Genomic DNA, 57,671 nt, shown 5'->3' with positions numbered 1-57,671 from the left:
CGCCTCAGCCGTCATCGATGCTGGCTACGCCGGTCAATACACGCTTCGCCGCCCGCCCGGCCGCACGTGCCGGCAGCCACGCAGCGCCACGCCGTAGCACCGCCGGTACGGCGACAGCGGCAGCCACGGCCGGTCCCAGCGACTGGCAGGAGTTCTGAGCCCCACTGCAACTCGTAACACGTACCAACCGCAGTCTCCAGAAACACCATTCGAGCGTAGTTGATTCGGTCAACGAATCTTGAGGGTCGCTTCCTAGCGAGGGAAGCGGCCCTTTTTTTGTTCCGGGCGTCGACAGGCCTCGGGCCACGCATGGCGGCGAAGCTGTCCGTCGGCACCCTGCCCGACCATGCACGGATTCACCGCCTGTCCCGCGATGGTGGCGGACAAGGGCCCGGCAGCACGGGCGCAGGTCCGCCGCTGCGGAACCGATCCATCCGCACTGTCCGGTCCCTCGGACCACCCCGCCCAAGGCGACCGAGGCTTCACGCTTTCGTCTTTTTTCAGCCGCCCTTAAGGATTCGGCGTTGCCGCCGATATCAGGGCGACGCCGGGACAACCGTTCCGACGTCTTCCCACATCTACTGTGCTTGTGCCCATGTCCCAAGGCGATACCTCCGAGCTGGACCACGACGTCGACCACCTCGCCGAAGGTGACGAGCGCTATCTGCTGCGCAACAAACGGCAGATCCGTGGCCTGCTGCGCCAGTTGCTCGACCAGCGTGCCATCGTGACCATGCATGTGGCCGGGCGCGACATGGCCGTGCCCACCGCCGTACTCGAGGTGGACGAAGACGACGACTGCGTCATTCTGGACGGCAGTCATAACGAGGCCTCCAACCGCGCCATCCAGGACGCCAAGTACCTGCTGTGCTACGCGCAACTGGAGCGGGTCAGCATCCGGTTCCGGCTGGAAACGCCCGACCGGCTGGAACGCGACATCCACGTCGCCTTCCGCGCCGACCTGCCCGAGGCGATGTATCACCTGCAGCGTCGCGAGTCGTACCGGCTGGAAACGCCGATCACCGACTCGCCCGTCTGCATCATCCGCCAGGACCAGGCACAAGGCGGCAATCTCAATCTGCAGCTGCGCGTGATCGATATCAGCAGCGGCGGCCTGGCGGTCTCGCTCACCGATGGCATGCCCTTGCTCGAACCGCAGCGCACCTATCGCGATTGCACGCTGCAGTTGCCCGGCACCGCGCCGATCACCCTGCCGCTGACGGTGTGCAGCCAGTACAAGCAGACCCTGCCCAACGGCAGCGAAGGTTTCCGCGTCGGCATGCAGTTCAGCGACCTTCCGCGCGGTGCCGACGAGACCATCCAGCGCTACATCTTCCGCGTCGACCGCCAGCGCAATGCGCGCAAGAGCGGCGTGTTCTGAACCCACCTGCACCAGCGGCGGCGTGCAGCTAAAGTTGCCCTGCGCTGCGCCGATGTTGCTAGGGCAATCCTCATCCGCATGCTTTTCCCATAGCTGCAATCCGACACTCAGCCGCAACGCCCGGAGTTTCCATGAACGACAAAAGCACTGCCACCGGCACCGGTGGTGAATTCCTCAGCTTCGCCCTGGGCGAAGAACACTACGGCGTGGACATCCTGAAAGTGCAGGAAATTCGCGGCTACGATTCGGTCACCCGTCTGCCCGACGCACCGGACTACATCAAGGGTGTGATCAACCTGCGCGGCACCATCGTGCCGGTGATCGACCTGCGCCTGAAGTTGCGCCTGAAAGAAGCGCGCTACGACGCCTTTACCGTGATGATCGTGCTCAACGTCGAAGACCGCGTGGTCGGCATCGTGGTGGACAGCGTCTCGGACGTGATTCCGCTCAACGACGACCAGATCCGACCGACCCCCGAATTCGGCGCCTCGGTCGACACCCGCTTCATTTCGGGTATCGGCACCCAGGACGATCGCATGCTGATCCTGCTGGATATCGAGACCCTGCTGGACAGCGCCGAACTCGGTCAGCAGCAGCTGGCCGAAGAAGCGGCCTGATCCAGACCATCTGGTGTCGGGAGCTTCCCGACACGAGACGCACAACGAATTTGAAGTGAGATAGAAATCACGTTTTTCCAATTCAAGTTGAACGGCCGCTGGCCGATAGCTGAATAGAAGCCCGCGCACACAAACGGGTCACCGTTCGACTTTTGATTCTGGAGAATCCCAATGAAATTTCTGCTCTCGCTCCTTCCCGTCGCTGCTCTGTTGATCGTTGCTCCCACGCTGTCGGCTCAGTCGCAGGAAATGATTCCGCCGGAAATGGCGACCCGTTTCGTCGGCAAGGACGGCATGGTGTGCGGCAAGGTCGAAAAGGCCAAGTACGCCCAGAGCTCGGAAGGTGAACCCACCTTCCTCTACATGGGCGGCATGTTCCCGCGTCACACCTTCTCGGCCCGCATCGACGGCGCCAACCGCGGCAAGTTCAGCTTTGCCCCGGAAACCCTGGAAGGCAAGGACGTTTGTGTGCTCGGCAAGATCCAGCGCGACAGCTCGCGGGCCGAAATCGAAGTCAGCTCGCCGGCCAGCCTGAAGCTTGCCACCATCAAGTAATCGCCTCGCAGACCGCCACGCCCTCGCACGTGGCGATCTGCTGTTTGCGGTTATGCGCACTGACTTCTACCGGGGAATCGTGTCAATGCAATGGATCAACAATCTGAAATTGATGCCCAAGCTGATGCTGGCGTTTGGCATTGTGCTGCTGATCATGCTGGTACAGGGCATCATCGCCTATGCGGGTCTGGCATCGCTCAATAACGTCACCCGCGACCTAGCCGGCAACACCATGTCCAGCGTGCGCGAGGCAGGCGATCTGCGCGGCATGCTCGGCGAATATCGAAATGCGTCCTATCAAAATCTGGTGCGCGCCAGCGACTCAGTCAAGCAGGAAGCCAAGGTCCGCGCCAAGCGGCTCCATGGCGAAATCGAAGCCACGATCAAGGGCTATCCCCGGCTGATCGAGAGCCCGCAACAGAAGAAATTGTTCGACGTGTTCGTGGCGGACTGGAAGAAGGCATCGGCCTCCTACGCCAGCGTCGACGAAATGCTCGAGCTCAATCTGCCCGACGATGCCGTCGACACCTTCGTCGGCGAGACCCGCACCCTGCACAACAAGGCCAAGGATTCGCTGGCCGCGTTGATCACCGAAGACAATAGGTTGGCGCAGGCTGCCAAGAGCAAGGCAGAAAAAGTTCATGCCACCTCGGTCTCGCTGACCGTGATGGTGCTGTTGATCGGCATTGCCGGTGGCCTGGGCCTGGCGTTCCTGTTCGCACGTTCCATCGTCAAGAGCATGCGCGGCGCGGTGTCCACTGCCACGGAAATCGCCAGCGGCAAGCTCGATGGCCAGATCAATGTGCAGGGCCAGGACGAAGTGGGCGAACTGATGCGCTCCATGCACCGTATGCAGCGCGACCTGAAGGAACGCATCGAACGCGATAAGGAGGTCGCCGACGAAAACCTGCGTATCCGTACCGCACTGGACAAGTCCTCCACCGGCACCTTCATCACCGACACCGATCGGGTCGTGATCTACGCCAACGAGGCGTTCCAGAAGCTGGTCACGCATTACGAGGACAGCATCCGTCTGTCCGCGCCCGATTTCGAAGCGGGCAAGATCATCGGTCAGCACATCAGCTATCTCGGCGTGCCCGAAGCGACCGTGAACAAAGCCATCGTAGCGCTGGAACGCGACGGCATCACCAGCTTCGAAGAGCGCTACGGCCAGTTCGTGATGATGCAGACCGTCACCGTCATCAAGAACGAGCAGGGCGAAAGCACCGGCGATGTCTGCGAATGGCGCGACCGCACCGTCGAGGTCCAGGTCGAAGAAGAAGTCGCCCGCATCGTGCGCGCCGCCGCCAGCGGCGACATGAGCGGCCGGGTGGAAACTGAGGGCAAGCAGGGGTTCTTCCTGCAGCTGGCCCAGCAGCTCAACGGCCTGCTGGATGCCAACGCCGGTAGCCTGGAGCAGATATCCGCCTTGCTGTCGGCCCTGTCACGCGGCGACCTGACCGTACGCATGCACGGCGAGTTCAGCGGCGTGTTCGCGCAGATGCGCGACGATGCCAATGCCACCGCCGAGCAGCTGGCCGACATCGTCGGGCGCATCAAGGTCTCGTCCACCGCGATCAATTCGGCAGCCGGCGAGATCGCCTCCGGCAACAGCGACCTGTCGCATCGTACCGAGCAGCAGGCCGCCAATCTGGAAGAGACCGCCGCCTCGATGGAGGAGCTCACCTCCACCGTCAGGCAGAACGCCGAAAGCGCCCGTCAGGCCAACCAGCTGGCGATCGGCGCTACCGGCGTGGCCTCGCAGGGCGGCGACGTGGTTTCGCAGGTGGTCACCACCATGTCGGGCATCGAAGCTTCGTCAAAGAAGATCGCCGACATCATCTCGGTGATCGACGGCATCGCGTTCCAGACCAACATCCTGGCATTGAATGCGGCGGTGGAAGCCGCCCGTGCCGGCGAACAGGGCCGCGGCTTCGCCGTGGTGGCCTCGGAAGTGCGCACGCTGGCACAGCGCTCGGCCGGTGCGGCCAAGGAGATCAAGGGCTTGATCGACGACTCCGTGCACAAAGTTGCCGAGGGGTCGGCACTGGTGCGCAAGGCCGGGTCGACCATGGCCGAGATCGTGGCCAGCGTGCAGCGCGTCACCGACATCATGGGCGAGATCTCGGCCGCCTCGCAGGAACAGTCGGCCGGCATCGAGCAGGTCAACCAGACCATCACCCAGATGGACGAAACCACCCAGCAGAATGCTGCGCTGGTGGAAGAAGCCACTGCGGCCGCACGCTCGATGGAAGAGCAGGCCGGCCACCTGGCCGAAGCGGTGTCGGTGTTCAAGCTGGACGAGCCGGCGGCCCCGGCCGGCCGCGCGCGCCCGGTCGCCTCGCGTCCGGTCGCGGTGAAGTCCGCCGCCAAGCCGGGTGCTCGTGCAGCGGCCACGCCGTCGCGGCCAGCCAAGCCGCAGGCCGCGCTGGCGGACGGAAACTGGCAAGAGTTCTGATCCGGCGCTGTGCCCACAAAGCCCCGGCACTGCCGGGGCTTTGTGTGTCTGCGCTCGGCCGGCCCACTGCCCGGCCGTCGGGTCCGATCGCGCCGCCCTGCAAGCGCCGGGCACAATCAGCGGCCGCAGCCGTCTGCGATGCATGATTGGTGCTTCAGTTGCATGACCACCTGGCCGATATCTAGTCATCGCTAACGACGCGTATGGATATGACGACCACCTCGACTTCCGCTTCAGACACACGCGAATTTGATTTTGGCGACCGCGATTTCAAGCGCGTCTGCGACCTGATCTATCAGCGTGTCGGCATCGCCCTGGCTCCGGCCAAGCGCGACATGGTGTATGGCCGGCTGTCGCGTCGCCTTCGCGTACTCGGCCTGCGCTCCTTCCGCGACTATCTGGACCAGCTGGAAGCAGGCAACGACGAGGAGGAATGGCAGGCGTTCACCAACGCGCTGACCACCAACCTGACCTCGTTCTTCCGCGAGCCGCACCACTTCGACAAACTGCGCGAAGAGCTGCAAAAGCGCGCCTCGCAGGCACCGTTGAAGATCTGGTCTTGCGCGGCCTCCACCGGTGAGGAGCCCTACTCCATCGCCATCACCGCCTGCGAAGCCTTCGGCACCTTGACCCCGCCGGTCAGCATCGTCGCCACCGACGTCGACACCCAGGTGCTGGACACCGCCTCGCGCGGCGTCTATGCCATCGACCGCGTCGCCTCGCTGGACGCATCGATCAAGCGCAAGTACTTCCAGCGCGGCAGCGGCCCCAACGAGGGCAAGTGCCGGGTCATCCCGGCGTTGCGCCAGCTCATCGAATACCGCCAGCTGAATCTGCTGGCACCGCGCTACGATGTCGGCGGTCCGTACGCGGCGCTGTTCTGCCGCAACGTGATGATCTACTTTGACAAACCGACACAGCGCGGCATCCTGTCGCGGCTGGTCAGCCATATGGGCGACGACGGTCTGCTTTACACCGGGCACTCAGAGAACTACCTGCACGCGGCCGATCTGATCCAGCCGTGCGGGCGCACGCTGTACAGGCGCAGCCCGCGCGCGGGAGCGTCTGCATGAGTACCGCCGCGCAGGTCGACGATGTCATGCGTTACCGCGATTCGCGGTTCCAGACCATCACTGCCAAGCTGCTGCCCACCCAGTACCTGGTGGTCGACGACGACACCGCGTTGACGACCACCTTGGGATCGTGCGTTGCCGCCTGTCTGCGCGATCCGGTCCTGAAGATCGGTGGCATGAATCACTTCCTGCTGCCGGAAGGCCAGGTCGGCGATGGCGCACCCGCGCGTTACGGCAGTTACGCGATGGAGTTGCTGATCAACGACATGCTCAAGCGCGGCGCGCATCGCAAACGCATCGAAGCGAAGGTTTTCGGTGGCGCCAACGTGCTCAAGGGATTCACCAGCAATCCGGTCGGCACCCGCAACGCCGAGTTCGTGCGCCAGTACCTGCAGGCCGAACACATTCCCATCATCGCCGAAGATATGTGCGGCATCCATCCTCGCAAGGTATGGTTCTTCCCGACGACCGGACGCGTGGTGGTGCAGCGGTTGCCGCATGCACACGAAGCCGAAGTCGCCGCCGCCGAATCGGCCGTGCGCGCCCGTCTGTCCAAAGCACCGGTCACCGGTGGAGTGGAGTTGTTCGAATGACGCTGGAAACCCCTGTGCGTGTATTGATCGTCGACGACTCGGCGGTCGTACGCCAGATGCTGACCGAAATCCTCTCGCGCGACGCCGGTATCGAGGTGATCGGCTCGGCCGCCGACCCGATCCTGGCGCGCGAAAAGATCAAACGCCTCAATCCGGACGTGATCACGCTGGATGTGGAAATGCCGCGCATGGACGGCCTGGTGTTTCTGGAAAACCTCATGCGCCTGCGCCCCACCCCGGTGGTGATGATTTCATCGCTGACCGAACGTGGCGCCGACACCACCTTGCAGGCCTTGTCGCTGGGCGCGGTGGACTTTGTCTCCAAGCCCAAGATCGACGTCGCCCGCGGGCTGGAAGGCTATGCCGAGGAAATCGTCAGCAAGGTCAAGATGGCGTCCAAGGCCAGGGTCAGCGCGCTCAATCGTCCCAGCGCGCCCAAGGTCACCCTGGACATGCAGTCCGCGCCGGTGCCCGGTAGCGCGCTGCGTTTCCGCACCACCGACCGCCTGATCGCCATCGGCGCCTCGGCCGGCGGTACCGAAGCCCTGCGCGTGGTACTCGAGCACATGCCCGCCGATGCACCGGCGGTGGTGATGACCCAGCATCTTCCGGCCAGCTTCAGCACCGCCTTTGCCGAACGCCTCAATCGCCATTCGGCAATGTCCGTGCGCGAGGCCAGCGATGGCGAGGCAATCCTGCCAGGCCACGCTTATCTGCCGCCGGGCGGTCAGCATCTGCGCATCATCCGCGACGGTGCGCGCTGGCGCTGCCGCATCGACGACGGCCCGCCGGTCAATCGCCACAAGCCGGCGGTGGACGTGCTGTTTCGCTCTGTTGCCGCCAACGCAGGCCCGAATGCGGTCGGCGCCATTCTCACCGGCATGGGCGACGATGGTGCACGCGGCCTGCTGGAAATGCTGCAGGCCGGCGCGCCGACGCTGGTACAGGACGAGGCCAGCAGCGTGGTATGGGGCATGCCCGGTGCCGCCTACAAACTCGGCGCCGCGCAGGAAGTGGTGCCGCTGGGCCGGATTGCCGAGCGCCTGATCGCGCTGTCGGCACAGGCGCGCTGATCCGGCATGGTCTCTCCTCCCCGGCATCCGACCGAACAGGCGGCGGTTCCCGGCGCCGCGGAAGCCGCGTCGCTGGCGACGGCGGATGCGCCGTCACATAACGCGACAACCCCCAGGACGATCAAGGTTTGGCCGGTCACTGCTGGCATGCGCAGGCCCGACGAACATCCCGACGCCACGCGTTCACGCCTGCTGGCCGAAGCGCTGGACGGCAGCAGCAGTGCAATCCTGATCTGCGATCTGCAATCGCGCCTGCTCTATGCCAACGACGGCTTCCAGCGCATGTTCGGCTATACCGAGGCCGAGCTGGTGGGCAAACGCCCCTCGGACGTGCTCACCCGCGCGCAAAGCGACCAGGACGAGGTGGCGCGCATCCGCGACCGTGCCGACGCGCTGCAGCAGACCCAGGCCGACCTGCTGGTGTATCGCAAGGACGGCACGCCGCTGTGGATCTCGCTCAACTTCAATCCGATCTACGACGCCAGGCATCTGCCGTCGCATTACGTGGCGGTGCTGACCGACATCACCGACACCAAGATGCATGAAGTGCTGCAGCACCGCGTGCTCGAGGCCTTGGTGCAGGAGCGGCCGCTGATCGAGGTCATGACGCTGATCTGCACCGAGGTCGAACGCATCGCACCGGACGCGCTGGCCACGGTCATGAGCGCGGACAATCAGGGCTGCCTGCATTCGCTGGCCGCGCCCAGCCTGCCGCCGGAGTATGCCGATGCGGTCAACGGGCTGAAGATCGCGCCGGGCGCAGGCGCCTGCGGCACTGCCGCCTGGCGTGGCCGCGCGGTGATGGTGGAAGACATTGCCACCGACCCACTGTTCGCGCAGTTCCGCGAACTGCTGCTGCCGATGGGCCTGCACGCTTGCTGGAGCACACCGATCCGCTCCAACAGCGCACGCGTGCTCGGCACCTTCGCGCTCTACTACAGAAAGGCGCAGCGTGCCGATGCCTGGCACGTACGCCTGACCGAGTTGTGCCAGCAACTGTGCACGCTGGCACTGGAACGCGAACAGATCCGCCAACGCGTGCATCAACTCGCGTTCTACGATGCGCTGACCGGCCTGCCCAACCGCATCATGTTCAGCGCACGCGCCGAGCAAGCGCTGACGCAAGCCGAATATGCCGGTGAACCGGCCACGTTGATGTTCATCAACATCGACCGCTTCAAACTGATCAACGACAGCCAGGGCCATGCCGCCGGCGACGGTCTGCTGCGCGACATCGCCTTGCGCATCGGCGAACAACTGACCGCCACCGCCATGCTGGCACGCCTGGCCGGCGACGAATTCGCACTCGCGCTGCCGCAATGCAGCGCCGAGCAGGCCAGTGCCGCCGCAGAACGTGTGCTGGGCACCATTGCCAGGCCGCTGCCGGTCGGCAACATGACCGTGCATCCGTCTGCCAGCATCGGCGTGGCGATGTTTCCCGAGGACGGGCGCGACATCAACATCCTGCTGCGGCATGCCGATCTGGCCATGAACCGCGCCAAGCAGGAAGGCGGTGCACGGTTCCGCTTTTTCAGTTCCGACATGAACCGCATGGCGCAGGAGCGCGTTGCGCTGGAAGCCGAGTTGCGTCAGGCCATCGGGCGCGATCAGCTGCAGCTGCACTATCAACCGCAACTGCACAGCGCCGCGCCGCACGCGCTGTACGGCGTGGAAGCGCTGTTGCGCTGGAATCATCCGCAACTGGGTGCCATCTCGCCGGCGCGTTTCCTGCCCGTGGCCGAAGAGCAAGGCATGATGCCGCAGCTCAACGATTGGGTGCTGCGCAGCGCCTGCCGGCAGATTGCCGATTGGCGCAAACGTGGCGTACCGGTGGCGCGGGTGTCGGTGAATCTGTCGGCGAGCAGCTTCGAAAGCCCGCGCATGCTCAGCGACCTGCTGCGCCTGATCGCCGACATGGGCGCGCAGCCCTCCGACCTCACGCTGGAAATGACCGAGAGCGTGATGCTTTCCGGGCAGCCCGGCGTACTGGAAAATCTGCACGCCATCCGCGAAGCCGGCATCTCGTTGTCGCTGGACGACTTCGGCACCGGCTATTCCAGCCTGAGCCATCTGCATCGTCTGCCGATCGACGAACTCAAGCTGGACATGAGCTTCGTCCGCGACATCGAACATAGCGAAGACGCACGCGCCCTCACCACCTCGGTGCTGCGTATCGGCGAGCATCTGCGCAAGCATGTGGTTGCCGAAGGCGTGGAAAACGAAGCACAGCGCCTGTTCCTCGCCGACCTCGGCTGCGAAGTGCTGCAGGGCTATCTGTTTTCGCGGCCATTGCCGGCGGCGGCACTAGAAGCCTGGTTGGGCACGCAGCCTTAAGGCGGCTCACGACACCCCGTCGTGGTCGTCAGGCTTGCGCTGATAGCGTTTTACGCTCGCATCAGCAGGTCGAAGCAACCTGCCAAAAGACAAAGCATCCGATCTGGTGCTTCGGTGCAGCGCCCTTGCCCGCCCACCATCGCGGGACACGCCGCAAGTACATCCGTGTAGGCTCTTACGCGGCATCCATGCCGCGTAAGAGCCCGCGACGGTGGGCGGGCAAGGACCAAGTGAGGTGGCCGGTGCTCATGGTTGCAAGCAGCGCCAAGCGAGGTGGCCGGTGCTCATGGTTGCAAGCAACGCATGATGTCGTTCTGATCGCCAGATCAGCAGCACATCATTAGAGCGATGCCTGTGCCTGGACGCTGCCTTCAGGCGCGCCTTTCCATCCGCGTCGAATCCGATGCCACGGTGCGCTTCAACCAACCCAGCAACTGCGCGGTGACGAACGCCGGATTCTCCAGCGATGCGATATGCCCGGCATCGGGGATCAGCTCGTAGTCGCAACCGATCACCTCGGCCATCAGCCACAGCTCTTCGGGCGGGCGCGGAATATCGTCTGCGCCGCCGAGCAGGAAGGTGCTGGCCGGATTCAGCGCGGACATCGCCTCCAGGCGATCCGCGCGCCCGAAGATCAGCCGGCCCAGCGGCACGATCGAGGTGCGCAACTGCTCGGCCGACATCGCCGCCAGGCGCTGCGCAAACGCAGCCGGCAGCGCGGAATTCAGATCGATGCCGGGGCGGAAAAAGATCGGCACGATCGCCTCGATCAACGCAGGCGTCACCCGCCCGGCCGCTTCGATCGCATCCAGCAGAGCGAAATAACGCGTTTGCGTGGCCTGCGGCTCGGCACCCAGGAAGGTATCCATCAGCACCAGGCTGCGCACGCGCTGCGGCGCCAGCAGCGCCAGCTCGGCGCCCCACATGCCACCGACCGACAAGCCGACCACTGCGCAGTGCGGCAGTTCCAACGCATCCAGCAACAGCAGCATCTGCCTGGCAAGATCGCCCACCGTCTGCGTGCACGTTGGCAGGGCTGCCGATCGCCCGTGCCCCCACAGCTCGGGAACGATGACCCGATAGTGCTGCGAAAGCGCCTGGATCTGCGGTTCCCACATCGCCGCGTCCCAGAGATAACTGTGGCCAAGCAGAACCGGAAACCCTTGACCGTAGTGTGCGTAATGCAGCGTTTGACCAGCGATCGTGCAAGTGGGCATTGGAGATCATCAGAGCGGTGGGAGCGGCGCCACTGTAGACCTCGCGACTTCAGATTTTTGTTGCAATGCGGCAGGCGGGTTAACTGCGATTGCCTTAACTTCCGGCATTGCGCACGCAAGACGAAGTCATCGCCCGAGTAACGAAAAACGCCCGGCATTGCCGGGCGTTTTTGAAAATGCAGACGACTGGCCGGGTCAGGCAGCGACGGTGTCAGCCACGTCCTGATACTCCTGGATCTGATCGAAGTTCATGTAGCGGTAGATCTGATCGCCACTGGTCTTGATCACGCCCACATCGGCCATGTACTCGTCCTTGGTCGGGATGCGGCCCAGACGCGAGCAGATCGCCGCCAGTTCCGCCGAACCCAGGTACACATTGGTGTTGCGGCCCAGACGATTCGGGAAGTTACGCGTGGAGGTGGAGAACACCGTGGCGCCCTCGCGTGCCTGTGCCTGGTTGCCCATGCACAGCGAGCAGCCGGGCATTTCCATGCGCGCACCGGCCGCGCCGAAGGTGCCGTAATGGCCTTCCTTGGTCAGCTCGGAGGCATCCATCTTGGTCGGCGGCGCAACCCACAGACGGGTCGGGATATCGCGCTTGCCTTCCAGCAACTTGGCAGCCGCGCGGAAGTGACCGATGTTGGTCATGCACGAACCGATGAACACCTCGTCGATCGAAGCACCGGCCACGTCGGACAGCGTCTTGACGTCGTCCGGGTCGTTCGGGCACGCCACGATCGGTTCAACGATGTCGGCCAGATCGATCTCGATGACGGCGGCGTACTCGGCGTCGGCATCGGGCTCCAGCAGCTGCGGATCGGCCAGCCACTCCTCCATCTTCTTGATGCGGCGGCCCAGCGTGCGCGCATCGGCATACCCTTCGGCAATCATCCAGCGCAGCAGGGTGATGTTGCTGGTCAGGTATTCGATGATCGGCGCCTTGTCCAGGTGCACGGTGCAACCGGCCGCCGAACGCTCGGCCGAAGCGTCGGACAGCTCGAACGCCTGCTCCACCTTCAGGTTCGGCAGACCTTCGATTTCCAGGATACGGCCGGAGAAGATGTTCTTCTTGCCCTGCTTGGCCACGGTCAGCAGGCCGTCCTTGATCGCGTACAGCGGGATCGCGTTGACCAGGTCACGCAAGGTCACGCCCGGCTGCATCTGCCCCTTGAAGCGCACCAACACGCTTTCGGGCATGTCCAGCGGCATCACGCCGGTGGCGGCCGCGAAGGCCACCAGACCGGAGCCGGCCGGGAACGAAATGCCGATCGGGAAACGCGTGTGCGAGTCGCCACCGGTGCCGACGGTGTCGGGCAGCAGCATGCGATTGAGCCAGCTGTGGATCACGCCATCGCCCGGACGCAGCGACACGCCGCCACGGGTGGAGATGAACTCCGGCAAGGTGTGGTGGGTCTTGACGTCCACCGGCTTCGGATAGGCGGCGGTGTGGCAGAACGACTGCATCACCAGATCGGCCGAGAAGCCCAGGCAGGCCAGATCCTTCAACTCGTCGCGCGTCATCGGGCCGGTGGTGTCCTGCGAGCCCACCGAGGTCATCTTCGGCTCGCAGTAGGTGCCCGGGCGCATGCCCTGGCCTTCCGGCAGGCCGCAGGCGCGGCCGACCATCTTCTGCGCCAGCGAGAAGCCCTTGCCGGTATCCGGCGGGTCCATCGGCAGGCGGAACAGGTCAGAGGCCGGCAGGCCCAGGAACTCGCGCGCCTTGGCGGTCAGGCCGCGGCCGACGATCAACGGAATGCGGCCACCGGCGCGCACTTCGTCGAACAGCACGTCCGACTTCATCGCGAACTCGGCGATCACCTGGCCGTTCTTCAGGGCCTTGCCGTCGTACGGACGCAGCTCGACCACATCGCCGTGCTCCATCTGCGACACGTCCAGCTCGATCGGCAACGCGCCGGCGTCTTCCATCGTGTTGTAGAAGATCGGGGCGATCTTGCTGCCCAGGCACACGCCGCCGAAGCGCTTGTTCGGAATGTACGGAATGTCTTCGCCGGTCCACCACAGCACCGAGTTGGTCGCCGACTTGCGCGAGGAACCGGTACCGACCACATCGCCCACGTAGGCGACCAGGTGGCCCTTGGCCTTGAGATCGGCGATGGCCTGGATCGGGCCACGCTTGCCGTCTTCTTCCGGCACGAAGGCCGCACTGTCGCGGGCGTTCTTCAGCATCGCCAGCGCGTGCAGCGGGATGTCAGGGCGCGTGGTCGCATCCGGGGCCGGCGACAGGTCGTCGGTGTTGGTCTCGCCCGGCACCTTGAACACGGTGACGGTCATGCTCTGCGGCACTTCCGGCTTGCTGGTGAACCACTCGGCATCGGCCCAGCTCTGCAGCACCGCCTTGGCGTGCGCGTTACCGGCTTCGGCCTTTTCCTGCACGTCGTGGAACGCGTCGAACACCAGCAAGGTGTGCTTGAGCGCTTCGGCGGCGGTGGCGCCCAGCTCGGCGTTGTCGAGCAGATCGATCAGCGGCTGGATGTTGTAGCCACCCAGCATGGTGCCGAGCAGCTCGGTCGCACGCGTGGGGCTGATCAGCGCGGTTTTCTCGGTGCCGAACGCCACCGCGGCCAGGTACGAGGCCTTGACCTTGGCGGCGTCGTCGACACCGGCCGGCACGCGCTGGCTGAGCAGCTCGACCAGGAAGTGTTCTTCGCCCGCCGGCGGAGCCTTCAGCAGCTCGATGACCTCGGCGGTCTGCTGCGCGGTCAGCGGCAGCGGCGGGATACCGAGCGCGGCGCGCTCTGCAACGTGGTGGCGATAGGCTTCCAACATGCGGATTCTCCGAAAGACAACTAGTGAATGTGTAAACGCGAAACGTGGATCAGCGTGCGGGTTTGGGGACAACGATCTTCAAACCCTTGAAGTAGTCGCGGAAAAAGCCCTCGTCGCGGGTGATCAAGCCGTCGCACTGGAGCATCGCGTGGGCGCCGATCAGAAAGTCGGCCACCACCCGCTCGCGCTTGCCGCCGCGCGCGCGGAAGCGCTTGTTCATGTGGCCGGCGCGCACCGCCGCCGCTTCCTGGGTGGCTTCGTACCGCACGCCGATCGAGGCCAGGGTTTCCATCAGGTCGACCTGGGTATCGAGCATGGCCAGCACCTCGGCTACCACCGCATCGCAGACCACCACCTCGTCGCGCGCCAGCGCATCGCCGATGCAGATCTCCGACACTTCGCCGTAGACCGCATCGCCGACCAGGATGTCGAGCAGCACCGAGGAATCCAGCGCGATCATGGGTCGAACGGATCCCCGGGGGCGCGGCCGCGGATGGCGCGCATGGCCTCGTCGGTACTGGTCAGCCCGTCCACCAGCTTGAACTTGCCGCGCACCTTGCGCAGCGCCTCGCTGACGTCCTTGCGCAGGATGATGCGCCCGCCATCGAGTTCGATCTTGAGCGTGGTGCCCTTGGTCAGGCCCAGGGCATCGCGCACGGCCTTGGGCAGCGTGATCTGCCCGCGCTCGGCAACTGTGGCTTCCATGAAGGTGGCCCCGCTAGAAAGTATGTAGCGATTTTACATACTTGACTTGTCGTACTCAAGCCCACATACCCTGTCCTGCAACCGAACGTACACACTGAATTGGTCACACTGTGCGAAAGAGACCTAAAGCCTGCAGCCATAGGAGTGATGCATGAGCGATTCCTTTTCCACCCGCACCTCGCTTGAGGTCAACGGCCAGCGCTACGAGTACTACAGCCTGCCCAAGCTCGGCGAGCGCTTCGAGATCGGCCACCTGCCCTATTCGATGAAGATCCTGCTGGAGAACCTGCTCCGGCATGAGGACGGTGGTGCCACCGTCGGCAAGGACCATATCGAAGCGGTCGCCAAGTGGGACCCCACGGCAGAACCCGACATCGAAATCGCCTTCATGCCGGCCCGTGTGGTGCTGCAGGACTTCACCGGCGTGCCGTGCGTGGTCGACCTGGCCGCGATGCGCGATGCCGTGGTCAAGCTCGGCGGCAATGCCGACCAGATCAATCCGCAGATCCCGTCCGAGCTGGTCATCGACCACTCGGTGCAGGTGGATGTGTTCGGCTCGGCCGATGCGCTCGATCTCAACGGCAAGATCGAATTCCAGCGCAACCAGGAGCGCTACGGTTTCCTGCGCTGGGGCCAGAAGGCGTTCGAAAACTTCAAGGTGGTGCCGCCCAATACCGGCATCGTCCACCAGGTGAACCTGGAAAACCTGGCGCGCGTGGTAATGAGCGCGGACAAGGACGGGACCCGGATCGCCTATCCGGACACCGTGTTCGGCACCGACAGCCACACCACCATGATCAACGGCATCGGCGTGCTGGGCTGGGGCGTGGGCGGTATCGAGGCCGAGGCCGCGATGCTGGGCCAGCCGTCGTCCATGCTGATTCCGCAGGTGGTCGGCTTCAAGCTCAGTGGCAAGCTGCCCGAGGGCGCCACCGCCACCGACCTGGTGCTCACGGTCACCCAGATGCTGCGCAAGGCCGGCGTGGTCGGCAAGTTCGTCGAGTTCTATGGCGAAGGCCTGCAGCATCTGCCGCTGGCCGATCGCGCCACCATCGGCAACATGGCACCGGAATACGGCGCCACCTGCGGCATCTTCCCGGTCGACGACGAATCGCTGACCTATTTGCGCTTGTCCGGCCGCAGCGAGGAGCAGATCGCGCTGGTCGAGGCCTATACCAAGGCACAGGGCCTGTGGCACGACGCCAACACCCCGCCGGCGCAGTACAGCGCCACGCTGGAGCTGGACATGGGCGAGGTCAAACCGTCGCTGGCCGGCCCCAAGCGCCCGCAGGACCGCGTGCTGCTGGAAGACATGCAGTCCAACTTCCGCGAGAGCCTCAAGCCGTTCGTGGATGCGCGCAGCAAGCGCCCGACCGACATCAAACAGGAAGATCGCCTGAAGAACGAAGGCGGCGGCGGCACTGCGGTCGGTGCCAAAGCCGCGCAAGCCGAGAGTTCCACCGACAGCGGCGCCGGCTGGCAGCTGCGCGACGGCTCGGTGGTGATCGCCGCGATCACCTCCTGCACAAACACCTCCAATCCGGCAGTGATGCTGGGTGCCGGCCTGCTCGCGCGCAACGCGGCGGCCAAGGGGCTGAAGGCGCAGCCGTGGGTGAAGACCTCGCTCGGGCCGGGCTCGCGGGTGGTCACCGATTACCTGAGCAAGGCCGGCGTGCTCGCCGACCTGGAAAAGCTCGGTTTTTATGTGGTCGGCTATGGCTGCACCACTTGTATCGGCAACTCCGGCCCGCTACCGGACGATGTCTCTGCGGCGATCGCCGAGGACGACCTGGTGGTGTCTTCGGTGTTGTCGGGCAACCGCAACTTCGAAGGCCGCGTGCATCCCGAAGTGAAGATGAACTACCTCGCCTCGCCGCCGCTGGTGGTGGCGTATGCGATCGCCGGCACCACCGACATCAACCTCACCACCGACCCGCTGGGTACCGGTAGCGACGGGCAGCCGGTGTATCTGCGCGACATCTGGCCGAGCAACAAGGAAATCGGCGACACCATCGCCGCCACCGTCGGCCCGGAGATGTTCAAGCAGAACTACGCCGACGTGTTCAAGGGCGACAGCCGCTGGAACACCATCGCCTCCCCGGATGGCGCGCTGTACGCATGGGACGCGGCCTCGACCTACATCAAGAATCCGCCCTACTTCGACGGCATGACCATGCAGGTCGGCCATGTCGAGGACGTGCACGGGGCGCGCATCATGGGCCTGTTCGGCGACTCGATCACCACCGACCACATCTCGCCGGCCGGCAACATCAAGAAGGATTCGCCGGCGGGCCGCTTCCTGCAGGAACGCGGCGTGCAACCGGCCGACTTCAACAGCTACGGCAGCCGCCGCGGCAACGACGACGTGATGGTGCGCGGTACGTTCGCCAACATCCGCATCAAGAACCTGATGTTCGGCGGCGAAGAAGGCGGCAACACCCTGTACTACGGAAAGGACGGCGCGGCGCCTGAAAAACTGGCGATCTACGATGCGGCAGTGAAGTACAAGGCCGACGGCGTGCCGCTGGTGGTGCTGGCCGGCAAGGAATACGGCACCGGCTCCTCGCGCGACTGGGCGGCCAAGGGCACCAACCTGCTCGGCGTCAAGGCGGTGATCGCCGAGAGCTTCGAGCGCATCCATCGCTCCAATCTGGTCGGCATGGGCGTGCTGCCGCTGCAGTTCCTCGAGAACGAAAACGCGCAGACGCTGGGCCTGGATGGTTCGGAAGTGCTGGACATCACCGGCCTGCAGGACGGCGCCAGCCGCCGTGCCACGGTGGATGCCACAAAGTCCGACGGCAGCGTCAAGCAGTTCCAGGTCAAAGTGCTGCTGCTGACGCCCAAGGAAGTGGAGTACTTCAAGCACGGCGGCCTGCTGCAGTACGTGCTGCGCCAACTGGCCGCACGCAAGGCGGCCTGATCGCAAGGCGCGCTGCGCCATTGGCTCGAAAACACTCCCGCCGCCTGGCGGGAGTGTCGTTTTGGACGCTCAGAACTCCGCTGCCGCTGGACAGGGGAGCAAGCGTCACGGCCACCGGCCCCAGCGTCACCCCGATCCTGCGATTGCCCAGCAGCTGCAGCTGCATCAATCGCCGCAGGCCGACTGCATCCAGTCCCTGTTCGCCAACAAAGCTCCCTGCTACCGGTGCCATTGCCTCGCCGATCTCGCGTGCCTCGATCGTCCGCTGCATCGCCTCCAACGTTGTGCGCAGCCGTTGCTAGGGTGCAGCACGCGCACAACCGATCAAGGCCACGATGCAAATTGCGGCTAACCCGACCCGTCACCGCGCTTGAATGCTGCTCTGCATCACGCTTCGCCTTTTCCATCCATGACGGTATGCTGCCAGCTGTTGTAGCGCCGTGGAACACACCGCGTCGCCGAATACCCTGGAGGGGGGCAGATGAATCAGGCACGTCCTTGGTTGCAAAGTTATCCGGCCGGCGTCGCCGCCGAGATCGATCTGGAGCAGTTCCGTACCGTGGCCGAGGTGTTCGCCACCTCGGTCAAGCGGTTTGCCGACCGCCCCGCGTACCACAGCTTCGGCAAGACCATCACCTATCGCGAAGCTGATCAGCTGGTCGAGCAGTTCGCCGCCTATCTGCTTGGCGAGTTGCAGTTGAAGAAAGGCGACCGCGTCGCCCTGATGATGCCCAACTGTCTGCAGTATCCGGTCGCCACGTTCGGCGTGCTGCGCGCCGGCATGACCGTGGTCAACGTCAATCCGCTCTACACACCGCGCGAGCTGAAGCATCAGCTGATCGACTCCGGCGCCAGCGTGCTGGTGGTGATCGACAACTTCGGCACCACCGTGCAGCAGGTCATCGCCGACACCCCGGTCAAGCAGGTGATCACCACCGGGCTGGGCGACATGCTCGGCTTCCCGAAGGCGGCGGTGGTCAATTTCGTCGTCAAGTACGTCAAGAAGCTGGTGCCGGATTACCGCATCAATGGCGCGATCCGTTTCCGCGACGCACTGGCGCTGGGCCGCAAACACAGCGTGCCGACGTTGCAGATCGTGCCCGACGACATCGCCTTCCTGCAGTACACCGGCGGCACCACCGGCGTGGCCAAGGGCGCGATGCTCACCCACCGCAATCTGGTGGCCAACATGCAGCAGGCCCACCAGTGGCTTGCCGGCACCGGCAAGCTGGAAGAAGGCGCCGAGGTGGTGATCACCGCGCTGCCGCTGTACCACATCTTTGCATTGACGGCCAACGGCCTGGTCTTCATGAAGATCGGTGGCTGCAACCACCTGATCAGCAATCCGCGCGACATGCCCGGCTTCGTCAAGGAATTGAAGAAGACCCGCTTCACCGCCTTCACCGGGGTCAACACGCTGTTCAACGGCCTACTCAATACCCCAGGCTTCGATCAGGTGGATTTTTCCACGCTCAAGATGACCCTCGGCGGTGGCATGGCGGTACAGCGTTCGGTCGCCGAACGCTGGAAAAAGGTCACCGGCCTGACCCTGGTCGAGGCCTACGGCCTGACCGAAACCTCGCCGGCCGCCTGCATCAACCCGATGGACCTGAAGGACTACAACGGCTCGATCGGCCTGCCGATTCCGTCCACCGATGCCTGCATCAAGGACGATACCGGCGCGGCGCTGCCGCTGGGCGAAATTGGCGAGCTGTGCATCAAGGGCCCGCAGGTGATGAAGGGCTACTGGAAGAAGCCCGAAGAGACCGCCAAGGTCATGGATGCCGAAGGCTGGTTGCATACCGGCGATATCGCGCGGATGGACGAGCAAGGCTTCGTCTACATCGTCGACCGCAAGAAGGACATGATTCTGGTGTCCGGCTTCAACGTCTACCCGAACGAGATCGAGGACGTGATCGCCGAGATGCCCGGGGTGCTGGAGGTGGCCGCCGTCGGCGTGCCGGACGAGAAGTCCGGCGAGATCGTCAAGGCCGTCATCGTGAAGAAGAACCCTGCCCTGACCGCCGACGCCGTCAAGGCGCATTGCCGCGCCAACCTGACCGGCTACAAGCAGCCGCGAGTGATCGAATTCCGCAAGGATTTGCCAAAGACCAACGTCGGCAAGATCCTGCGCCGCGAACTGCGGGATGCGCCCCCGAAGTAATCGTAGACACGCCTCGGCAGCAAGTGAAGTGCCGTAGCGAAGATGCACAGCAGAGGGCTTTTCCAGCGATGGGAAAGCCCTTTGCGTTCATGGAGATAGTGCCGGTGTAGCATCGATTCGGAGTGGATTGTGCGCGCCCGCCGGCATCCACTCTCCCGCCGCGGGCCTTTCCAGGATCATGCCCATGAACACGATCGAAAAGCGTTACCTCGGCCATCCTCACTCCACCATTCGTGTTGACTCATCGGTCGCCGACGGCACCCACTGGTTGTTCATGCACGCGGACGCGAATGCCGGAGTACGACCATGCTGCCGCACCGACTTGTTGGAAGACATGTGGGAGATCATGAGCGCCATCACCCGCGCTCCGCACGAGCGTCGCGCTGGCGAGCTCCGTCATTTCGTACTCGCCTCCGACGCGGACGCATTCAATCTCGGTGGCGATCTGGACCTGTTCGCACGCTTGATCCGCGAACAGAATCGCGAGCAACTCATGAGCTACGCCATTCGATGCGTGGAAGGCGTCCATCACCTGCATGTCGGCTTCGGTGGGGACGTGCGCAGCATTGCGCTGCTGCAAGGCGATGCATTGGGAGGCGGACTGGAGATGGCCCTGGCCTGCCACACCATCGTTGCCGAGGAAGGCATCGGCATGGGACTGCCTGAGGTCCTGTTCGGCTTGTTTCCGGGCATGGGTGCCTATTCCTTCCTGTGCCGCCGCGTCTCGCCCCATCTGGCGGAAAAAATCATTCTCGATGGACGCATCTACAGCAGCGAAGAAATGCATGCGATGGGCATCGTGGACGTGCTGGTGCCCAAGGGACAGGGCATCGCGGCCACCGAAACCCTCATTCGCCGGCAGCAGCGTATCTCCAATTCCTACCTGGCGATGAACGCGGCACGCAATCTGGCACAGGCGGTGCCTTACGACGAGTTGCTGCGCATTACCGAAGTGTGGGTCGATACGGCGCTGGCGCTGAGCGACAAATCGCTGCGTACGATGGACCGCCTGGTCAAGGCACAAAATCGCCGAGCCGGCGCAAGCGTTGCCTGATTTTTGGTCGATCCAATACTGGGGGAATCAGGCCCGGCCGATGGCCGGGCTTTGCTCAGCCGGGATCGCCCTTACCCGTGACGTCGTCGTCGGATGTCTTCTGTGCGCGCAAGGCAAGCGCTTCGCGTCCCTGCATCAATCCGCTATCGAGTTGCTCCAGCCGCTGACGCCATTCGGCGCGTAACTGCGCTTCGGAAAGACGCATCAGCTCACCACCCTGCTCGGCCAGTCCAACCAGCCCGAGATTGCTGGAAACGCCCTTGACCGCATGCGCATGCTCGCGTAACCGCTCCCAGTCCTGGTCGGCGGCGGCCTTGCCGAGCTGCACTACACAGGCGGCCGCATCGCTGAGGCACTGTTGAATGAACTCGCGTTCGAATTCTTTCCCCATGCCCAGTGCGGCCAGTTCGTCCAGCACGGCAGGATCGAGCACGACACCGCTCAACGCCGGGCCACGCAGACCAATCGTCAGATCGTTCTGACGTAACTTCTGGTTGACCGCGATGTCGGCCAAGGTGTCCAGCAACTTGACCGCTGCAACGGGCTTTGCCAGAAATGCATAAGCACCGGCTTGCTCGCAACTGCGAATCGACTCGGGTGTTACATCGGCACTCAGCACCACGACCGGTGTGCCCGGTTTGCCGCCCGCCTGCATGACCCGCAATTGCTTGAGCATGTCCAGGCCACTAACGCCGGGCATGTGCAAGTCGACGATGGCAGCGTCGTAATCGGTTTCGGCCAGTGCGTCGAGGACGGCCTCACCCCCATCCACGCAGGCCACCCGATGTCCCGCCTTCTGCAATAGCCGCTGCAGGACAAGGCGGTTTGCCAGGTGATCGTCTGCCACCAGGATCATCATGCTGCGCACACGGGCACGGTGACGCAGGAATGGATCGGCAAAAGCAATCACGTTGCCCGGTATCGTGGCGGCCTCGGCTTCCTGCAACACGGGCAGTGCCGCAGTTGCCGGCTTGGCGGTCGCCAGAGCGAACGGAAGCTCGAACCAGAACAGGCTACCGCCTTGCGGGTTTTCCTCGAAGCCGATTGCGCCGCCCATCGACTGGACCAGTCCCCGCGCGATGGTCGTCCCCAGACCGCTGCCTTCGAAACGCCGCGCCAGTCCGGTATCGGCCTGTTCGAAAGCCTCAAACAGTCGCGGGCGCATGTCGACCGGCACGCCGATCCCTGTATCCAGGATCTCGAACCGCAGGCGGACCCCCGCGCGGGCATGCCCTGCGATCGCCGCATGAGGATTGCCGACTGCCACGGTCAGCTGCACACGGCCATGATCGGTGAACTTGACCGCGTTGCCCACCAGATTGAGCAAGATCTGCTGCAGGTGCAACGCATCCCCGTGCAACAGCGTTGGCACATCCTCGGCCACGTTCGCCCGATAGTGCAGGCCCTTTGTCTTCGCCTGCGGTTCCAGGATCAACGCGATGGCCTGCAGCGTATCGCGCAATGCAAAATCGGATGCGTTGATGCGGAGCTTGCCGGCTTCGATGGCCGAGATGTCCAGCACCTCCTCTACCAGCGCAAGCAGACTGCGTGTTGAGGCCTGAATCGTTTTCAGGCACTCGCGCTGCTCATCGTCCAGACGGGTCGTTGCCAAGACCTCGGTCATGCCGGACAAGCCGTTGAGCGGTGTCCGAAACTCGTGACTCATGTTTGCCAGAAAGCGGCTCTTGGCCTCGCTGGCACGGCGCGCCTCGGCGGTTGCGCGGGTCAACTGCCGCAGAAGACTGGAGAAATACAGCGGAACTGCGGCCAGACCAACGGCAAGCCCGGCACCAAGCCGCTGGTTGCGTTGCCAATATTCGGTCATCGACAGCGTCGTGGAGAAACTCACCACCGCCATCGCCACCGCAAGGTACAGATAACGGTTGCCATAGCGCAGGCCGTTACCGACGGTGACCCACATCACCACGACATAGACCCAGGCCAGCGGCTCGCCCATCTGGATCATGCCGGCCGCCATCAGCCCATAGTCGGCCAGCATGCCCAGGATGCGACGCGCATCCGAGCGGTCGGGTCGACACAGCAGCCATCCGAACAATGCAAGGCCAAGCCCGAGGCCTGTCAGCACAATGACCAACACACCCGTGTGCTGGTGCAACGGCAAGCTGTGCCGGACACTCGGCACAAGCACATACGACAGGATCAAGCTGATCAGAACGATGCGGACGATCGCCTGACCATGTTCGCTGTCAGGTCGATTCATCAACCGCTGCCGGATCCTTCCGAACGGATTCATAGCCTCACACCCCGGGTCGAGCCGATGCGGTGGAAAACTCGCCGCAGATCTGGTCCAGCTGCGCACGGCCGCGCAGCAGCGCATCGACACAACGCGGGTCGAACAGGCGACCCCGTTGGGCGTACAGATAGGCCAGCGCGGCGTCCATGGTCCAGGCCTCCTTGTACGGGCGCGGCGACAACAGCGCATCGAAGACGTCGGCCACCGCCACGATGCGCGCCTCCAGCGGAATCGCCTCGCCCACCAGTCCATCCGGATAGCCGGTACCGTCGTAGCGCTCGTGGTGACGCAGTGCGATCAAGGCCCCCACCTGGATGAAGCGGTTCTGGCTGCCGCTGAGCAGCTCGTAGCCGATTCGCGGATGCCGCTTCATGATGCTCATCTCGTCGTCGGTGAGCTTGCCCGGCTTGAGCAGCACCGCATCGGGAATGGCGATCTTGCCCATGTCGTGCAGCGGTGCGGCCATCTCGATGATGCGCACCTCCTCTTCCGACAACCCGAGCTGCTCGGCGATCAGGCCGGCCACGTGCGACATGCGCTCCAGGAAGGCGCTGGTGCCCGAGTCGCGGTACTCGATGGCGCGCGCCAGCCGCGACAGCGTTTCGCGTTCGCGCTCTTCGACCTCGTTCATGCTGGCCAGCAGACGCTGCTCCAGCGACAGCGCACGCTGCTTGACGCTTTCGCTCTGCTGACGCAACTGCAGCAAATTTGCGCAGCGCGCGCGCAGTTCGCGCGGGCGGATCGGCTTGACCAGGAAATCGATCACGCCCGCTTCCAGCGCCGCCTGCCGGATCGGCTCGTCGCCGACGATGGTGATCAGGATGATCGGAATATCGCGATGGCTGGGCAACCGGCGCAGACGCCGGGCAAATTCCAGGCCATCCATGCCGGGCATGCGGTAGTCGAGCAGCAACAAGTCCACCCGTCCGGCCTCGCACCACGCCAAGGCGTCGAGCGGGTCGCCGAAATCGTGGACCTTCAATTCCGGTGCGATGTCCTCGATGACGTGGCGCAGCATCGTCCGCGCAGACATCTGGTCATCGACAATGACGATGTTCAATCCCAGATCCGCCTTTTCCGACCAGCTTCCCGATGGATCCGCCGACGATACGCCGGCAAGATTACCCAAAACATCCTGCATAGCCGTTGCTCCTCTATCCTGAGAACGGAAAAGCGATGACGCCGGCAGCTGTGCCGGCTCCCCCGACAATACGCCATTCGGGGCTCCGCTCTAGGATATGCAGTATCTGTGCCGTCGGCACGCCGACGACACAAATAATGATCAGGCTTCCGGGCGCATGTACGGAAACAGCAGCACATCGCGGATCGAGGTGCTGCCGGTCAGCAGCATCACCAGGCGGTCGATGCCGATGCCCAGGCCGCCGGTCGGCGCCATGCCGTACTCCAACGCACGGATGTAATCGGCGTCGTAATGCATCGCCTCGTCGTCGCCACCGTCCTTGGCCTGCACCTGCGCCTGAAAGCGCGCGGCCTGGTCTTCCGGGTCGTTCAACTCGGAGAAGCCGTTAGCCAGCTCCTTGCCGTTGATGAACAGCTCGAAGCGGTCGGTGTACCCCGGCTCGGTGTCGCTGGAGCGCGCCAGTGGCGACACCTCGACCGGGTGGTCGGTGATGAAGGTCGGCTGCACCAGGGTGTGTTCCACGGTGGCCTCGAAGATTTCCAGCAACAGCTTGCCCCAGCCGTAGGACGGCTTGACCTTGATCTTCAGCCGCTCGCAGTGGCGCAGCAGCGCATCGCGGTCGGTGCAATCGACCGCGCTGATCTGAGGATTGTGGTGACGAACGGCCTCATCCATGCGCCAGCGCCGGAAAGCCGGCGCCAGATCGATGTCGGCGCCGTCCCAGTTGACCTGGGTGGTGCCGAGGACCGACTGGGCAGTGTCCCGGATCACCTGTTCGGTCAGATCCATGATCTCGTGGTACGTGGCATAGGCCTCGTAGAGCTCGAGCATGGTGAACTCGGGGTTGTGCCGGGTCGACACGCCCTCGTTGCGGAAGTTGCGGTTGATCTCGTAGACCCGCTCCAGTCCACCGACCACCAGGCGCTTGAGGTACAGCTCCGGCGCCACGCGCAGGTACAGGTCCAGATCCAGCGCGTTGTGGTGGGTGGTGAACGGCTTGGCGGTGGCGCCGCCGGGGATGTAATGCATCATCGGCGTCTCCACTTCCAGGAAGCGGCGCGCATCCAGCCACGCGCGCATCGCGCGAATGATCTTGGAGCGCTTGATGAAGACCTCGCGCGCTTCCGGGGTGACGATCAGGTCGACATAGCGCTGGCGATAGCGCTGCTCCACGTCCGACAAGCCATGCCACTTGTCCGGCAACGGACGCAACGACTTGGTCAGCAGGCGTAGCGCGCTGGCCTTGACCGACAGCTCGCCGGTCTTGGTGCGGGTCAGCCCGCCCTCCACTGCCACGATGTCGCCGACATCCCAGCCCTTGAACGCGGTATAGGCATCGCCGAGCACATTGCCCTGCAGGAACAGCTGCACTCGCCCGGACTCGTCCTGGATCTGCGCAAAGCTGGCCTTGCCCATCACCCGCTTGGCCATCAGGCGCCCAGCCATCCTGACCGTGCGTCCGGTCGCTTCCAGCGCCTCGGGGGTCCAGGTGTCGGCATCGGCGAATTCGGCCTGCAGATCGCCGGCGAAATGTTCGCGCACGAAATCGTTGGGATAGGCGATGCCCTGGCCGCGCAACGCGCCCAGTTTCGCGCGACGCTCGGCGATGAGGCTGTTCTCGTCGGCGGGGATCTGCGGCGCGGGGGTCTGCTCGGTCATGGCGGAATCGGTCTGCTGTGGGTCGGGCGCGTGCCCGGTGGAGAATGCGGAACCGGGCTGGCCGGTTCCTGCGTTTTACGGTGTATCGGTGCCAACTGCACGGCGCAACGGGACTGCGTGGCGATGCGTCGCGCTGCATTGCGCTGCACGCGTGGCGGCAGGCGCGGAGACGTCGCTGCACGGCAGGCGCAGCGACGTCGCCGTGCGATCAGGCATCCAGGCGCTTGGAGCCTGCCGCCAGACCGGCCTTGAGGCTGGCCTCGACGAATTCGTCCAGATCGCCGTCGAGCACTTTCTGCGTATCGCTGCGTTCGATGCCGGTACGCAGATCCTTGATGCGGCTCTGATCGAGCACGTAATTGCGGATCTGACTGCCCCAGCCGATGTCGGACTTGGTGGCTTCCAGCGCGTCTCGCTCGACATTGCGCTTTTGCACCTCCAACTCGTACAACTTGGCGGCCAGCATCTTCATCGCGTTGTCGCGGTTCTGGTGCTGGCTGCGGCCGGTCTGGCAGGCGACCACGGTGTTGGTCGGGATATGCGTGATACGCACCGCCGATTCGGTCTTGTTGACGTGCTGACCACCGGCACCCGAGGAGCGATACACGTCGGTACGCAGATCGGCCGGATTGATGTCGATCTCGATGTTGTCGTCCACTTCCGGCGACACGAACACCGAGGTGAAGCTGGTATGCCGGCGGTTGTCCGAATCGAACGGCGACTTGCGCACCAGCCGGTGCACGCCGATCTCGGTCTTCAGCCAGCCATAGGCGTACTCGCCCTCGATGCGGATCGTGGCCGACTTGATGCCTGCCACTTCGCCGCCGGACACTTCCATCAGCTCGGTCTTCCAGCCGCGCGACTCGGCCCAGCGCAGGTACATACGCAGCAGGATCTCCGCCCAGTCCTGCGCCTCGGTGCCGCCGGCGCCGGCCTGGATGTCGACAAACGCGTTGGCGCCGTCCATCTGGCCGGAGAACATGCGCTGGAATTCCAGCTTTTCGACATGGGTCTGGTACTTGTCCAGATCGGCGATTACCGCCACCGCGGTGTCTTCGTCCTGCTCGCTTTCGGCCAATTCCAGCAGATCGCCGGCATCGCTCAGGCCGGCCAGCACATCGGCGATGCCGATGACGGTTTTTTCCAGCAGCGAGCGCTCGCGACCCAGGGCCTGCGCACGCTCGGCGTCGTTCCACACGTCGGGGCTCTCAAGCTCCCGGCTGACTTCTTCTAGACGCTCTTTCTTGACGTCGTAGTCAAAGATACCCCCTGAGCGAGAGCACGCGATCGCTGAGATCGGTGATGCGCTGGCGGATCGGATTGGTTTCGATCATGACGGATTTCCGGCAAACAAGCCCGGTAGTCTAGCAAGGGGGCGGCGGCGACGGAACGCGGTGAGTAGGCTGTTCAGCCCGGCACAGCCGGCACCGCTGGCGCGTCGGCCTGTCCGGCGGCGCGGCGCAGCGACGCCAGGTAACGACGGCTGCACGGCAGCTGGCCATTGCCGGACAGGTGCACGCGCGCCTCGCCAGCGTCCAGCGGCTCGATCGAAACAACGCACCCCAGGTTGACGATGTAGCTGCGATGGATGCGCACGAACGCGGCCGGGTCGAGCCTGGCCTCGATCGCGGCCATCGTGCTGCGCAGTGGGTAATCGTGGCCCCGCACGTGCAGATTGACGTAGTTACCCGACGCCTGCAGCCATTCGATATCGGCGGCAGCGACCAGGAAATCGCGTCCCAGCTTGCGCACCAGAAAACGTTCCGGGCGATCCAGCGGCTCGACCGGCTGGCCTTCGTCCGGCGCGGCCAGCAACCGCACCTCGCCCTGCAGACGGCGCAGCAAAAACCGATAGCCGTGCATGCACGCAACGATGATCGCGAAGGTGCGCACGTCCTTGAGGTACTCGTAGAACAATTCCTGCGGCCACGCGCCAAAGTCGTAATGCCCGCCCAGCAGCCGATAGGTCAGCATGCGCAGGCCGACCATCGTCAGGACATGCACCACCGAGACCACCATGCTGGCCAACAGATACCAGGGCAGCCGGCGCCACCAGGTATCCAGATGCAACGGCAGCTTCCGCGTGAACCAGGCAATGACGGGGACGAGCATCAGCAGCCAGACAAGGCCGCTGGAGATCTCCCATACCCAGGGTTCCCAGCTCTGGACCGGCAGCCCGGCGCGCCGGCGATCCATCAATTCAGTGACGGCGTTGCCGCTGGCGTTGATCGCCAACACCATCAGCCAGAAGGACATGCCTGCGCTGCGCTGCCAAGGCAGAAAGCGCTCTAGGGTCGTACGTGCCGGGTCGTTACTCATGCCCATATTCTAGGCTGGCAGCGCCGATCCTCACCCCATGGCTGAGCCCATTCGTCCCTGAAGATCGCTGTTTCGTCCCTCCCCGCTGGTCGCCTGCTGCGTCAGCCCATGTAGTTCGGGCATCTCCACGGTGGCAGAGGCAGCCAATGCAAAGGCGTCATGATCTGGACTGGCTGCGCGTCATCGCGTTTGGTCTGTTGGTGCTTTATCACGTCGGGATGTACTACGTGACCTGGGACTGGCACGTCAAAAGTCCCAGGACCCACCTGATGCTGGAGCCCGTCATGCTGCTCAGCAGCCCGTGGCGGATGTCGCTGCTGTTCCTGATTTCCGGTGTCGCCACCGCCTTCATGCTGAGCAACACGCCCCAGGGCTTGCTGTACCGACGTTCGCGCCAGCTGCTGCTGCCGCTGCTGTTCGGTATGGCCGTGATCGTGCCACCACAGTCCTACTATCAAGTCGTCGAACAATTGCCCGGCGGCTACCACCAGGGCTACCTGGCGTTTTATGCCAAGTATCTGAGCGCCTACCAAGGCTTTTGTGGTGCCGATGGCGACTGTCTGCGCCTGCCCACCTGGAATCACCTGTGGTTCTTGCCCTACCTGTGGGCGTACACCCTGGTGGCGTGGCTGCTCTGGCGCCTGCTTCCTGCGGCAGCGAAGCTGCGTCTGCGCGCATGGGCCGCGCGCGCACTCCGGGGCTGGGGCGCGTTACTGCTACCCATAACGCTACTGGCAGTTGCGCGTCTGATGCTGCTGGCTCGCTTCGAGCCAACCAACTGGTTGTTCGACGATTGGTACAACCACGCGCAGTACCTGCCGGTCTTCCTGATCGGGGTGCTGATCGCGCCAATGGCCGGCGTCTGGGAGTCGTTACAGCGCCTGCGCTGGGTGGCACTGCTGCTGGCCTCGTGCAGCTATGCGCTGATGATCTACACCTGGTACTTCTCCATTTATGACGATGCGCATCCCGCGCCCACCGCCCTGCGCCTGCTCTTGCGTGTCATGTGGGCGGTCGAACAGTGGTGCGCGATTACCGCCATCCTGGGCTTTGCCTATCGTTTCCGTCATGCCGATAGTGCCGTGCTGCGCTATCTCACCGCTACCGTGTTTCCGGTGTATGTCCTGCACCAGACGATCATCGTGGTACTGGCGCATTCCATGAAACCATTGGCGCTGCCGCAGCCGGCCGAGAGTGCGACGCTGATCGTCGCGACCGTTGTGCTGTGTTTGGCCGCCTATGAGGTCATTCGCAGGCAGCGCTGGCTGCGGCCGCTGTTTGGCCTGTCGGCGATGGCGACGCGGCGGGCCGCGACTCCAGTACAGCGTAAGACCGCAGCGTAGCAATGCCAGGCCCGGGTTTCTGACTGGGGAATGCAGCCGCGCGTTTCGGACAAAACCGCCCAACATCCGCCCCGGTTCGTCCCTGCAGGACCGCAACTGGTCACTCGGGGACGGCATCGCCGCCCCTGGCGCACCTGCAACCGGCCGGAGTTGCCGAGGATGCGGGCATGCCTCCTGCCGACACGACCATGACCGAACGCCGCCACGATATCGATGCCTTGCGCGTCTTCGCCTTCGCACTGCTGATCCTCTATCACGTGGGCATGGCCTATGTGGCGGACTGGGATTTCCACCTCAAGAGCACACACACGGCGCCGTGGCTGCAATGGCCGATGATCGTGCTCAACCGCTGGCGCATGCCCTTGCTGTTCATGATCTCCGGCATCGCGATCGGACTGTCGCGGCCGCAGGCCAGGCCCTGGCGCTTCGCCCTGCAGCGCTGCGCACGATTGCTGCCGCCGCTGTTGTTCGGCATGTTCGTGGTGGTCGCGGTGCAGGCCTATTGCCAGGGCGTGAGCAACGGCAAGGTCAGCCCGGGCTTCGGCAGCTTCCTGTTGCGCTATTGGCAGGTGCGGCCGTGGCCGGCCGGCAGCTTCGATGGCTGGGAGCACGGCATCACCTGGAACCATCTGTGGTATCTGGCCTATCTGCTGCCCTATACCGTCGCGTTGATGGCGCTGGTGTCGCTGACACGCCCGCTGCAGCTGACCGCATTGCCTCGCTTGCCCGCTGCGCTGGCGGTGCCGGCACTGCTGCTGTTGCCGATCCTGTGGGAGACGTTCTGCGTGCTGTGGGTGATGCCGCGCCATCCGCCCACCCATGCGCTGGTCGGCGACTGGTTCGTGCACGCCGAATCGTTCCCGCTGTTCGTGCTGGGATATCTGCTGGCACGCCGCGAGCGGTTCTGGCAGCTGGCCGTACAACTGCGCTGGCTCACCTTGGTCGCCGCGCTGGTGGCGATCGGCGCCGAACTGGGCATTCGCTATGCCGGCATCCATGGGCAGCCTGCGCAACTGGGTACACCGCTGGCCGCGCTGCCGTGGGAGGCAATCGAGCACAGCGCACGTGCCGCCTACACCTGGCTGGCACTGCTGACGATTCTTGGCTGGGCCAGGCACCGGTTGAATCGCCCGTTCCGCTGGCTGCCTTACTGCACGGAGGCAGTGTTCCCGTGGTACATCCTGCACCAGAGCCTGATCATCGTGACGCTGTACTGGCTGATGCCCTTGCATCTGAATGCCTGGCTGGAGCCGGCGCTGGTGATCGCCACCACCGTGATCGGCTGCCTGGCGTTGCATGAGTTTGCGATCCGTCGGGTGCGCTGGTTGCGTCCGTTGTTCGGCTTGCGCACGCCGCGCCTGGCGAGCAAGACCGACAGCGCGCCGGTGCCATCGTGAAGGTGCTGCGCAGGCATGTTCCGCTCCGGCATGCGACGCACTGGACGGCCCGTCGGCAGCAACGCAAGATGCGCGCCGGACACGCTCTTTCGAAGACACCATGCGCCCTACCCTGCTTGCCGCCACCTTGTTGCTCGCGCCCGTCGCCGCCCTTGCCGATGCGCCGGTCGGCATCGCCTTCGAGCACCAGGACTGGACCATCGCCTGCGACAACACCCGCACCTGCCGCGCTGCCGGCTATCAGCCGGATGGAGACGACAGCACGCCGGTATCGGTGTTGCTGACGCGCAAGGCCGGTGCCACGCAGCCGGTCGCTGCGGAGTTGATGCTGGGCCAGTACGACGAGGTCAAGATGCCGGCATCGCTCACATTGCGCATCGACCAGCGCGACCTGGGCAGGCTGGCGTTGAATCGCGACAGCGGCACCGCGCCGCTGACCGGCGCGCAGGTGACCGCGCTGCTGGCGGCACTGACCCGCAGCAGCAAGATCGTGGCGGTCGGCAACGATGGCCGCCGCTGGCAGCTGTCCGATCGCGGCGCCGCTGCGGTGCTGCTGAAGATGGACGAATTCCAGGGCCGGCTGGGCACGCGCGGCGCACTGGTGCGCAAGGGCGATCGCGACGAGGCTGCAGTGCTGCCGGCCGTGCCGGCACCGCAGGTACGCGCGGCCAAACTCGCAGCAACGCAAGCGGCCGATACGCGCCTGGGCACGCTGCCGGCGCTCTATCAAGCGCTGCGTGCCAGCTTGCCGGCCGACGAGGAATGCAAGGGACTGCAAGCCGGCGACGCAGCCGAGCCGCTGACGGTCACCCGGCTCAGCAGCGACAAACTGCTGGTGTCGACCGACTGCTGGATGGGCGCCTACAACGTCGGCACCGGCTTTTGGGTCATCAATGCACGCGCGCCGTTCGCGCCGACGTTGGTGACCACGCAAGCCAGCGATATCGACGGCTCCACCATCCTTGCATCGCACAAGGGCCGCGGCCTGGGCGACTGCTACAGCCAGGCCAGCTGGACCTGGGACGGCCGCCGTTTCGTGCCGACCTCCAAATCCACCTCCGGCCTGTGCCGGCTGGTGGCCGCTGGCGGGGCGTGGGAATTGCCGACCTTGGTGACCGAGGTCAAGACGTCGCCCTGATCGGAGCTAGGAGAGTGCGAGCGCCGATGTGCGCTTGCAGGGTCTTGAAAGACGCTTTGAGCCGCCAGCGTGATCACCTTGCGACCGTCAGGGATGCGGTTCTCAGGGCATTTACCACCGCGTATAGGTCGCCTGCGAGTGCGCCGTCCCGTGTAGAGCGGTTGATGTGCGGCCTGGCTGCAGGGCCCTTGCCCGCCCACCCTCGCGGAGCACGCCGCAAGTACGTCCGTGTAGGCTCTGGCGCGGCATCCATGCCGCTCAAGGTCCCGCGACGGTGAGCGGGCAAGGACCTGTCCAGATGGTCGGTGTGCGTGGTTGCAAGCCGAGCATGACGCGTATTTCTTGGATCAGGGCGCGTCCGAACACCTACAGAGTCGTCATCGCGAATCTTGAAAACAAGATGGTGGATTGGCCTGCCCTGACCAGGTCGTGGAAACGACAGGCCGAGGCGCCAGCGTGGCCGGGGATTGGCGGAGAGCGGCACAGGGATGTGCCGCGGCGGCGAGTCAGACAGGATGTCTGACCGAGCCGAGCAGCCGATCCCCGGACGCGCTGTCGCCCCTACCGAAGCCAGCCATTGACAGCCGCGCGCTCAGCCAGCGGCTGTTACCGGCTCGCTGTGTTCGACGATCAACTGCACCGCCGTGCCGCCGCGATAGTCGTCGCTGACCAGGCGGTACGCCAGCCGCAACAAGCGTGCCGGCTCGCTGCCGCGCCAGCCGTTGAAGTGGATAGCGTTGAGCGGTTCGGCGCGGCCGGCGCAGCGCAGCGTGAGCTTGAGATGGCGTTCCTTGAGCAGGCGCCATTGCAGCACTTCGAACCGACCATCGAACAGCGGCTCGGGAAAGCCCTGCCCCCACGGCCCCGCCACGCGCAGCGCCTCGGCATGCAGGTGATCAAGTTCGTGCGCGGCCAGTTCGCCGTCGCTATGCAATTCGGCATGCAGCAGCGAGGCGTCGACCATTGCCTGCACCTGGCGCTGGAATGCCTGCTGGAAGCTCGCAAGCGCGGCATGCTCCAGACTCAGCCCGGCCGCCATCGCATGCCCGCCGAACTTCTGGATCAGGCCCGGGTGGCGCGCATCCACGGCCGCCAGCACGTCGCGGATGTGCAGGCCGGGGATCGAGCGCGCCGAACCGCGCAGCTGACTGCTGCCCGGCTCGGCCGGCGCCAATGCAATCACCGGGCGATGCAGGCGGTCCTTGAGTTTGGAGGCGACCAGGCCGATCACGCCCGGGTGCCAGTCGGCATCGAACAGGCACGCGGCGATCGGCAACTCACCATCGGCATCCAGCACCACCTTGGCGACGGCCTGCTCGGCATCGTCGGTCATCAACTGCTGCACCGCGCGGCGCTCGGCGTTGATCTGTTCCAGGGTGCCGGCGATCTCGCGCGCACGGTTCCAGTCCTCGCTGAGCAGCAGCTCGATGCCCAGCGCCATGTCTTCCAGCCGGCCGGCCGCGTTCAGACGCGGACCCAACGCAAATCCGATGTCGCTGGCACTCAGACGCGCAACGTCGCGGCCGCTGGCGTCGATCAAGGCGCGCAGGCCGATGCAACCCTTGCCCTCGCGCAGGCGGCGCAGGCCGGCCGACACCAGCGCACGGTTGTTGGTGTCCAGCGGCACCAGATCGGCGACGGTGCCGACGGCCACCAGGTCCAGCAATACCGACAGATCCGGTTCGGCCCGTTCGGCGAAGGCGCCGCGCGCACGCAGCACGCCGCGCAAGGCCATCAGCACGTAGAAGATCACCCCGACCCCAGCCAAGGATTTGCTCGGAAAGCGATCGTTGGCCAGATTCGGATCGACGATCGCATCGGCCGGCGGCAATACCTCGCCAGGCAAGTGGTGGTCGGTGACCAGCACCGTCCAGCCGCGCGCCTTGGCGGCGGCCACGCCGGCGTGGCAGGCAATGCCGTGATCGACCGTGACCAGCAGATCCGGCTGCAATGCGGCCAGCTCCTCCACCAGTGCCGGCGACAGGCCGTAGCCATGCACCATGCGATTTGGCACGGCGTGATGCACATCCAGCGCGCCAAGCATGCGCAGGCCACGCACGCCGACCGCACAGGCGGTGGCGCCGTCGCAGTCGAAATCGCCGACCACCAGGATGCGCCGCTGCTGGGCGATCGCATCGGCCAGCAACTCGGCCGCAACGTCGCTGTTGTGCAGCAACTGCGGCGACAGCAATTGACCCAGGCGCGGGTGCGCGCCTTGCGTATCGGTGACGCCGCGCGCGGCATAGATGCGGCGCAGCAGCGGCAACATGGCATCGGGCCAGCTGCCGGCCTGCCCGGGCGGGCGCCGGACGATCCGCGGGGTTGAGGTCATTGCGCCAGCTGTACGCGCGGCTTGCGCCAGAAACGCCAGCGTTGCGCATGCGTCAGCGACACGGTTTCGCCATCCTGGAAATCCAGCACCAGCCGATCCAGTTCGCCACGCGCCATTGCCGCCAGCAACGGCGCCACCGCGTCGTCGCTGACCCGCTGCAGCGAGCGCAGATGGCGCAGGTCCACCAATGCATCCACGCGTTGTTCGCCCTGCGCATCGGCACCGGCGGCCAGCGCCAGCGCACGCAGCAGCGACTCGCGGCTGCGCACCTGACGGTGCGGCGAGCTCACCGCATGCGGCAGCGCGCCGCCGCCCCAGAACCACAGCGAATTGATCGCCGGTTTGCCGCTGGCCACGCGGCCCTCGTTCCAGGGATGCTGATGCAGCAGCACCTGCGCCTCGGTCAGCAAGGCACGCCAGCGCCGGCCGATCTCGCCGGCCGGCAGATGTTCGAACAGGTCGTCGCCGATCGCCAGATCCGGTGGCGCAAATTCCGGCAACGTGGCATCCGGCGACAGCCGCAGATACCAGCGCGCAGGCGTGGGCGCATCCAGCAGGAAACCGGCATCGCCGAACATCGGCTTGAGGAGGGGCAGCAACACTGCCAGATCCTCGGCAGTGGGGCCGAGCGCCTCGCCGTAGCCCATCAAGCGCGCGCCCTGCATATCCGGCACCACGTAGGCCGGATCGGCACGCACCCAGGTCGCACCGGCCGCATCGCCGGCATCGAGTTGGCGGGTCAACGCGGCCACCGGCCAGTGCGCTGGCGTCAGCGTGAAGTGGCGCTGCAGCTGCGCCACTTCGCCGGACTCGGCGCTTTGCTGATCGGCACGCGCCAGCGCGCGCGCCACCGGCGTGTCGCCCAGTTCACCGGGCAGGCGGCGTTTTTCCGGCAGCAGCAGCGTGGCGGTGGTCATCGGGCGGTGGCGTCGTTCAATCCCGGCCAATCAGTCCAGATAGGCAACGCTGACCACTTCGTACTCGCGCTGGCCGGCCGGCGCATCGATGGTGACCGAGTCGCCTTCCAGCTTGCCAATCAACGCACGTGCCAGCGGCGAGGAGATCGCGATCATGCCCAGCTTGATGTCCGCTTCCAGATCGCCAACGATCTGGTAGCGCTTCTCTTCGTCGGTTTCGGTGTCGGCCAGGGTCACCGTGGCGCCGAACACGATCTTGTTGCCGGCCGACAGCTTGGTGATGTCGATGATCTCGGCATGCGAGAGCTCGCCTTCCAGCTGCTTGATGCGGCCTTCGATGAAGCTTTGCTGCTCGCGCGCGGCGTGGTACTCGGCATTTTCCTTCAGATCGCCGTGCGCGCGCGCTTCGGCGATCGCGTTGATCACCGCCGGACGCTTGACCGACTTCAGCTGGTCCAGCTCTTCGCGCAGGCGCTGCGCGCCCTTTGCCGTCATGGGTGCTCTCATGCTTCCAACTCCTTGTGCAGTTCCTGCAGCGACCAGACAGGGCCGGTGCCGCGGAATTCCAGCGAATGCACCAGCGCCTTGGCGCCGGCAACAGTGGTCGAATAGGTCACGCGATGCTGCAACGCTTCACGCCGGATCGAGAACGAGTCGGAGATGGCGGCGCGACCTTCGGTGGTGTTGACGATATACACGATCTCGCCGTTCTTGATCGAATCGACGATATGCGGGCGCCCTTCGGCGACCTTGTTGACGATCTCGCAGCTCAGCCCGTTCTGCTGCAGCCAGGCACCGGTGCCGCGCGTGGCGACCAGCGTATAGCCACGCTCCACCAGCGCCTGCGCCACCGGCAACACGCGCTGCTTGTCCGGATCGCGCACCGATACGAACGCCTTGCCCACCGGCGGCGCCTTGATGCCGCCGGCCTCCTGCGCGCGCGCAAACGCGGCGCTGAAGCTGCGGCCCACACCCATCACCTCACCGGTGGAGCGCATCTCCGGCCCTAGGATCGGATCCACGCCCTGGAACTTGGCGAACGGGAAGATTGCCTCCTTCACCGAGTAATAGCCCGGCACGATCTCCTTGGTGGCGCCCTGCTCGGCCAGCGTCTTGCCGGCCATGCAGCGTGCGGCGATCTTGGCCAGCGGCATGCCGATCGCCTTGGACACGAACGGCACGGTGCGCGAGGCACGCGGGTTCACTTCCAGCAGGAACACCACATCGTCGCCGGCCTCGTTCACCTGCACCGCAAACTGGGTATTCATCAGGCCGACCACGTTCAGGCCTTCGGCCAGCATCACCACCTGACGGCGCAGCTCGGCCTGGGTCTTGGGCGAGAGCGAATATGGCGGCAACGAGCAGGACGAATCGCCCGAATGCACGCCGGCCTCTTCGATGTGTTCCATCAACCCGCCGATCAGCACGTTGCCGTCCTTGTCGGCAATGATGTCCACGTCCACTTCCACCGCATTGTCGAGGAAGCGGTCCAGCAGCACCGGCGAATCGTTGGACACCTTGACCGCATCGCGCACATAGCGCGCCAGATCGGATTCGCCGTAGACGATCTCCATCGCGCGGCCGCCGAGCACGTAGCTCGGGCGCACCACCAGCGGGTAGCCGACTTCGCGCGCCAGCACCAGGGCTTCCTCGGCATTGCGGGCAATGCGGTTCGGCGGCTGCTTCAGGCCCAGCTTGTCGACCAGTTGCTGGAAGCGCTCGCGGTCTTCGGCCAGATCGATCGAATCGGGCGAGGTGCCGATCACCGGCACGCCATTGGCTTCCAGCGCGCGCGCCAGCTTCAGCGGGGTCTGGCCGCCGTACTGCACGATCACGCCCTTGGGTTTTTCCAGCTCGACGATTTCCAGCACGTCTTCCAGCGTCAGCGGCTCGAAGTACAGGCGGTCGGAGGTGTCGTAATCGGTGGACACGGTCTCCGGGTTGCAGTTGACCATGATGGTCTCGTAGCCGTCGTCGCGCAGCGCCAGCGCCGCATGCACGCAGCAGTAGTCGAACTCGATGCCCTGGCCGATGCGGTTGGGGCCACCGCCCAGGATCATGATCTTGTCGCGGTCGGTCGGCAGCGCCTCGCACTCGTCCTCGTAGGTCGAATACAGATACGCGGTGCTGGTGGCGAACTCGGCGGCGCAGGAATCCACGCGCTTGTAGACCGGGCGCACCTTCAGCGCGCGACGCAGCGTGCGCACCGATTCTTCATTGGTGCCGGTCAGCTCGGCCAGACGCGCATCGGAGAAACCGGCGCGCTTGAGCGTGCGCAGACGCGCCGCATCCAGTGCCGGCATGCCGTCGTCGGCCAGTTGCTGCTCGTGGCTGATCAGTTCTTCGATCTGATCCAGGAACCACGGGTCGATGAACGACAGCGCATAGACATCGGCCACGCTCATGCCGGCGCGGAAGGCGTCGGCGACATAGAACAGACGCTCCGGACCCGGCGCCTTGAGCTCGCGCTTGAGCGCGGCGATATCGTCTTTGCTGCTCAGATCCAGGCCGGTCGGGTCCAGCCCGATCTTGCCGGTTTCCAGCCCACGCAACGCCTTCTGCAGCGACTCCTGGAAGGTGCGGCCCATCGCCATCACCTCGCCCACCGACTTCATCTGCGTGGTCAGGCGCGCATCGGCCTGCGGGAACTTTTCAAACGCGAAGCGCGGAATCTTGGTGACCACGTAGTCGATCGACGGCTCGAACGAGGCCGGGGTCAGGCCACCGGTGATCTCGTTCTTCAATTCGTCCAGCGTGTAGCCCACCGCCAGCTTGGCGGCGACCTTGGCGATCGGGAAGCCGGTCGCCTTGGACGCCAGCGCCGAGGAGCGCGACACGCGCGGGTTCATCTCGATCACCACAACGCGGCCGGTGGTCGGGCTGATGCCGAACTGCACGTTGGAGCCGCCGGTATCCACACCGATCTTGCGCAGCACCGCGATCGAGGCATCGCGCAGGCGCTGGTATTCCTTGTCGGTCAGCGTCTGCGCCGGCGCCACGGTGATCGAGTCGCCGGTATGCACGCCCATCGGGTCGAGGTTTTCGATCGCGCAGACGATGATGCAGTTGTCCGCGGTGTCGCGGACCACCTCCATCTCGAATTCCTTCCAGCCCAGCACCGATTCTTCCACCAGCACTTCGGTGGTCGGCGACAGTTCCAGGCCACGGCCGACGATCTCGATCAGCTCTTCGCGGTTGTAGGCGATGCCGCCGCCGCTGCCGCCCAGGGTGAAGCTGGGACGGATGATGGTCGGGTAGCCGACCCGGGTCTGGATATCCAGCGCCTCTTCCAGCGTGTGCGCCACTTCGGCGCGGGGGCAATCCAGGCCGATCTCGCCCATCGCCACGCGGAACAGCTCGCGGTCTTCGGCCATGCGGATGGCTTCGCGCTTGGCGCCGATCAGCTCGACGTTGTACTTCTCCAGCACGCCGTGGTCGGCCAGATCCAGCGCGCAGTTCAGCGCGGTCTGCCCGCCCATGGTCGGCAGCAGGGCGTCGGGCTGTTCCTTGGCGATGATCTTCTCGACCGTCTGCCAGTTGATCGGCTCGATGTACACCGCATCGGCCATATCCGGGTCGGTCATGATCGTGGCCGGATTGCTGTTGACCAGCACCACACGATAGCCCTCGTCGCGCAGCGCCTTGCACGCCTGCGCGCCGGAGTAGTCGAACTCGCAGGCCTGGCCGATGACGATCGGGCCGGCGCCGATGATCAGGATGGTTTTTAGGTCGGTGCGCTTTGGCATTTCTTTACTCGATTAGGAACATGCGGCGAGCCGCAGGTGCGGAAGAGTGGCCGCGGCGATCGCATCGCGACGCGGCGTGATAGTGCATCGACTCGGCAGAGCCGAACGCCTGGTTCATCCGGCAGATCCATAGCCCAGGGCGCGCAGGGTGTGCTGAAGCCATTGATACAGCCCGAAGGACGCGGCAAAGCTGCCCAGGATCAGCAGCCAGCCGATCGCGGAGGTCTTGCCCCAGCGACGGACCTTGTCCGGGTCGGTGTTCTGCATGCGATGGTGAAAGGACTCCCCTCCCGCCACATAGCCGACGCCGAAAACCAAGCACATCGGCACCAGCAAAGCCAGCTTCATGCCGCCGTGCAGCGTGATCGACTCGGCACCGGCGCGTGCCTGCTCCAGCGGCATCCACACGCCCCAATACGTCAGGGCAATGCCCATCAGCACGATCAGCACGCCCATCAAACGAGCGCTCATGCGCGCTTGGCATCCTTGGCCATCAACTCCACGAACCGATCGAACAACGGCCCCACATCGCGCGGGCCCGGCGAGGCTTCCGGGTGGCCCTGGAACGAGAACGCAGGGGCGTCGGTCAGCGCGATGCCCTGATTGGTGCCGTCGAACAGCGACCGATGGGTCACCCGCACATTGGCCGGCAGCGTGCTTTCGTCGACCGCAAAGCCATGGTTCTGCGAGGTGATCATCACCCGCCCGCCGTCCAGATCCTGCACCGGATGGTTGGCGCCGTGATGGCCGGTGGTCATCTTGACCGTACGCGCGCCGGCGGCCAGCGCCAGCAGCTGATGGCCCAGGCAGATACCGAAGGTGGGCACCTGCCTGGCGATCAGTTCCTGGATGGCGCTGATGGCGTAGTCGCAGGGCTCCGGGTCGCCCGGGCCGTTGGACAGGAACACGCCATCGGGCTGCATCGCCAGCACCTCGGCCACCGGCGTGCGCGCCGGCACCACGGTGACGTCGCACCCACGGTCGGCCAGCATGCGCAGGATGTTGAGCTTGACGCCGTAATCGTAAGCAACAACCTTGTGCTTCAGCTCGGCGCGCACGAACGTGTCGGAATCCAGATCCAGCGAGCCTTCCTGCCAGCGGTAGCTGGTCTGGGTGGAAACCACCTTGGCCAGGTCCATGCCCTTCAGGCCGGGGAAGCTGCGCGCGGCTTCCAGCGCCTTGGCGACATCGATCTCGCCGGCCATCAGTGCGCCGTTCTGGGCGCCCTTCTGCCGCAACAGGCGGGTCAGCTTGCGGGTGTCGATGCCGGAAATGGCCACCACACCGCGGGCCTGCAGCCACTCCGGCAGTGCGACTTCGCTGCGCCAGCTGCTGGGGCGACGCGGCACGTCGCGCACGATCAGGCCGGCGGCCCAGATCTTGCTGGCCTCGTCATCCTGATCGGTAAAGCCGGTGTTGCCGATATGCGGATAGGTCAGCGTGACCATCTGGCGGGCGTAGGAGGGATCGGTCAGGACTTCCTGGTAACCGGTCATGGCGGTGTTAAACACCACTTCGCCGACGGAAAGCCCGTTGGCGCCTACGGATTCGCCCTCGAACACGGTGCCGTCTTCGAGGACAAGGATTGCGGGTTGGGTCACGTGGGGGTCTCGCTCTGGCTGCCTGGGACTCCGATGCGCTTCCGGCCAAATTCCGGTTGCAGCAAAGCGCGGACGCGGTGCTGAGGACCGGTCCGACGCTGGTTCGGGCAAGCGAGAATTGTAAAGGCAAGTGTCCCGGCATGCCAGCCTGGAGAACACCGGTTGCCGTGGCGCCATCGCGATGGCGGGATGAATGCGCAACGGCGATCATTCGCCATTCACATGCGGCAACGCGCCCGGTTACAGCACCAGATCGCGCACGCGATAGCTGCCGGCCGGCTTGCCGAGCAGCCGCTTGGCCGCATGCAGGGCACCGCGCGCGAAGATGTCGCGGTTGGTGGCGCGGTGCACCAGCTCCAGCCGCTCGCCCAGCCCGGTGAACTGCACCGTGTGCTCGCCGACGATGTCGCCGGCGCGCAGGCTGGCAAAGCGCGGCTGCGCGCCGCTGCCGGTGGCCGCCTCCCCCAGCGTCAGTGCGGTTCCGGAGGGTGCGTCCTGCTTGTGCACGTGATGCGCTTCGACGATGTCGCAATCCCAGCCGGGCAGGCTGCCGGCGGCACGCTCCACCAGTTCGGTCAGCACCGCAACGCCCAGGCTGAAGTTGGACGCCCACACCAACGGGATCTGTTGCGCGGCCTCCAGCAACGCGGCGCGCTGCGCCTCATCCAGGCCGGTGGTGCCGGACACCAGCGGTTTGCCGCGCTGCGCGCACAAGGCCAGGATCGGTGCAAAACCCTGCGGCAGGCTGAAGTCGATCGCCACATCGAAGGCCGGCGCACCGCCGAGTTCGCTGGCGGCGAAGTACGGCACGCCGTCCACCACGCGCTGCGAAGGCGAACGCCCCACCACCGCACCGACGACGTGCAGCGCCTCGTCTTCGGCAGCCAGGCGCAGCAATGCCTTGCCCATCCGCCCGGAGGCGCCGTGGATCAAAACTTTCACAGGAGACGTTGTCATGGCGGCAGGCTAGCTAGGCGGGGTGGGTTGTACAAGATAGCTGGGAATCGGGAATCGGGAATTGTAAAAGCCGGGAATCGGGAATCGGGATTAGGGAATCGTTGGAGCCGGGAATCGGGATGGGGGATTAGGGAATCGTAAGAGCGGATGCGGGTGTGCGCGTTTTACGTGCTATGGCGCTTTGGCTTGGTGGCGTCCGTGGGGTGCGCGTGGTGGTCGGCACACGACGTAGCGAGCGGCCATGGGTTGGTGAGGGCTGCGCCGCTGCACGCTGGTAAGGACATTGAAGAGGACGCATGGCACACGCTGCACCTGGCGCGGCTGCGGCCTTTGATCGCGCGCAATGGTGTTGGCCGCTCTCAGTCGCTTGCGCCGTGCAGGCGTTTGCTCCAGCTCTCTATTTCGCGGCGTTGCAGGCGGCGTTCGAATAGCGCCTGCCATGACGGCACCAGCGGCAGCTGCAGCACATCGGTGATGGCGGCGACATCGACATCGCGCGCATACAGCAGCTGTTGCAGGCGCGACAGCGTCCATTGCGGATGCGGTCGCTGCTGCAGTGTCAGCATGTCGCCGGCCGCAACGTCGCCGGGCTGCAGCACGCGGTAATACCAGCCGGTGCGGCCGGTGTCCTGCACGCGGCGCGCCATGTCGCGCAGGCCGAAACGGTCGGACAGCTTCCAGCATGGCTGACGCAGTTGCGACACTTCCACCACCGCCGTGCCCAATGCAAAGCGATCGCCCAGACAGACGTCGGCTTCGGTGAGGCCGCGGCTGCTCAGGTTCTCGCCGAATGCGCCGGCGGTCTCCAGCAACGCATGCGCACCGAGCTCGGCCTGCCAGGCGGCATAGTGATCGCGCGGATAGTGATGGATCGCCTTGTCCGGCCCGCCATGCACACGCCGGTCGCCCTGCTCGTCGCCCTGCAGACCGTCGGGACCGACGCGCAGCGTGCCGTCCACGGTCCGCTTGTCGATCGCGCTGCGGCTGCCGGGGCGGGTGAAGTCGCGTGTGACACCGATCGCGACGCTGTCGATGGTGATCACGAGCGCAGGCGCCTGCACGCCAGCGGTCTGCGTGCTCACGCGCCGTGCCCGGGCAATTCGGCCAGCGCCTCGCGCAGCACCTCGCCCAGGACCTGGATGCCGGCGTCGATCCTGTCGCCGGGCACGGTGACGAACGACAGCCGCAGGGTATTGACCTGCGGCAGGGTGGCGTAGAACGGCGCGCCCGGCACGAACGCCACATTGCGCGCGATCGCACGCGCCAGCAGCGCGGTGCCGTCCAGCCCGGGCGGCAGGGTCACCCACAGGAACATGCCGCCTTCGGGGCGATTCCATTGCACCTGGGGTGGGAAATGCCGATCCAGTGCCTCCAGCATCAGGCTGCATTGACGCGCGTACAGCGCGCGGATCTGCGGGATGTGCGTGTCCAGAAAATCGTCCTGCAGCGTCTGGTGGACCACGCGCTGGGTGAACGACGGCGTATGCAGATCGGCCGCCTGCTTGGCCTGGACCAGCTTGCCCAGCACCGCTTCGGGCGCGACCACATAGCCCAGCCGCAACCCGGGCGCGAGCACCTTGGAGAACGAACCCATGTAGATCACCCCCTCCGGGTTGAGCGACAACAGGCTCGGCAATGGCTGGCCGCTGTAGTAAAGCTCGCCATACGGGTCGTCTTCGACGATCGGCACGCCCGCCTCCGCCGCCCGCGCCACCAGGGCCTGGCGGCGCACCAGCGGCAGCCGGCGACCGGTGGGGTTCTGGAAATTCGGCAGGCAATACAGAAAGCGCGCATCGGCCAGCACTGCAGGATCCAGCGCGTCCACCACCACCCCGTCCTCGTCCGAGGGCATGCCGACGAAGCTCGGCTGGAACAGCGAGAACGCCTGCAACGCGCCCAGGTAGCTCGGCGTTTCCACCAGCACCTTGCTGCCTTCGTCGATGAAGACCTTGCCGAGCAGGTCCAGGCCCTGCTGCGAGCCGGTGGTGATCAACACCTGGCTGGGCCGGATGCTGGCGCCGTCGCGGCTCAGGCGTGCCGCTACCCATTCGCGCAGCGGCGCATAGCCTTCGGTGGGGCCGTATTGCAGCGCGGCCTGCGGCGCATCGCGCAGCACCTGATCGCTGGCCGCGCGCATGCGCTCCACCGGAAAGGTGGCCGGCGACGGCAGCCCGCCGGCGAAAGAAATGACCTCCGGCCGCTCGGTCACCTTGAGGATTTCGCGAATCGCCGAACTGGTCAGCGCCTGCGCACGTCGGGAGATCTGGAAGGAGGTCGTCATCGCGCAAGCATAGCGAAGGCCTGTGGCCGACGCGCTGTGCACTGCAGCGTCGACGACGCCACTCGGCCAGTGACGGTATCGCTGCTGCACCGATCATCGCCACGCGTTACGACGCTTGCCTGGGTCGCAGTGACGCGACCGAACACGCGATGCAGTGATGCCATGCACGCGCGTCGACGCCAGCCGGCAAGACAACCGCAATACGCGCATCGCGCCGCGCAGGATGTCGCCTGCTTCTGCCGACACGCGCTGCGTGCGCAGGTCGGCCGGGCGGCGGGCCAGGTCGGCCGGTGCCGATGACAGGCACCGCTTCCGCGCGTCAGTGACGACGTGGCGGCGCCGGCCCGCAACTGTCGCAGCCACCGCAGGCCGCGGCGTCCTGGGCGACCGGCGGGGCCACGCGGCGACCCAGCGCCCGCATCCACGCAGGTCGCCCGTCGCGCAGCAGACCCAGCGCCAGCATGCTGCGCAGACGCCGCAGCGTGCCGGGGAATTGTTTCTTCATCACCACCCACAGACTGAGCAACACCACCAGGGCGATGACCAGGTATTGCAGCGTGAGCGACAGATCCACCTCAGCCGGCTCCCAGCAGCACGGCCAGCTGGTAGGTCACCAGCGAGGCCAGGTAGGCCAGCGCGAACAGGTACACCGCGCTGACCGTCATCTGCTTCCACGAGTTGGTTTCGCGCTTGATCGTGGCCAGCGTGGAGATGCACATCGGCGCGTAGATGTACCAGACCAGCAGCGACAGCGCGGTGGCCAGCGACCAGCCATCGCTGATCAGCGGCGACAAGGCCTGCGCCGCGGCATCGTCATCGGCAGCCGACAGTGCGTACACGGTCGCCAGCGAGGCCACCGCCACTTCGCGCGCGGCCAGGCCGGGAATCAGCGCGATGCAGATCTGCCAGTTGAAGCCCAACGGCGCGAAGAAGATCGCCATCGCATGGCCGATGCGCCCGGCGAAGCTGTAATCGATCGCCGGCAAGGTGGCGTCGGCCGGCGCGGCCGGAAACGACAGCAGGAACCACAGCAGGATGGTCAGGGCCAGAATGATGCCGCCGACGCGCTTGAGGAAGATCAGCGCACGCTCCCACAGCCCCAGCGCCAGGTCGGGCAGATGCGGCAGGCGATAGGACGGCAGCTCCAGCATCAGCGGGTGCTCGCTCTTGTCGCGGCGCCACTTCTTCATTGTCCACGACACCAGCAGCGCGCTGACGATGGCCGCGGCATACAAGCCGAACAGGATCAGGCCCTGCTGGTTGAAGACGCCCCACACGGTCTTCTGCGGGATGAAGGCGCCGATCAGCAAGGCATACACCGGCAGGCGCGCCGAACACGTCATCAATGGCGCGACCATGATGGTGGCGAACCGGTCGCGCGGGTCCTGGATGCTGCGGGTGGACATGATGCCGGGCACCGCACAGGCGAAGCTCGACAGCAACGGGATGAACGAGCGCCCGGACAAGCCGGCGGCAGACATCATGCGGTCGAGCAGGAAGGCCGCGCGCGGCAGGTAGCCGGACTCCTCCAGCGCCAGGATGAAGGCGAACAGGATCAGGATCTGCGGCAGGAACTTGATCACCCCGCCCAGGCCAGTGATGATGCCGTCCTTGAGCAGGCTGTTGAGCGGGCCCTCCGGCAGCGTAGTGCCCGCCCACTCGCCCAGCATCGCGGTGCCGGCATCGATCAGGTCCATCACTGGGTTGGCCCAGGCATACACCGCCTGGAAGATCAGGAACATCACCACCGCCAGCGTGACCAGGCCCCAGAGCGGGTGAAGCAGCCAGCGGTCCAGCGCGTCGTCCACCCGCGAGGTGCGGGTCGGCATGGTCACAGCCGCACTCAGGATCTGCCGCACCTGCGCATGGTAGTTGCCATCTGCAGGCGGCGCGGCGCCCGGTGCCGCCAGGCTCGCGGCCTGCGCGTCGATGCGCTCGACCAGCGCCTTGGCGCCGCCGCGGCGCACCGCCACGGTTTCCACCACCGGCACCCCGAGCGCCTGTTCCAGCGCCGGCAGGTTGATGACGATGCCGCGCCGCTGCGCGGCGTCGACCATGTTCAAGGCCACGATCATCGGCCGGCCCAGCTCGCGCAGCTCCAGCGCAAAACGCAGATGCAGGCGCAGGTTGGTCGCATCCATCACGCAGACCAGCACGTCCGGCGCCGGTTCGCCGGGATAGAAGCCCCGGCACAGGTCACGGGTGATCGCCTCGTCCAGGCTGGCCGGCTGCAGGCTGTAGGCGCCGGGCAGATCCAGCACCGCGAAGTCGCGCCCGGACGGCGCGCGGAAGTGTCCCTCCTTGCGTTCGACGGTGACGCCGGTGTAGTTGGCGACCTTCTGCCGGCTGCCGGTCAACTGATTGAACAGCGCGGTCTTGCCGCTGTTGGGATTGCCAACCAGCGCCAGCCGCAACGGAACGCTCGCCGCGCTCATGCCTGTGCTCCATCGACGCGTACCTGCACGCGTGCCGCCTCGCTGCGGCGCAGGGCGAACCGCGTGTAACCGACCTGTACCAGCAGCGGTTCGCGCCCGACCGGACCGGTCGCCAGCACCGTGACTTCTTCGCCAGCGACAAAGCCCAGTTCGCGCAGGCGCCGGGCGATCGTGTCGTTGGGGAGGCGATCCTCCACGGAATCCACGATGGCGGCGCGATGCAAGGGCATGTCGGACAGCGTCACAAAGACGGCCTGATTGTTAGGAATGGTTCTCAATTCTAGCATCGACGCACCGCGTCATGGCTCGGCCGACCCGTGCCGCTATCATGGTTCGCATCCCATTCATGGACGTTGACGCAATGCAGGACACCGGCTTGATCGTGGAAGACCAGGGAGCGGTCCGCACGTTGCGACTGCACCGCCCGGCGGTGCATAACGCCTTCGATGCGACCTTGATCGGCGCGCTTACCGAAGCCTTGCAGCAGGCCGGCCAGGCAGCGCAGATCCGCGTCGTTGTGATCACCGGTGCCGGCGTTGCGTTCTCTGCGGGCGCCGACCTGAACTGGATGCGCGGCATGGCCGGCGCCAGCGAGGCCGACAATGCAGCCGATGCGCTCGCCCTCGCGCGCCTGATGCGCACGCTGGACGAGTTGCCCAAGCCGACCATCGCACGCGTCAACGGCGCGGCGTTCGGCGGCGGCGTGGGCCTGGTGGCGTGCTGCGATATCGCCATCGGCTGCACCGAGGCGCGCTTCGGACTGACCGAAAGCAAGCTCGGCCTGCTGCCGGCAGTGATTTCACCGTATGTCATCGCAGCGATTGGGGCGCGGCAGGCACGGCGCTGGTTCGCCACTGCCGAGATCTTCGACGCGGCCACCGCACAGTTGCTGGGCCTGTTGCATCAGCTGGTCGCCACCGACCAGCTGGACATCGCGGTGGAGCGTCAGGTCCGCCTGTTGCTGGCGGCCGCGCCATTGGCGGCGGCCAGCGCCAAGGCGCTGGTGCGCGCGGTGCTGCCGCCGATCGACCGCGACGCCATCGACGCCGCCAATGCCGCATGGATCGCACGCCTGCGCGTTTCCGCGGAAGGCCAGGAAGGTTTGGGCGCCTTCCTCGACAAGCGCAGCCCGGCCTGGGTGCCGGAGAGCGCGGCGTGAGCGACTTTGTCCGCATTGTCGAGGTCGGGCCGCGCGATGGCCTGCAGAACGAAGCGATACCGATCGCCACCGCCGACAAGATCGCGCTGATCGATCGACTCTCCGCGACCGGGCTGCGCAGCATCGAGGCGACCAGCTTCGTCAGCCCGCGCTGGGTGCCGCAACTGGCCGACGCGGCCGAGGTGTTCGCCGGCATCAGCCAGGCGCCGGGCATCGCCTATCCGGTGCTGGTGCCGAACCTGCAAGGCTATGCGCGCGCGCGCGCCGCCGGTGCGCAGGAGGTGGCGGTGTTCACGGCGGCGTCGGAGGCATTCAATCGCACCAACACCAACGCCGGCATCGACGAATCGATCGCGCGCTTTCGGCCGATCCTGGAACAGGCCGCGCTCGACGGCGTGCGCGTGCGCGGCTACGTCTCCACCGTGCTGGGCTGCCCGTATCAAGGCGAGGTGCCGGTGGCCGACGTGGTCGATGTCGCGCAACGGCTGTACGCACTGGGCTGCTACGAGATTTCGCTGGGCGACACCATCGGCGTCGGCACCCCGGCCAAGGCACGCCGGATGCTGGCCGCGGTGGCGCAGGCGGTCCCGATGCCGGCATTGGCCGTGCACTTCCACGATACCTACGGCCAGGCGCTGGCCAACATCGCCGCCTGCCTGGAGCAAGGCGTGCGCGTGGTCGATGCGGCGGTGTCCGGTGCCGGCGGTTGCCCCTACGCCAGGGGCGCCAGCGGCAATGTCGCCAGCGAAGATGTGGTGTATCTGCTGCATGGGCTGGGCATGCCGACCGGCATCGACCTGCCCGCCCTCGCCCGCACCGGCCGCTGGCTGGCGCAGTTGCTCGGTCGCCAGACCGGCAGCAAGGTCGGCAAGGCGTTAGAGGCCGCCGGCTGAGGCGCCAGTCCTGCACGCCACCGTCGCCGCGCCCGCGCATCTTCCAGGTCGGTCGCACAGACGCTTCGGCTAGAATCGCCGGCTGCGTCGTCACCCGTTCGCCTGCCGGCATCCACCGGCCTCCAGGATTTCAAGGAACCACCGCATGCAGCCTTCTTCTGTTCTTGCCATCGTCACCGGCGGCGTCTCCGGCCTGGGCCTGGCCGTGGCGCAGCGCATCGTGGCCGACGGCGGCAAGGTCGCCCTGTTCGACGTCAACGCCGACAAGGCCGACGCGGCGCTGGCGCTGCTCGGTGCGGGCAATGCGCAGTACTTCGCCACCGATGTCACCGACGAGGCGCAGGTCGCCGCCAACGTGGCGCAGGCCGCGCAGGCACTGGGCGGGCTCAACCTGGCGGTGAACTGCGCCGGCATCCTGGGCTCGGGCCGGGTGCTCGGCAAGGAAGCGCCGATGCCGCTGGCAACCTTCCGCACCACCGTGTTGGTCAACCTGGTCGGCAGCTTCAACGTGGCCAAGGCGGCGGCCGATGTGATGCAGCACAACGGCGCCGGCGACGACGGCGAGCGCGGCGTGATCGTCAACACCGCCTCGGTGGCCGCCTACGAAGGCCAGATCGGCCAGGCCGCCTATGCAGCAAGCAAGGGTGGCGTGGTCGGCATGACCTTGCCGATGGCACGCGAACTGGCCCGCTTCGGCATCCGCGTAATGACGATCGCACCGGGCGTGTTCTGGACCCCGATGGTGGACGGCATGCCCGAAGCGGTGCAGCAATCGCTGGCCGCGGCCATCCCGTTCCCCTCGCGCCTGGGCCAACCCGACGAATACGCCGACACCGTCGCCTTCATCCTGCGCAATCGCTACCTCAATGGCGACGTGATTCGCCTGGACGGCGGCGTGCGGTTGGCGCTCAAGTAGCCGGGAATCGGGAATCGGGAGTGGGGAATCGTAACCCTACTCTCAGCACCCCGGCCCCGGCTTTTTCGATTCCCCATTCCCAACTCCCGATTCCCATGAAAGCTAACGACATCAAGAAAGGCAACGTCGTCGAATACAACGGCGGCATTTACCAGATCCGCGACATCGAGCGCAGTTCGCCGCAGGGCCGCGGCGGCAACGTGCGCTTCCGCTTCATCATGTACAGCGTGCCCGGCGGCGCCAAGCTGGACGCCAGCTTCGACGCGGACGACAACCTGCCGGAAGTGGAGCTGCTGCGTCGTCTGTCGACGTTCTCGTACAAGGACGGCGAGGCGTTCGTGTTCATGGACGACGAAGACTTCACGCCCTACACGCTGGATGCGGATGTGATCGGCACCGATGCCGGTTACATCATCGACGGGCTGACCGGCATCTACGTGCAGGTGATCGACGACCAGCCGGTGGCCGTGCAACTGCCGCAGACGGTGACGCTGGAGGTGGTCGAAACCCCGCCCGAGCTCAAGGGCGGCACCGCCACCAAGCGGCCCAAGCCGGCCAAGCTCAACACCGGCCTGGAAATCATGGTGCCCGAGTACATCACCAACGGCGAGCGCGTGCTGGTCAACACCACCACCGGCGAATTCGCCGGCCGCGCCGACTGATGCGCAAGCTGGTCGTTGTGGTGACGCTGGGGCTGTTGGCCGCCTGCACGGCGCAACCGGCTCCGGCCCCGGCGCCGACAGCCACGCCCGCACCCGCGCCGGTGGCCTGCACCGACGCCAAGGTGGACGACGAATGGCTGCAACATCCGCCCGGCCTGTGCGGCATGCCGGAGGAGGTGCGCATGCTGGTGGAGGACTACGACACCTGCGAACACTTCGCGGGCGAGGAGCCGTACGACGCAGATCGCCGCCACGAGATCGAGGTGGCGATCGCGCAGTTCTGCACGCCGGCACCGGCACGGCTTGCAACGCTGATGCAGCAGTACCGCAACGACGCGCAGGTCAGCGACTGGCTGCGCAAGTATTCGGTGCAGGCGGATCTGCAACCCGCTGGATGAGGCGCGCCGGCTGGTGTGATAGGTCCCAGTTGGTGCGATGCGTCGTCCCTGGCCGGCGCACCGGGAACTGGGACTTACAGCTGCAGGCGACAGCGCGTCCCTTCTTCCATCGGGAGAAGGTGGCGCAAAGCGCCGGATGAGGGTACGGGCGAAGCCTCATGCAGTTGGACCTATACGAGAGCTTCGCCCCGTACCCTCACCCCGCTCCGCGCCCCGGACCGCGCTAGCAGCGCGGGCGCTCCAAGCCACGCGCGCCAGTGGCGCGCAAGCAGTGCCTTCTCGCCCCGGCCGGAGAGGGGCTCGTACCGCCCTCCGGCGTCGTCCGAATCGCTATTGCGCCCGCAGAGGTATATCCATCTCCGACCGCACTTTGTCGGCAGCCGCATCACCGCGCGCTAGCACGCGCAAGCGTGCGCGCAGACGTTGCACATTCGCCTCGCCCTGCTCCAATGCATTGCGGACGTCGGCCGGCAGTTGCTGCCGCCCGAGCCTCTGCAGCTGTGTCCACCCGTCGACCAATACGCCGGTTTCCTGCGCCACGCGCGCGCTCAGGTATTGCTGCTCGTCTGCTTGCGGCAGTCCGTAGCCGGCGCTGCCCAACAACGTGGCCGGATGACTGAGCTGGGCCTGCCGGGCAAACAGCGACTGCAGCTGACCCTGCACCGAGTCACGCGCGGCCGCGCCCGGTGTCAGCAGGCGCTTGAGCGCATCGCGCGCGCGCAATTCCTGGCGCCGCAGTGCGGCCTGTTCGAGCAACAACGCCGCAGCCGTCTCGCGTAGACCGCCGCGGTCGAACCACTGCGCACGTGCGTCCGCGCGCGCGTCCAGCCATTGCTCCACGTCGGCCTGCGGCACCGGCAGGCCGCGGCGGATCACCTCGAACATGGCCTGGTAATGCGCCGCCGCCGACTCGAAGTAATAACCTTGGCGAATCGCCTGCGCACGGTCGTCCAGCACCTGCATGTCGGCGATGCCGGCGCGCTGCAACCGCAGCCTTACGCCGCGCGGGGTGATCGACGACAGCCCGGCTGCGGACAGCCGCGGCACGCCATCGTGCAGGAGCTTGAAGGTCTCCACCGCGCAGTTGTTGCCGATGAAGTAGTAGCGCCCGTCGTAACTCCAATGCACCTGCGCGGCGCGTGCGAGCAGCGCGGCAATTTCCTCAGGTGTCAGTGTCAGCGGCACCGACGACAGCGCACGCAGCTCCACCTTGGTGTATTCGTCCACGACCTGATTCAACGGCAATACGAACAACCGCGAGGGATACGAGCCGGTCAGCCCGCGCCAGCTGGAAATCTGCACATCGCCGACAAAAGCGCGGAACGACAGTACGCGGTGATACTGCAGATCCAGACGGCAACCGGGACCGGGTGCGCGGCCAGGGGCACAGATCACCAGACGCAACATGCTGTGGCCCCAACGGCTCATCGGCTGCGTGTTGCCCTCGGCCAGCAGGTAGTCCACCGCATACACGCGCGCTGGATCCAGTGCCAGCAGCGACATCGCGCCGGCATCGTTGTCGGCCTGCAGGTACGGCAGCGTCGTCTCGCAACGCGTTGCATCGGGCATGGCGCCCACCTGCTCGGCAAACCAGGCCGCCAATGCCGGACGCCGGCAGTGATAATCGGCATCGAGCACGTAATGTTCGAGATTCACCGCGACGAATTCGGCTGGGCTGCGCCGTTCGTAATCGTCTGGGCTGCGATCGCTGAACCGGTTCGCGCCACGCCCGATCCGCCAGGGGCGCACCTGCCAGCCGGCAAGATCGCGCAGCCGCGGGTCGCGCGACAGGCCACCGTGCGCGCCGCGATCCAGCACATGCGCCAGTTCGTGCACTACGGCGGCCATTGCCGCGCGCGTGGCCGGTGTATCGGGGTCGGTCTGCGCGGCCGTCGCCTGCGCGCTCCACGCGTCCAGCAGGTCACGATCGAGCAGGATGCGCCGGCCGATCGCGCGGCCATGCACGTGTGCCGGTAAATCCGTGCGCCACTGCAGCTGGACCGGTGCGCCGATACGCTGCATCGAGGCAGGCGGCAGACGCTGCGCGACCTGTTCCACCAACGCATGCGTGGCGTCGATCTGCGCCGCAGACAGGCCCTGCGGATCGACATCGATGCGTACTTCGGCCTGCACCGCCGGTGCGATCGCTGCGGCCAGCCACAGCCACCAGCACCGGCGAAGAGACCTCACTGGGCCAGGATGGACTGCGCCAGTTCCAGGTCGCTGGACAGCCGCGCCGCATCGCTGCGACCGCGCAACTGCAGCAGCGCCGCTTCCAGCCGCGCGCCGCGGATCGCGCCATCGCTGGCGACGAAGCCAGCGGCATCTTCGCGTGCGTCGGCCACCACCTTGTCGTCGCCGGAACTGCTGCCGGAGGAATTGGACGAACCGGCCGACGATGCACCCGCCGAGGTTCCGGCCAGGCTGGATGCGAAGGCCGCCAGCGGCAGCAGCGTCAAAGCGCAAAAAACGAGGGGGCGCATCATTGGCGTATCGATTCCATGTGAAGGTGATGAAAGACTAACCGGCGCGCGTGGCGGCAGGCGCGTCGTCCATCTCGAACAGCTTGCCGGGATTCAGCAAAAGATGAGGATCGAGCACATGTTTGATCCCGCGCATCAGCGCGATCTCTTCGGCCGAGCGCGTGCTCCACAAGTAGGCCTTCTTGACCAAGCCGATGCCGTGTTCGGCGGAGATGCTGCCGCCGAAACGCTGCAAGGCCTGCGCCAGCAACTTGGTCACCTGATCGCAGGCCGCCACAAAATCGGCCTGGCTGGTGTCGTCGGGCTTGAGCACGTTGATATGCAGGTTGCCGTCGCCGATATGGCCGAACCACACCACATCGAAATGCGGATACGCATCGTGCAGCAATGCCTGGGTTTCGGCCAGGAACGCCGGCATCGCGGAGATGCGCACCGACACGTCGTTCTTGTACGGCGTGTAGCGCGCCAACGCTTCGGTGATGCCTTCGCGCAGTCGCCACAGTTGCGCAGCCTGCGCATCGCTCTGGCTGATCACCCCGTCGCTGACCCAGCCCTGCTCCATGCAGGTTTCGAATGCCGCCATCGCTGCGGCTTCCTGCGCCTCGTCGCCGGCGGCGAATTCGGTGACCACGTAATACGGATGCACGTCGGCAAACGGCGCCTGCGCGCCGTGCGCCAGCACGTGTTCGAGCGCGCGGTCGGTGAAGAATTCGAACGCTTCCAGCCGCAGCTGCGCGCGGAACGCAGCAAATACCTGCATCAGCACCTCGAACGAGGGCAGCGCCAGCAGCATCACATTGCTGGGCGGCGGCGGGTCGGTCAGTCGCAGCGTCGCTTCGACCACCACGCCGAGCGTCCCTTCGGAGCCGATCATCAGATGGCGGAAATCGTAGCCGCTGGAATTCTTCACCAGTGCTTTGTTGAGCTCCAGCAGTTCGCCGGCACCGGTGACCACCTTCAGGCCGGCCACCCAGTCGCGGGTATTGCCGTAGCGGATCACGCGGATGCCGCCGGCATTGGTGGCGATGTTGCCGCCGATCGAACACGAGCCGCGCGCGGCGAAATCCACCGGATACACAAGCCCATGCTCGCGCGCGGCGTTGTGCACCGCTTCCAGCGGCATGCCGGCCTGGACGGTGAGCGTGCGATCCACTGCGTTGAACTCCAGCGGCTTGTTCAGCCGCTCCAGGCTCAGCACCAGCTCGCCGTCGGCAGCCACCGCACCGCCGGACAGACCGGTGCGCCCGCCCGAGGGCACTACTGCAACCGCATTCGCATTTGCCCAGCGCAGCACCGCCTGCACCTCGTCCACCGAACCGGGCAAGGCGATCGCCAGCGGGTTGGGCGTCCAGCGCCGCGTCCAGTCGCGGCCGTAGTGTTCCAGGTCGGCCGGCTCGGTCTTCAAACGCAACGCCGGCACGGCCTGTTGCAACGAAAGGATGCGGGGATCGGTCATGGCACACGGCGCTGCGGTAGGAACCGCACAGCGTGCCAGTGCGCGCCAGCCTCGTCCAGCTGCACGGCGTGGCGCCGACGCGGCGTTGGATTCAGCTGAAACCGTTGCACCGCAAGGACTTTGCCTGCGCAAACACTGCGTTGCGGGCGCCCCATCGCGCGGCCCATCTGGCATAGTTGCCGACCCGATTGCTGCAATGCGCTCCCCCATGTCGCCGAAGAGAACCTCGTTTCCCAAGCAGGATATCCGCGTCCTGTTGCTGGAAGGCATCAGCCAGACTGCCGTGGATGTGTTCCGCGCCGCCGGTTATTCGCAGATCGAACTGCACGCCAAATCGTTGCCGGAACAGGAACTCACTGCGCGTATCGCCGAGGCGCACATCGTCGGCATCCGCTCGCGCACGCAGTTGAGCGCCGAGGTGCTGGCGCATGCCAAGCGGCTGATCGCAGTGGGCTGCTTCTGCATCGGCACCAATCAGGTCGATCTGGACGCGGCCGAACTGGCCGGCATCCCGGTGTTCAACGCGCCCTACTCCAATACCCGCAGCGTGGCCGAGCTGGTCATCGCCGAGGCGATCCTGCTGCTGCGCGGCATCCCGCAGAAGAACGCCGAATGCCATCGCGGCGGGTGGTCCAAGTCGGCCGCCGGCAGCCACGAAACGCGCGGCAAGGTGCTGGGCATCGTCGGTTACGGGCACATCGGCACCCAGGTCGGCGTGCTGGCCGAGTCGCTGGGCATGCAGGTGATCTTCCACGACATCGAGACCAAGCTGTCGCTGGGCAACGCGCGTGCGGCGATCGATCTGGACGACCTGCTGGCACGCTCGGACGTGGTAACCCTGCATGTGCCGGAGACGCCGTCGACCAAGGACATGATCGGCGCGGCGGAAATCGCGCGCATGAAGCACGGCGCGCACCTGATCAACGCCTCGCGCGGTACGGTGATCGACATCGACGCACTGGACGCGGCACTGAGCTCGGGCCAGATCGGCGGCGCGGCGGTGGACGTGTTCCCAATCGAGCCCAAGGGCAATGGCGACGCGTTCGAATCAAAGTTGACCGCACACGACAACGTGATCCTGACCCCGCACGTGGGTGGCAGCACGCTGGAAGCGCAGGACAATATCGGCGTCGAAGTGGCCGCCAAGCTGGTGCGCTACAGCGACAACGGCAGCACCCTGTCGGCGGTGAACTTCCCCGAGGTCACCCTGCCCGAACATCCCGACAGCCTGCGCCTGCTGCATATCCACCGCAACGTGCCGGGCGTCCTGTCCAAGATCAACGAACTGTTCTCGCGCCACAACGTCAATATCGACGGCCAGTTCCTGCGCACCGATCCCAAGGTGGGCTACGTGGTGATCGACGTCAGTGCCAGCGAGGCGCAGGCCACCGCGTTGAAGGAAGGCCTGGCCTTGATCGAAGGGACCTTGCGGACGCGCATTTTGTACTGAGCGGACTTTGTACCGAGGCGATCCCTTCTCCCAACGGGAGAAGGTGGCCCGAAGGACCGGATGAGGGGGCGCTGCGGCCACCTTCGGCGCGTCTGCCATGGCAAACGCGTCGCCACGCGCCAGCAAGGGTGACTCGTAGACTGGCAGCCGGTACCTGGCCGTACTCTCCCCCAACCCCCGCTCCGCGCCCCGGCCCGCGCTTGCGGCGCGGGCGCTCCCAGGCACGCGCGCCCATGGCGCAAGCTTTGCCTGCTCGCCCCGACAGGAGAGGGGCTTTCGCAGACCTGAGCATGAAACAACGTTTCATCACTCACTCAATGCTTCCAAGGCCATGACAGCGAATGGCCGAGGCAGCAGCGTGGCCGGGGATTGGCGGAGAGCGGCACAGGGAGGTGCCGCGGCGGCGAGTCAGACAGGATGTCCGACCGAGCCGAGCAGCCGATCGCCGGCCGCGCTGCTGCTGCCCACCGAAGCCAGCAAGTGACAGGCAGCACCAGCACTTGCGGCGCACGCGCCAGCAGTGCGCAAGCAGCGCCTGACTACCCCGACGAAAGGGGCTCTAACAAGCTGCTCAACGCGCGCGCGCCACCCACTTCTCGGCCATGCGACGCATCGACGGATCCAGCTGCGGATCGGCAAGCAGCTCGGCGACCGGGCGCCACGCCAGAGCCAGCGATTCCTCGCTGACCTCGAATGCCTCGTCCGCCCCAGCCACCACCACATAGCGCGCGTCGTAATGCCAATGCCCGGCCACCTCGCCGCGCGCGGGGATCCAGTGCCGGTCCAGGTCGAAGATGGCCGCGTCAGCCAGGCGCAAACCGGTCAATCCGGATTCCTCCTGCGCCTCGCGCAAGGCCACCTGCGCCAGGTCGCGGTCGCCGTCGGCGTGCCCGCCCAGCTGCAGCCAGCGTTGCAGCTTGCGGTGATGGGTCAGCAGCGTGCGCGTGCCATCGGCGCTGACCACCCACGCCGAGCCGGTGAAATGACCTTCGACACGCTCGCGCAGGAACGGGTTGGTGGCATCGTCCAGCAGTTGAGCGAACTGCTCGGCCAGCCCGGCTTCGTCCGGCCAGCGCGCGTGGTAGTCGGCCAATCGCTGTTGCAGGGTTGCATCCACCATCTGTCGTTCCCGGTCGCCCGTCGCGGGCCAGGCGGCCATTATCGCCATTCATGCTGCGTACGTGCTTGTCGTGAGCGTGTAGCTTTGGCAAGGTAGGCCGCTTGCCTGTCCCACCGGGACGCGGCGCACCACCTTCGCCCAGGCGCGCGCGCCTTAGCTTTGCCACTTAGGGATGTACCGAATGCTGAAGTCTCTGTTGAGGGTCAAACCGATCGAGCCCGCTGGACATGTCGACGGGGGCGAACCGGTCGAAGGCAGCCTGCAGGGCGAAGCCACCCTGCAACGCACCCTCACCGCCAAGCACCTGATCATGCTCGGCATCGGCGCGGTGATCGGCGCCGGCATCTTCGTGTTGACCGGCCAGGCCGCGGCCAACCACGCCGGCCCGGCGGTGATGCTGTCCTTCGTGTTCGCCGGCATCGCCTGTGCATTCGCCGGCCTGTGCTACGCAGAGTTCGCGGCGATGATGCCGGTGTCCGGCAGCGCCTATTCGTATTCATATGCCACCCTCGGCGAGGGCATCGCCTGGTTCATCGGCTGGTGCCTGGTGCTGGAATACCTGTTCGCCGGCTCCAGCGTTGCGGTCGGCTGGTCCGCCTACCTGATCAGTTTCCTGACCGGCACGCTCGGCTTGCCGTTCCCGGCGGAGCTGGCCGGCGCGCCACTGGCCTGGGACGGCCACA

General features: G+C 65.6%; 47 protein-coding genes and 1 pseudogene (2 of these 48 cut by a window edge). 22 read left to right on the top strand and 26 right to left on the bottom strand.

Annotated elements, in window-relative coordinates; translation table 11 throughout:
• The 9 genes from FHT09_RS18355 to FHT09_RS18315 form a co-directional block, all read left to right on the top strand.
• Nucleotides 1-158, top strand: the 3' end of a protein-coding gene (locus FHT09_RS18355; protein WP_104606385.1) for a methyl-accepting chemotaxis protein. It extends 2,107 nt beyond the left edge of the window; 158 of the gene's 2,265 nt are visible here — the last part of the coding sequence; the start codon falls outside the window, past its left edge; it ends in the stop codon at nucleotides 156-158.
• A 437-nt stretch (nucleotides 159-595) separates the two neighbouring features.
• The gene (locus FHT09_RS18350; protein WP_181141338.1) at nucleotides 596-1,381 is read left to right on the top strand and encodes a flagellar brake protein; all 786 of its coding nucleotides are present in this window, start codon (nucleotides 596-598) and stop codon (nucleotides 1,379-1,381) included.
• A 131-nt stretch (nucleotides 1,382-1,512) separates the two neighbouring features.
• Nucleotides 1,513-1,998: a chemotaxis protein CheW gene (locus tag FHT09_RS18345; RefSeq protein WP_104606387.1), complete on the top strand. Its 486-nt coding sequence runs from the start codon at nucleotides 1,513-1,515 to the stop codon at nucleotides 1,996-1,998.
• 171 nt (nucleotides 1,999-2,169) lie between these two features.
• Complete coding sequence (locus tag FHT09_RS18340; protein ID WP_181141339.1) at nucleotides 2,170-2,553, top strand: hypothetical protein; 384 nt, start codon at nucleotides 2,170-2,172, stop codon at nucleotides 2,551-2,553.
• A gap of 85 nt (nucleotides 2,554-2,638) precedes the next feature.
• Nucleotides 2,639-5,011: a methyl-accepting chemotaxis protein gene (locus FHT09_RS18335; protein WP_181141340.1), complete on the top strand. Its 2,373-nt coding sequence runs from the start codon at nucleotides 2,639-2,641 to the stop codon at nucleotides 5,009-5,011.
• A gap of 203 nt (nucleotides 5,012-5,214) precedes the next feature.
• Entirely contained in the window at nucleotides 5,215-6,084 is an 870-nt protein-coding gene (locus FHT09_RS18330) for a CheR family methyltransferase (RefSeq protein WP_104606388.1), read from the top strand.
• Complete coding sequence (gene cheD / locus FHT09_RS18325; protein ID WP_104606389.1) at nucleotides 6,081-6,677, top strand: chemoreceptor glutamine deamidase CheD; 597 nt, start codon at nucleotides 6,081-6,083, stop codon at nucleotides 6,675-6,677. Before FHT09_RS18330 ends, cheD begins: the two co-directional genes overlap by 4 nt.
• A complete protein-coding gene (locus tag FHT09_RS18320) occupies nucleotides 6,674-7,750 on the top strand; it encodes a chemotaxis response regulator protein-glutamate methylesterase (protein ID WP_104606390.1) in 1,077 nt (358 codons plus the stop codon). The genes cheD and FHT09_RS18320 overlap by 4 nt, the downstream gene beginning before the upstream one ends.
• Nucleotides 7,751-7,756: 6 nt before the next feature.
• Entirely contained in the window at nucleotides 7,757-10,084 is a 2,328-nt protein-coding gene (locus FHT09_RS18315) for an EAL domain-containing protein (RefSeq protein ID WP_104606391.1), read from the top strand.
• A 371-nt stretch (nucleotides 10,085-10,455) separates the two neighbouring features.
• Here FHT09_RS18315 and FHT09_RS18310 read toward each other — a convergent pair whose 3' ends face one another.
• From FHT09_RS18310 to FHT09_RS18295, 4 genes are all read right to left on the bottom strand, one after another.
• Nucleotides 10,456-11,301, bottom strand: coding sequence for an alpha/beta fold hydrolase (locus FHT09_RS18310; protein WP_104606392.1), 846 nt, complete (start codon nucleotides 11,299-11,301; stop codon nucleotides 10,456-10,458).
• Nucleotides 11,302-11,496: 195 nt separating this feature from the next.
• On the bottom strand, nucleotides 11,497-14,088 hold the full coding sequence (gene acnB, locus FHT09_RS18305) for a bifunctional aconitate hydratase 2/2-methylisocitrate dehydratase (protein ID WP_104606393.1): 2,592 nt from the start codon (nucleotides 14,086-14,088) through the stop codon (nucleotides 11,497-11,499).
• 49 nt (nucleotides 14,089-14,137) lie between these two features.
• Entirely contained in the window at nucleotides 14,138-14,548 is a 411-nt protein-coding gene (locus FHT09_RS18300; RefSeq protein WP_016903181.1) for a type II toxin-antitoxin system VapC family toxin, read from the bottom strand.
• The gene (locus FHT09_RS18295) at nucleotides 14,545-14,793 is read right to left on the bottom strand and encodes an AbrB/MazE/SpoVT family DNA-binding domain-containing protein (protein ID WP_016903180.1); all 249 of its coding nucleotides are present in this window, start codon (nucleotides 14,791-14,793) and stop codon (nucleotides 14,545-14,547) included. The genes FHT09_RS18300 and FHT09_RS18295 overlap by 4 nt, the downstream gene beginning before the upstream one ends.
• 151 nt (nucleotides 14,794-14,944) lie before the next feature.
• On the opposite strand from FHT09_RS18295, the gene acnA reads away from it, so the two are divergent.
• Complete coding sequence (acnA, locus tag FHT09_RS18290) at nucleotides 14,945-17,713, top strand: aconitate hydratase AcnA (RefSeq protein ID WP_104606394.1); 2,769 nt, start codon at nucleotides 14,945-14,947, stop codon at nucleotides 17,711-17,713.
• A 112-nt stretch (nucleotides 17,714-17,825) separates the two neighbouring features.
• Here the strand turns inward: acnA and FHT09_RS20365 are convergent.
• A pseudogene (locus tag FHT09_RS20365) lies at nucleotides 17,826-18,056 on the bottom strand (nuclear transport factor 2 family protein); the annotation flags it as partial.
• 138 nt (nucleotides 18,057-18,194) lie between these two features.
• On the opposite strand from FHT09_RS20365, the gene FHT09_RS18285 reads away from it, so the two are divergent.
• A complete protein-coding gene (locus tag FHT09_RS18285; protein WP_104606395.1) occupies nucleotides 18,195-19,877 on the top strand; it encodes a long-chain fatty acid--CoA ligase in 1,683 nt (560 codons plus the stop codon).
• Nucleotides 19,878-20,061: 184 nt separating this feature from the next.
• Nucleotides 20,062-20,931 (top strand): crotonase/enoyl-CoA hydratase family protein, encoded by an 870-nt coding sequence (locus tag FHT09_RS18280; protein WP_104606396.1) that lies wholly within the window; start codon nucleotides 20,062-20,064, stop codon nucleotides 20,929-20,931.
• A 55-nt stretch (nucleotides 20,932-20,986) separates the two neighbouring features.
• Here FHT09_RS18280 and FHT09_RS18275 read toward each other — a convergent pair whose 3' ends face one another.
• The 5 genes from FHT09_RS18275 to FHT09_RS18255 form a co-directional block, all read right to left on the bottom strand.
• Nucleotides 20,987-23,185 (bottom strand): ATP-binding protein, encoded by a 2,199-nt coding sequence (locus tag FHT09_RS18275; protein WP_104537499.1) that lies wholly within the window; start codon nucleotides 23,183-23,185, stop codon nucleotides 20,987-20,989.
• A gap of 4 nt (nucleotides 23,186-23,189) precedes the next feature.
• The gene (locus tag FHT09_RS18270) at nucleotides 23,190-24,326 is read right to left on the bottom strand and encodes a two-component system response regulator (protein WP_024937712.1); all 1,137 of its coding nucleotides are present in this window, start codon (nucleotides 24,324-24,326) and stop codon (nucleotides 23,190-23,192) included.
• A 141-nt stretch (nucleotides 24,327-24,467) separates the two neighbouring features.
• Nucleotides 24,468-25,985, bottom strand: coding sequence for a lysine--tRNA ligase (gene lysS, locus FHT09_RS18265; protein ID WP_104606397.1), 1,518 nt, complete (start codon nucleotides 25,983-25,985; stop codon nucleotides 24,468-24,470).
• 208 nt (nucleotides 25,986-26,193) lie between these two features.
• Nucleotides 26,194-27,319 (bottom strand): peptide chain release factor 2 gene (prfB, locus tag FHT09_RS18260; protein WP_100224782.1). Its coding sequence is split into 2 segments (ribosomal slippage): nucleotides 26,194-27,243 and nucleotides 27,245-27,319, totalling 1,125 coding nucleotides; the frame shifts between segments, so codons are not numbered across the junction.
• Between the two features lie 73 nt (nucleotides 27,320-27,392).
• The gene (locus FHT09_RS18255) at nucleotides 27,393-28,241 is read right to left on the bottom strand and encodes a LytTR family DNA-binding domain-containing protein (protein ID WP_258077226.1); all 849 of its coding nucleotides are present in this window, start codon (nucleotides 28,239-28,241) and stop codon (nucleotides 27,393-27,395) included.
• Nucleotides 28,242-28,450: 209 nt separating this feature from the next.
• Here FHT09_RS18255 and FHT09_RS18250 point away from each other — a divergent pair, with 209 nt between their 5' ends.
• From FHT09_RS18250 to FHT09_RS18240, 3 genes are all read left to right on the top strand, one after another.
• Nucleotides 28,451-29,647: an acyltransferase family protein gene (locus FHT09_RS18250; RefSeq protein ID WP_104606399.1), complete on the top strand. Its 1,197-nt coding sequence runs from the start codon at nucleotides 28,451-28,453 to the stop codon at nucleotides 29,645-29,647.
• Nucleotides 29,648-29,835: 188 nt separating this feature from the next.
• Nucleotides 29,836-31,044, top strand: coding sequence for an acyltransferase family protein (locus FHT09_RS18245; RefSeq protein ID WP_104606400.1), 1,209 nt, complete (start codon nucleotides 29,836-29,838; stop codon nucleotides 31,042-31,044).
• Between the two features lie 100 nt (nucleotides 31,045-31,144).
• Complete coding sequence (locus tag FHT09_RS18240) at nucleotides 31,145-32,182, top strand: DUF1176 domain-containing protein (protein ID WP_104606401.1); 1,038 nt, start codon at nucleotides 31,145-31,147, stop codon at nucleotides 32,180-32,182.
• Nucleotides 32,183-32,774: 592 nt separating this feature from the next.
• Here FHT09_RS18240 and recJ read toward each other — a convergent pair.
• The 12 genes from recJ to FHT09_RS18180 all read right to left on the bottom strand — a co-directional run bounded on the left by recJ (nucleotide 32,775) and on the right by FHT09_RS18180 (nucleotide 46,696).
• On the bottom strand, nucleotides 32,775-34,514 hold the full coding sequence (recJ, locus tag FHT09_RS18235; protein WP_104606402.1) for a single-stranded-DNA-specific exonuclease RecJ: 1,740 nt from the start codon (nucleotides 34,512-34,514) through the stop codon (nucleotides 32,775-32,777).
• The gene (locus FHT09_RS18230; protein WP_104606403.1) at nucleotides 34,511-35,431 is read right to left on the bottom strand and encodes a phosphoglycerate mutase; all 921 of its coding nucleotides are present in this window, start codon (nucleotides 35,429-35,431) and stop codon (nucleotides 34,511-34,513) included. Before FHT09_RS18230 ends, recJ begins: the two co-directional genes overlap by 4 nt.
• A 30-nt stretch (nucleotides 35,432-35,461) precedes the next feature.
• Nucleotides 35,462-35,926: a transcription elongation factor GreA gene (gene greA / locus FHT09_RS18225; RefSeq protein ID WP_016903166.1), complete on the bottom strand. Its 465-nt coding sequence runs from the start codon at nucleotides 35,924-35,926 to the stop codon at nucleotides 35,462-35,464.
• Nucleotides 35,927-35,934: 8 nt separating this feature from the next.
• Nucleotides 35,935-39,177 carry a carbamoyl-phosphate synthase large subunit gene (carB, locus tag FHT09_RS18220; RefSeq protein ID WP_104606404.1) on the bottom strand — a complete coding sequence of 1,081 codons (3,243 nt, stop codon included), beginning with the start codon at nucleotides 39,175-39,177 and terminating at the stop codon, nucleotides 35,935-35,937.
• A 114-nt stretch (nucleotides 39,178-39,291) separates the two neighbouring features.
• Nucleotides 39,292-39,633, bottom strand: a complete 342-nt coding sequence (locus FHT09_RS18215; RefSeq protein WP_258077227.1) for a type II secretion system protein M — start codon at nucleotides 39,631-39,633, stop codon at nucleotides 39,292-39,294.
• Nucleotides 39,634-39,644: 11 nt separating this feature from the next.
• A complete protein-coding gene (gene carA / locus FHT09_RS18210; RefSeq protein ID WP_104537510.1) occupies nucleotides 39,645-40,778 on the bottom strand; it encodes a glutamine-hydrolyzing carbamoyl-phosphate synthase small subunit in 1,134 nt (377 codons plus the stop codon).
• 240 nt (nucleotides 40,779-41,018) lie between these two features.
• On the bottom strand, nucleotides 41,019-41,735 hold the full coding sequence (gene dapB / locus FHT09_RS18205; RefSeq protein WP_104606406.1) for a 4-hydroxy-tetrahydrodipicolinate reductase: 717 nt from the start codon (nucleotides 41,733-41,735) through the stop codon (nucleotides 41,019-41,021).
• 359 nt (nucleotides 41,736-42,094) lie between these two features.
• On the bottom strand, nucleotides 42,095-42,817 hold the full coding sequence (locus tag FHT09_RS18200) for an MOSC domain-containing protein (RefSeq protein WP_104606407.1): 723 nt from the start codon (nucleotides 42,815-42,817) through the stop codon (nucleotides 42,095-42,097).
• Nucleotides 42,814-44,016: a PLP-dependent aminotransferase family protein gene (locus tag FHT09_RS18195; RefSeq protein WP_104606408.1), complete on the bottom strand. Its 1,203-nt coding sequence runs from the start codon at nucleotides 44,014-44,016 to the stop codon at nucleotides 42,814-42,816. The genes FHT09_RS18200 and FHT09_RS18195 overlap by 4 nt, the downstream gene beginning before the upstream one ends.
• A gap of 319 nt (nucleotides 44,017-44,335) precedes the next feature.
• The gene (locus tag FHT09_RS18190; RefSeq protein WP_181141342.1) at nucleotides 44,336-44,590 is read right to left on the bottom strand and encodes a DUF6587 family protein; all 255 of its coding nucleotides are present in this window, start codon (nucleotides 44,588-44,590) and stop codon (nucleotides 44,336-44,338) included.
• 1 nt (nucleotide 44,591) lies between these two features.
• Nucleotides 44,592-46,451 (bottom strand): ferrous iron transporter B, encoded by a 1,860-nt coding sequence (locus tag FHT09_RS18185; RefSeq protein ID WP_104537513.1) that lies wholly within the window; start codon nucleotides 46,449-46,451, stop codon nucleotides 44,592-44,594.
• A complete protein-coding gene (locus FHT09_RS18180) occupies nucleotides 46,448-46,696 on the bottom strand; it encodes a FeoA family protein (RefSeq protein WP_016904358.1) in 249 nt (82 codons plus the stop codon). Before FHT09_RS18180 ends, FHT09_RS18185 begins: the two co-directional genes overlap by 4 nt.
• 116 nt (nucleotides 46,697-46,812) lie before the next feature.
• Between FHT09_RS18180 and FHT09_RS18175 the strand changes: the two genes are divergently transcribed.
• The 5 genes from FHT09_RS18175 (at nucleotide 46,813) to FHT09_RS18155 (ending at nucleotide 50,479) form a co-directional block, all read left to right on the top strand.
• Nucleotides 46,813-47,610 carry an enoyl-CoA hydratase-related protein gene (locus tag FHT09_RS18175; protein ID WP_184417066.1) on the top strand — a complete coding sequence of 266 codons (798 nt, stop codon included), beginning with the start codon at nucleotides 46,813-46,815 and terminating at the stop codon, nucleotides 47,608-47,610.
• A complete protein-coding gene (locus FHT09_RS18170) occupies nucleotides 47,607-48,503 on the top strand; it encodes a hydroxymethylglutaryl-CoA lyase (RefSeq protein WP_104606409.1) in 897 nt (298 codons plus the stop codon). Before FHT09_RS18175 ends, FHT09_RS18170 begins: the two co-directional genes overlap by 4 nt.
• A gap of 145 nt (nucleotides 48,504-48,648) precedes the next feature.
• Nucleotides 48,649-49,419, top strand: coding sequence for an SDR family oxidoreductase (locus FHT09_RS18165; RefSeq protein WP_104606410.1), 771 nt, complete (start codon nucleotides 48,649-48,651; stop codon nucleotides 49,417-49,419).
• A 95-nt stretch (nucleotides 49,420-49,514) separates the two neighbouring features.
• Nucleotides 49,515-50,081 carry an elongation factor P-like protein YeiP gene (gene yeiP / locus FHT09_RS18160; RefSeq protein ID WP_016904354.1) on the top strand — a complete coding sequence of 189 codons (567 nt, stop codon included), beginning with the start codon at nucleotides 49,515-49,517 and terminating at the stop codon, nucleotides 50,079-50,081.
• Nucleotides 50,081-50,479, top strand: a complete 399-nt coding sequence (locus tag FHT09_RS18155; RefSeq protein WP_104606411.1) for a hypothetical protein — start codon at nucleotides 50,081-50,083, stop codon at nucleotides 50,477-50,479. The genes yeiP and FHT09_RS18155 overlap by 1 nt, the downstream gene beginning before the upstream one ends.
• Before the next feature lie 330 nt (nucleotides 50,480-50,809).
• Here the strand turns inward: FHT09_RS18155 and FHT09_RS18150 are convergent, their stop codons facing one another.
• Genes FHT09_RS18150 through FHT09_RS18140 form a run of 3 tightly spaced genes read right to left on the bottom strand, consistent with a single transcriptional unit; the run spans nucleotide 50,810 to nucleotide 54,418 of the window.
• Nucleotides 50,810-52,669 (bottom strand): DUF4105 domain-containing protein, encoded by a 1,860-nt coding sequence (locus FHT09_RS18150; RefSeq protein ID WP_104606412.1) that lies wholly within the window; start codon nucleotides 52,667-52,669, stop codon nucleotides 50,810-50,812.
• Nucleotides 52,666-52,965 carry a DUF2388 domain-containing protein gene (locus FHT09_RS18145; protein WP_104606413.1) on the bottom strand — a complete coding sequence of 100 codons (300 nt, stop codon included), beginning with the start codon at nucleotides 52,963-52,965 and terminating at the stop codon, nucleotides 52,666-52,668. The genes FHT09_RS18150 and FHT09_RS18145 overlap by 4 nt, the downstream gene beginning before the upstream one ends.
• Nucleotides 52,966-52,999: 34 nt before the next feature.
• The gene (locus FHT09_RS18140) at nucleotides 53,000-54,418 is read right to left on the bottom strand and encodes an FAD-binding oxidoreductase (protein ID WP_104606414.1); all 1,419 of its coding nucleotides are present in this window, start codon (nucleotides 54,416-54,418) and stop codon (nucleotides 53,000-53,002) included.
• Between the two features lie 208 nt (nucleotides 54,419-54,626).
• On the opposite strand from FHT09_RS18140, the gene serA reads away from it, so the two are divergent.
• The gene (gene serA / locus FHT09_RS18135) at nucleotides 54,627-55,868 is read left to right on the top strand and encodes a phosphoglycerate dehydrogenase (RefSeq protein ID WP_104606415.1); all 1,242 of its coding nucleotides are present in this window, start codon (nucleotides 54,627-54,629) and stop codon (nucleotides 55,866-55,868) included.
• A gap of 571 nt (nucleotides 55,869-56,439) precedes the next feature.
• Here serA and FHT09_RS18130 read toward each other — a convergent pair.
• A complete protein-coding gene (locus FHT09_RS18130) occupies nucleotides 56,440-57,027 on the bottom strand; it encodes an NUDIX hydrolase (RefSeq protein WP_104606416.1) in 588 nt (195 codons plus the stop codon).
• Between the two features lie 142 nt (nucleotides 57,028-57,169).
• Between FHT09_RS18130 and FHT09_RS18125 the strand changes: the two genes are divergently transcribed.
• Nucleotides 57,170-57,671: the 5' portion of an amino acid permease gene (locus FHT09_RS18125; RefSeq protein ID WP_026064795.1), read on the top strand. Its footprint extends 971 nt past the window's final position; 502 of the gene's 1,473 nt are visible here — the first part of the coding sequence; its start codon is at nucleotides 57,170-57,172; its stop codon lies beyond the right edge, outside the window.

It is taken from the genome of Xanthomonas sp. CFBP 8152 (genome assembly GCF_014199025.1).
Classification (GTDB): Bacteria; Pseudomonadota; Gammaproteobacteria; order Xanthomonadales; family Xanthomonadaceae; genus Xanthomonas; species Xanthomonas arboricola_B.
This window is presented reverse-complemented; position numbering and strand designations above follow the sequence as displayed.

Excerpts from the sequence above, each read along its gene's own strand:
- FHT09_RS18350 (WP_181141338.1), top strand. The coding sequence starts at position 596 with ATGTCCCAAGGCGATACCTCCGAGCTGGACCACGACGTCGACCACCTC.
- FHT09_RS18345 (WP_104606387.1), top strand. The coding sequence starts at position 1,513 with ATGAACGACAAAAGCACTGCCACCGGCACCGGTGGTGAATTCCTCAGC.
- FHT09_RS18340 (WP_181141339.1), top strand. The coding sequence starts at position 2,170 with ATGAAATTTCTGCTCTCGCTCCTTCCCGTCGCTGCTCTGTTGATCGTT.
- FHT09_RS18335 (WP_181141340.1), top strand. The coding sequence starts at position 2,639 with ATGCAATGGATCAACAATCTGAAATTGATGCCCAAGCTGATGCTGGCG.
- FHT09_RS18330 (WP_104606388.1), top strand. The coding sequence starts at position 5,215 with ATGGATATGACGACCACCTCGACTTCCGCTTCAGACACACGCGAATTT.
- cheD (WP_104606389.1), top strand. The coding sequence starts at position 6,081 with ATGAGTACCGCCGCGCAGGTCGACGATGTCATGCGTTACCGCGATTCG.
- FHT09_RS18320 (WP_104606390.1), top strand. The coding sequence starts at position 6,674 with ATGACGCTGGAAACCCCTGTGCGTGTATTGATCGTCGACGACTCGGCG.
- FHT09_RS18315 (WP_104606391.1), top strand. The coding sequence starts at position 7,757 with ATGGTCTCTCCTCCCCGGCATCCGACCGAACAGGCGGCGGTTCCCGGC.
- FHT09_RS18310 (WP_104606392.1), bottom strand. The coding sequence starts at position 11,301 with ATGCCCACTTGCACGATCGCTGGTCAAACGCTGCATTACGCACACTAC.
- acnB (WP_104606393.1), bottom strand. The coding sequence starts at position 14,088 with ATGTTGGAAGCCTATCGCCACCACGTTGCAGAGCGCGCCGCGCTCGGT.
- FHT09_RS18300 (WP_016903181.1), bottom strand. The coding sequence starts at position 14,548 with ATGATCGCGCTGGATTCCTCGGTGCTGCTCGACATCCTGGTCGGCGAT.
- FHT09_RS18295 (WP_016903180.1), bottom strand. The coding sequence starts at position 14,793 with ATGGAAGCCACAGTTGCCGAGCGCGGGCAGATCACGCTGCCCAAGGCC.
- acnA (WP_104606394.1), top strand. The coding sequence starts at position 14,945 with ATGAGCGATTCCTTTTCCACCCGCACCTCGCTTGAGGTCAACGGCCAG.
- FHT09_RS18285 (WP_104606395.1), top strand. The coding sequence starts at position 18,195 with ATGAATCAGGCACGTCCTTGGTTGCAAAGTTATCCGGCCGGCGTCGCC.
- FHT09_RS18280 (WP_104606396.1), top strand. The coding sequence starts at position 20,062 with ATGAACACGATCGAAAAGCGTTACCTCGGCCATCCTCACTCCACCATT.
- FHT09_RS18275 (WP_104537499.1), bottom strand. The coding sequence starts at position 23,185 with ATGAATCCGTTCGGAAGGATCCGGCAGCGGTTGATGAATCGACCTGAC.
- FHT09_RS18270 (WP_024937712.1), bottom strand. The coding sequence starts at position 24,326 with ATGCAGGATGTTTTGGGTAATCTTGCCGGCGTATCGTCGGCGGATCCA.
- lysS (WP_104606397.1), bottom strand. The coding sequence starts at position 25,985 with ATGACCGAGCAGACCCCCGCGCCGCAGATCCCCGCCGACGAGAACAGC.
- FHT09_RS18255 (WP_258077226.1), bottom strand. The coding sequence starts at position 28,241 with ATGTCCTTCTGGCTGATGGTGTTGGCGATCAACGCCAGCGGCAACGCC.
- FHT09_RS18250 (WP_104606399.1), top strand. The coding sequence starts at position 28,451 with ATGCAAAGGCGTCATGATCTGGACTGGCTGCGCGTCATCGCGTTTGGT.
- FHT09_RS18245 (WP_104606400.1), top strand. The coding sequence starts at position 29,836 with ATGACCGAACGCCGCCACGATATCGATGCCTTGCGCGTCTTCGCCTTC.
- FHT09_RS18240 (WP_104606401.1), top strand. The coding sequence starts at position 31,145 with ATGCGCCCTACCCTGCTTGCCGCCACCTTGTTGCTCGCGCCCGTCGCC.
- recJ (WP_104606402.1), bottom strand. The coding sequence starts at position 34,514 with ATGACCTCAACCCCGCGGATCGTCCGGCGCCCGCCCGGGCAGGCCGGC.
- FHT09_RS18230 (WP_104606403.1), bottom strand. The coding sequence starts at position 35,431 with ATGACCACCGCCACGCTGCTGCTGCCGGAAAAACGCCGCCTGCCCGGT.
- greA (WP_016903166.1), bottom strand. The coding sequence starts at position 35,926 with ATGACGGCAAAGGGCGCGCAGCGCCTGCGCGAAGAGCTGGACCAGCTG.
- carB (WP_104606404.1), bottom strand. The coding sequence starts at position 39,177 with ATGCCAAAGCGCACCGACCTAAAAACCATCCTGATCATCGGCGCCGGC.
- FHT09_RS18215 (WP_258077227.1), bottom strand. The coding sequence starts at position 39,633 with ATGGGCGTGCTGATCGTGCTGATGGGCATTGCCCTGACGTATTGGGGC.
- dapB (WP_104606406.1), bottom strand. The coding sequence starts at position 41,735 with ATGACAACGTCTCCTGTGAAAGTTTTGATCCACGGCGCCTCCGGGCGG.
- FHT09_RS18195 (WP_104606408.1), bottom strand. The coding sequence starts at position 44,016 with ATGACGACCTCCTTCCAGATCTCCCGACGTGCGCAGGCGCTGACCAGT.
- FHT09_RS18185 (WP_104537513.1), bottom strand. The coding sequence starts at position 46,451 with ATGAGCGCGGCGAGCGTTCCGTTGCGGCTGGCGCTGGTTGGCAATCCC.
- FHT09_RS18175 (WP_184417066.1), top strand. The coding sequence starts at position 46,813 with ATGCAGGACACCGGCTTGATCGTGGAAGACCAGGGAGCGGTCCGCACG.
- FHT09_RS18165 (WP_104606410.1), top strand. The coding sequence starts at position 48,649 with ATGCAGCCTTCTTCTGTTCTTGCCATCGTCACCGGCGGCGTCTCCGGC.
- yeiP (WP_016904354.1), top strand. The coding sequence starts at position 49,515 with ATGAAAGCTAACGACATCAAGAAAGGCAACGTCGTCGAATACAACGGC.
- FHT09_RS18155 (WP_104606411.1), top strand. The coding sequence starts at position 50,081 with ATGCGCAAGCTGGTCGTTGTGGTGACGCTGGGGCTGTTGGCCGCCTGC.
- FHT09_RS18145 (WP_104606413.1), bottom strand. The coding sequence starts at position 52,965 with ATGATGCGCCCCCTCGTTTTTTGCGCTTTGACGCTGCTGCCGCTGGCG.
- FHT09_RS18140 (WP_104606414.1), bottom strand. The coding sequence starts at position 54,418 with ATGACCGATCCCCGCATCCTTTCGTTGCAACAGGCCGTGCCGGCGTTG.
- serA (WP_104606415.1), top strand. The coding sequence starts at position 54,627 with ATGTCGCCGAAGAGAACCTCGTTTCCCAAGCAGGATATCCGCGTCCTG.
- FHT09_RS18130 (WP_104606416.1), bottom strand. The coding sequence starts at position 57,027 with ATGGCCGCCTGGCCCGCGACGGGCGACCGGGAACGACAGATGGTGGAT.